The sequence below is a fragment of the Halolamina pelagica genome, assembly GCF_900115675.1.
Taxonomy (GTDB): domain Archaea; phylum Halobacteriota; class Halobacteria; order Halobacteriales; family Haloferacaceae; genus Halolamina; species Halolamina pelagica.
In genome coordinates this window covers 104,571-159,543 of the sequence record NZ_FOXI01000006.1, presented here as the reverse complement: position 1 = coordinate 159,543, position 54,973 = coordinate 104,571, and the positions used below count along the sequence as shown (strand labels likewise).

The window sequence follows — 54,973 nt, the reverse complement described above, 5'->3', positions numbered from 1 at the left end:
AGATCACGGAGGACGACACCGTGATCGTCGCCGACCCGATGCTCGCGACGGGATCGACGATGTGCACCGTGCTCGACAACGTGCTCGACGCCGCCGCCGACGACCCCGAGGACCTGTTCGTCCTCTCGGCGGTGTCGGCGCCGGAGGGGCTGATCCGGGTGAACGAGGCGTTCCCCGAGGCCGACCTGTTGACGGTCGCCATCGACGACGAACTCAACGAGGAGGGGTTCATCGTCCCCGGGCTGGGCGACGCGGGCGACCGCTCGTTCCGGACGACGTAAGCCGGCTGACGGTCGTTGATTTCGCCCGGCATGACTACCCGCTCCAGCGGTCGTAGGCGTAGAGCCCACCACCGACGATCACCAGCACCACGCCCACCGCCGCGACGCCGAGGCCGACGACGAAGCCGCCGAACCCGGGTCCGAAGTCGTCGACGTGGCCGTAGACGGTGACGCTGTACAGCGTGTCGCCCTTCCGGATCGCGGTGGGGAACTGATCGACGTACGGCTCGTTCACTCGCGGGCGGTAGCCGAGATCGTCGCCCGTCGAGTTCTCGAGAACCCGGTCGACGGTTCGCTGCTCGCCCGCCGAGAGGTTCCCGTAGCGGGGCGCCCGCTCGGCGATCGCGTTCGCGACCGCGCGGTCGGAGACGTTCTCGGCGCGAACGGTCGCCCCGTCGTCAGCGACGGTGAGACGGTAGTAGCCGTCCGGCTCGGTGTTCTCGTTGGTGTCGCGGACGAACTCGTACTCGGCGTCGATCCCGCGCAGGTCCGCGCGGGCGTCGGGGTCGTCGACGCTCGCTGAGCCCTCTCGCATCGCGGTCACCAGCGCGTCGAGGGTGGCGTTCGGCGCGCGGTACTCGTCGCTGTACCGTGCAGTGATCCGGTAGTCCGCCAGCGCGACCTCGTGGCCGTGGGCGTCGACGAACTGCTTCCGGTCGGAGGCGTTGTCGAGGTCGACCGGTTCGGCGACGTATATCTGGGAGCTCTGTGCGGGCGGGGACGTGGCCTCAGCTGCCCAGCCGAGGTAGTACGGCGCCGGGAGGCAGAGTAGCCCGACGACGACGAGCAGGAGGGCGACTCGGCGACGGTCCATCGCCCGAAATTGGTCGCGCTCGCTGTAAGTGTCTTTTGTGGGCTCGGCGCGCTTCCCGTCGCTTCAGTCGGCGCGCTCGCCGTCCGGCGACCAGTGACAGCACGCGTCGTCGGTTAGCCCCTGCTCCTCGACGTAGGTGGTGAGACAGGCGTAGTTGCAGAACGGCACGGGGTCGGCGTCGATCGCGCCCTCGGCGACGTACACCGGATCATGCTCCTCGACCGCCGAGCCACAGTACACGCAGTCCATACCGCTCCTTCGGCGCCGGCGCCGAAGGGCGTTACGGCGAACCCCCTCGCTTCAGTTCGAAACCGCAGCCGGGGAGCACGTCTGACGACCACGTGAAAGCCTCCCCCGGAGCGCTCCGGAGTCCTCGGGAGCGCTACTCGTCGGTTTCGTCGGAATCCGCGTCTCCGTCGTCGCCGTTCTCGTCCTCGTCTTCCTCGCCCGCGGTGAGTCCGTCGTCGTCGTCGCGGTCGAGTGCGCGGGGCACGTCGTGGTGGTCGCTGTAGCCGTCGAACCAGCGGGCGATCCGCTCGATGCGGTCGACGATGTGGCCCGGTTCACCCGAGCGGGAGAGCTCGTGGCCCTCGCGCGGGTAGAGCACGAACCGGGTGTCGGTGCCCTGCTTTCGGACCATCCGGTACCAGAGTTCGGCCGTGCAGGCCGGGGTGCGGTAGTCGTCCTCGGAGTGGATCACCAGCGTCGGCGTCTCGACGTTGTGGGCGTGGCCCGTCGGGGACTGCTCCCAGAGGAACTCCGGCTCCTCCCACGGGTCGGCGTCGAAGTCGCCCTCGACGAGCGCGTAGGCGCCGTCGGTCGAGCCGTAGAAACCCGTGAGGTCGTAGACGCCCCGCTGGGAGACCGCGGAGGTGAAGAAGTCGGTCTGGCCGACCGTCCAGGAGGTCATGTAGCCGCCGAAGGAGCCGCCCGTGAGGTGCACGTCGTCGGCGTCGACGTAGTCGCGCTCGGTCAGCAGGTCGACGCCGGCCATCACGTCGGTCAGCGTCACGTCGCCCCAGTCGCGCTCGATCGCCTGCATGAAGTCGGTCCCGTAGCCCGTCGAGCCGCGGGGGTTCGACCAGAAGACGACGTAGCCGCGGGCGGCGAGGGTCTGGAACTCGTGCCACATCGTGCCAGCGGTGGTCCACATCGCGTGGGGACCGCCGTGGACCTCGACCGCGAGGGGGTACTCCTCCTCGGGGTCGAACTCCGGCGGCGTGATGGTCCAGCCCTGGATCTCGCCCCCCTCGGACTCGAAGTGTAGCTCCTCGGGCTCCTGGACCGACACGTCCTCGAAGTAGTCGGCGTTGAGCTCCGAGAGGCGGACGCAGTCGTCTCGCTCGGCGCCGCTTCCGCCGTCGAGGCCGGGCGCGTCGGCGTGTGCACGCTCACAGGCGAACACGTCGCCGGGGTGGGCCCACTCGCTCATCGCGAAGGCGACGCGCTCGTCGCCGACGTGAGCGGCGCTGACGGCGCCGGGACGGACGACGCGCCGGGGCGCCTCGCCGGCGTCGCTGGGGGCCGACCAGAGGCTGGTCTTGCCCTCGTCGGGCGTGGAGAAGTAGACGCGGTCGCCGTCGGGGCCCCACTGGGGGGCGGCCTCGTAGCCCAGTCCGCGGTCGAGCTCCTCGGTGAGCCACGCCACCTCGCCGGAGTCGGCGTCGACGACCTTCAGTTCGGTCGGCTGGATGCTGACTTGCTCCTCCTCGCTGTAGAGGAACGCGACCTCGCCGTCGGCGTTGGCGGCGACGCCCGCGCCCCAGCCGCTGGACTCGTGGACCTTCCCGGCCGACTCGTCGTCGGTGTCGTAGGCGTAGATGGAGTAGCGGTGGGAGTCGTCGGGGTCCTCGCCAACGTCCTGTGCGGTGTAGTACAGCGTCGACTCGTCGCCCCATTCGGGGGAGTTGTGGTCCACGTCGCCGTCCGTGACCCGGTCGACCGCGACGTCCGCAGCGTCCGCGAGGCCCTCGCCCACGTGGGCGACGTAGACGTGCGAGCGCGTGCCGTCGAAGTACTGCTGGCCCGAGCGGTAGACCGTGCGGTCGATGACCCGCGGGTCGGGCGTCTCGCGCTCGTACTCATCCTCGTCGCCGATGTCCACGTCGAGCCCTTCCTCGCGTTCGTCCTCGGTGGTGGACTGCGTGAACGCGATGCGGGTGCCGTCGGGCGACCAGGTGATGCCCTCCACGCCGGCGGGGACCTCGGTGACCTGCCGGGCCTCGCCGCCGCCCACGGGGATGATCCAGAGCTGGGGGCGGTCGTCGTCCTTCCCGCGGTTCGAGACGAAGGCGAGGCGGTCGCCGGAGGGCGACCAGCGCGGCTGGCTGTCGCCGCCCTCGCTGACGGTGAACTGCCGGGGGTCCTCGCTGCCGTCGCTGGGGACCAGGTGGATCGTCGACTCGTAGCTCTCGTCGTCGTCGGGGATCTGCCGAACGAACGCGACCCGCTCGCCGTCCGGGGAGAGCCGGACGTCGCCGGGTTTGGCGATGTCGTGGAAGTCCGCGGCCTCGATGCGTGCCATACACTCACGGGCGGCCCTTCGGACCGAAAGGGTGTCGGTTACGGACAACGACGACAACGTCCCCTCGACCAGTCAGAAGGCCTATGCCGGCCCCCCGACAAGCCGGGAGCAGATGAGTGCTGGCGAGGGTCCGCCGCCGGAGCCGTCCGCCGGGGACGACGAACCGGACGGCCTGCTCAGACGGTTTCTGACCGCCGAGAGCGGCCCGCTGATGTTCGCCCGCGAGATGCTGACCAGCATGGCGACCGTCGCCGCCGTCGGGCTGTTGCTGTTCGCGATCAGCGGCGTCTGGCCGCCGATGGTCGCCGTCGAGAGCGGGAGCATGGACCCCAACATGCAGAAGGGGGACCTGATCTTCGTCACCGAACCCGGCCGGTTCGCGCCCGACGCCGCCCGCGAGGGCACCGGCGTCGTCACACACCAGGTCGGCGAGGAGGTGGGCTACGAGACGTTCAACGACTACGGGACCGTGATCGTCTACGACAGCGCGGGCAACGTCGGTCCGCCGATCATCCACCGCGCCCGATTCTGGGTCGGGGAGGGCGAGAACTGGTACGACGAGGCCAACAAGGCGTGGGTGCAGGGCGCCGACAACTGCGAGCAGATGGACAACTGTCCGGCCCCCCACGACGGCTTCATCACGAAGGGCGACAACAACGCGTACTACGACCAGACGAACAACATCAGCCCGCCGGTGAAAGCCGAGTGGGTCGTCGGCACCGCCCGCGTCCGGATCCCGTACCTCGGCTGGGTCCGGCTGGGCTTTTCGGGTGCAGCGACGACCGGACCCGTCGACGGTAGTGCCGCGGGCGTGACGACTGCCGAATCAGTGCTGTCCGAGAACGCCACCGTTTCGGGTCCACACGAAATCGAGGTGGTCGGCGAGGTTCAGACGGCTGGGACGGCAACGGCGACGGCAGCAGTGGGCTAACTCGTTCGCCCGTACCCCCACCGTTTCGAGTGGAGCGCGTCGACGACCGAGTCAGCCGAAACGCGATCAGTTGTCGAACCGGGCCTGCACGAACGGCTGGGCGTTCTCGATGTCGCCGAGCCGGGAGTCCGAGAGCAGGACGTGTTCGGTCTCCTCGATCGGAACCGACAGCGAGATCTCCTTCGTGCGGCCGTAGCGACCCTTCGAGACGACGACGGCGTTGACGATCCCCAGCATGTCGAGTTCGCTGATGAGGTCGGTGACCCGGCGCTGGGTCAGCACGTCGGCGTCGATCTCCTCGCAGAGGCGCTTGTAGATGTTGAACACCTCGCCGGTGTTGATGTTGTGGACGCCGTTCTTCTCGAGCAGGATGGTCGCGAACAGGACGATCTTGCTCTGGGTCGGGAGGGTGCGGACGACCTCGACGACCCGGTCGAGTTCGATCTTGTCCTGGGCCTGCCGGACGTGCTGCTCCTCGACGGTCTCGGCCTGACTGCGCTCGGCGAGTTCGCCCGCCGTCCGGAGGAGGTCGAGGGCGCGTCGCGCGTCCCCGTGCTCCTGCGCCGCGAACGCCGCACACAGCGGGATCACGTCGTCGGTCAGCGCGTCGTCTTTGAACGCCACGTCCGAGCGGTGCTGGAGGATGTCCCGGAGCTGGTTGGCGTCGTAGGGGGGGAAGACGATCTCCTCCTCCCCCAGGCTCGACTTGACCCGGGGATCGAGGAAGTCGGTGAACTTCAGGTCGTTGGAGATGCCCATGATCGAGATCCGGGAGTTCTCCAACTCCGAGTTCATCCGGGAGAGGTTGTACAGCGTGTCGTCGCCGGACTTCTCGACGAGCTTGTCGATCTCGTCGAGCATGATGACGACCACGCGCTCGTGGTAGTCGATGGCGTCGAAGAACTTGGTGTACACGCGGTCGGTGGGCCACCCGGTCATGGGGACCTCCTCCATCTCGTCGCGGTCGGCCTCCAGTTCGGCGATCTCCTCGTCGACGTCTTCGACCGAACCGAACTCGGTGTCCGCGAGCACGTCGGCGTCGTCGGCCGCGGCCGAGCGGAGTTCGCGGAGATCCTCGAGTCGGTCCGTGACGATCTCGCGGTTCTTCTCGATGAACTTGTTCGCGAGCTGGGCGAGCACGCGGTACTGCGTGTCGGTGATCTCGCAGTTGATGTACTCCACCTCGCAGGGCACGTCGTACTTCTGGGAGGTGGACTCCAGTTCCTGGCTCACGAACTTCGCGCTCGCGGTCTTCCCGGTCCCCGTCTTGCCGTAGATGAGGATGTTCGACGGCGTGTCCCCGCGCAGCGCCGACACCAGGATGGTGGCCATCTGGTTGATCTGGTCGGTCCGGTGGGGGAGTTCGTGGGGCGTGTAGGAGGGTCTGAGGACCTCCTTGTTGCTGAAGATCGGCTCCCCGGCCATCAGGTCGTCGAACAGCCCCTGGCTGTCGCCGTCGTCCTCCAGCATCCGGTCGATGTCGACGCCGCCGGTGTCGAGGTCGACCGAGCTGTCGATCGAGCCGTCGACGCCGTCGGTCACGGTCTCGCTCCCGGTGTCGAGGACCGAAGCCGGATCCGTCCCGTCCTCCTTAGGCGCACTGTCGTCCCCATCGCCGTCGCCGTCAGTCGCGCTCTCGGTCGCCGCGGGATCGGGAGCGTCGGTCGCGGCGTTGGCGTCTGTCGGGTCGGCGTCAGTTTCGTCGGCGACCGTTTCGTCGGCGTCGGCCGGTTTGCCGTCGCTGTCCCCGGCGTCGCCCGTTGCGGTGGCAGCGTCCGCGGGAGCGGGCTCGTCGTCGCCCTCGCCGTCGTCCGCGATCGGCCAGCTATCGCTCGGACCGCCCTCTTCCTCCGAACCTGTGTCGTCGGTGTCGTTCATTTGGATACCCCTGCGTTTCGTGTGGAGAACGGCAGCCGGAATCGGAATATCTGCCGTGCAACCGCCTGCAAGGCCCGATTCGTCGCGAAGTTTTCCGAGGCGCCGTCCAGTTGATGCACTCGAACCAAATGAATAGGGGTACCAAAAACCTGTCCCTGTTGGACCGGCACTGCGCGACGGGTTACGGGCCATCGGACACCGCGACCCTGTACGGGAATCCCCGCCTTCCCCTCCGTTTCGACTGGATTCCCCGTCGATGCCGTCGAGGGCCACGGTAGCTGGCGTTGGTCGATGGCGCCAGTTGGTCGGCAGGTGGAACTGGCCGGTCGACTGGGTTAGTCGACTGAGCGTGTTAGTCGACGACCCGAGAGCGCCCCTGGGTGCCCTCACACGGGGCGTCGCCGCACAGAGGTGAAACGGAGGGTCGAGACCGGACTGCACGGCGACGGAACCATCCCGACGCTGGCGGGATACGATCCGGAACAGAATTCACTGACGGCATGGTGCCTCGATCGTCGGGAATCCTTGGTGGACTGGAAACGATGGGGAGGTCGAAACCCCCCCACCCCTTCGTTTCGCCTGGAACACGGTAACGGTGGGGGGTGGGGTCGAGAAGCGGCAGAAACCGCCACCTATCGAACGGTAGTTTTACTACGCACGACGATAGATTAGTCCGTACTGCAATCTTCGTTCTTTCTTTATTGGAGATATGATTTGATTAGTTACGTGTGTTGCCGCCAGCTCGACACCCCTCCCCTCCCCTACCGTGTCGCTCCACGGGAAACGAGGGGGTGGGGGTGTTCACCGTCGGTTCGGGAGATCGGTATCCCGTTCGATCGCCGGTGTACCGACCTCGTTCGGGAAAACTCCGCATTCGCAACCGTGTTCGAGCGAACACCCACCTCCGTTTCGAGTGGAAACAGTACCCCTCGCTGACGTTCTCCCGAGGACGACACTCGATTTACCTACGTTTTGATGAATCGTCGACTCGACCGGCGTTTCGCTCGTCGACGCGGCTCAGGGGTTCCACCCCGTCTGACGCCATTCTTAAGTGTGTCGCCGGTGGTACTCAGAGTAACAGCCCCCTACAGCAGCGGGGGCAGGAGATAAGGATGGGTCTGCTCACGAGTCTAAAAGACAGCATTACGCGGGTCACCGACGGCCTGTTTGCCTCAGAGGAGCCGAAGCGAATCGGGATATACGGCCCGCCCAACGCCGGGAAGACCACGCTGGCGAACCGGATCGCCCGCGACTGGACCGGCGACGCGGTGGGCCCGGAGAGTCACATCCCCCACGAGACACGACGCGCCCGCCGCAAGGAGGGGGTGACCATCGAGCGCGACGGGAAGGAGGTCACCATCGACATCGTCGACACGCCCGGCGTGGCGACGAAAGTCGACTACGAGGAGTTCCTCGAGCACGACATGGAGAAGGAGGACGCCGTCCGGCGCTCCCGCGAGGCCACCGAGGGCGTCGCGGAGGCGATGCACTGGCTCCGGGAGGACGTCGACGGCGTGATCTACGTGCTCGACAGCACCGACGACCCGTTCACCCAGGTGAACACGATGCTGATCGGCATCATCGAGAGCCAGGAGCTCCCGGTACTGATCCTCGCGAACAAGATCGACAAGGAGGAGTCGGACATCCAGCGGATCGCGAACGCGTTCCCGCAGCACGAGACGATCCCCCTGTCGGCCCTGGAGGGACAGAACATGGACGAAGTGTACGAGAAAATCGCGGAGTACTTCTCCTAACAATGCCCGAAGTAACCAGCGGCGACGGCGACGGAGGACCCACCGAGGGTGAGGACGGCCCCGACGACGGCGTCCGGGTCGACATGATCAGCGGCGCCCGGATGGAGGGGCTCACGAGCATGGAGAAGATCCGGCTGATCCTCGACGGGGTTCGCGAGGGCAACATCGTGATCCTCGAGGAGGGGCTCACCCCCGACGAGGAGTCGAAGCTGATCGAGGTCACGATGACGGAGATCAGCCCGGACGAGTTCAACGGCATCGAGATCGAGACGTACCCCAAGTCGAGTTCGACCAACCCCGGGCTGTTCGACCGACTGATGGGGAAGGAGGACACCCAGAAGCTGACGGTGATCGGCCCGGCCAACCAGATCGAGACGCTGCACAAGGACGAGAACCTCATCAGCACGCTCGTCTCCCGCAAGTAGGCCCGTGCCCCACGAGTGTACCACCTGCGGCCGGCAGTTCGACGACGGTTCCAAGGAGATGCTCTCGGGCTGTCCGAACTGCGGCGGGAACAAGTTCCAGTTCCAGCCGCCGGACCGGAGCCCCGAGCCCGACGAGCCGGCGTCGCCGGCCGACACTGACCCCGTCGAGTCGGAGGAACCGTCGCTGACCGACCAGTCGGACGCGCCATCGACGGCGGAGCCCGGGGAAACGGCAGCCGCAGCTGAGCCGGCCGAACCCGTGTCGGACCCGGAGTCCGCGGGGGACGTGGAGCCGACTGGAGGTACCGGTCCCGCTGACAACGCTGTCGACGCCGCCCCCGCGGAGTCGACGCCCGCCGACGAGGAGTTCCGAGACGCGGAGATCGCCGACGACACGGGCGCGGAGAACAGCGCCCAGCGCGACGCGCGCTCGGCCGCGGCCAGCCCCGACGAGATCGACGAGGCGCGTCGCCGGGTGGCCGACGCCGAGAGCGAGGCGCCGTCGGATGGCGAGAGCGAGGTACCATCGGACGGCCGCGGCCGCGGGACGCCACAGGGGCCGCCGACAGAGACGCCGTCGGGAGCCGACCCCGACGAGTTCGCCCTCTCGGGTGCCCTCGGCCCCGAGGACGACGAGCCGGTCGAGAAGCAGCCCGTCGCCGGCTCGGCGCCGGAGCGCGAGGAGCCCGTGACCGACGAGGACACCGACCTGCGGGCGCTCCGGGAGGAACTCAACCAGCAGTTCGAGAGCATCAAGATCACCGCCCCCGGCCAGTACGAACTCAACCTCATGGAGCTGTACGACCGGAAGGAGTACATCATCTCGCTCCAGGAGGACGGACGGTACGTGATCGAGATGGCCGACGACTACGGGATCGACGACTGAGTGGCCGTCGATCACTGGGCGACCCTTCCGTCGCGTCCGCGTCGATCGCTGACAGCAACTGTTAACAGCGACGCGGTCGCAGCACCGAGCATGAGCACCCCGACGAAGATCGTCACCAGCACAGTCGGCCTGTCGGCGCTTCTGGCGCTCGCTCTGGTCTTCCAGATCGTTCTCTCGAGCGGCGCCTGATGTTCACCGAGCGGACGCTCTCCCCGCCGGTTCAGCGACTGCATCGCGACCTCACCCCCGAGGTCCTCGTTCTCGACGTGGAGCAGGACTTCGAGACGCTCCCGCCCGCGGTCGCCGAGGAGCTGGGCCTGCTCGTCGACGCGCTCGACCCCGCCGCCTACCCCGAGTCGTGGCTCCCGGCGAACGCGCCCTCGCAGTTGGCGGACTACGCCGGCGCGCAGTTCACGGTCGGGCTGCCGGGCGACGGCACGGTCGTCCGGACCCGACAGACGGAGCCGCCGACGGTGCTCGTCAAGGCCCGCGCCGCGGGAACTCCCGAGGGATTCCGCTCGTTCCTGCTCGCGGAGGCGCTGGTCGAGATCGACGAGGGCGTCCCGGAGAGCTTCCTCCCCTTCTTCGGCGAGCGCTACCCCGAACTCGACGACGCGCTCGGCCTCGGCGGCGCGGCGACGTACCAGGTCGCGATGGCGCTGTTCGAGGCCTGGGTCGGCCTCCATACCCGCGAGCGGTTCCGCGCGTGGGAGGGCGAGCACGATGAACTCCACGCGGCGTGGGCCGACGCCGGCGACCGACTCGTCGGCCGGATCGAGGACCTGCCTGGCGAGGTCGCCCGCGGCGAGACGACGTTCCCCGCGGCGACGGAACTGGCGTGTTCGGCAGTGAAACACGGGCTCGACCTGCCGGCGCCGTTCGCGGCGCTGGATACGCTGGCCTACCGCGACCACGGCGCGGAGTACGCGGTCCGGTGGGCCGAGAAGACCGTCGACGCGCTGGCGGAGTAGCGGCATCGCCGCTTACGGGACGGTTTCGACTCGTTCGGGCGTATCGGCCCGGTCGATCATCTCGATTCAACCGACCGTTTCGCCTCCGTGGCTCGTTTCGCCTCGTTCGATCGTCTCGATTCCGTCGACCGTTTCGTCTCTTTCCACCGTTTCGTCCCCTTCGAACGCTTCGACTGCACGTACCGTTTCGACTGGAACGACTCCTTCACCTCCGCTGACGACCCCCGGCGCTTCGGGTGGAACCGACGGAGGAACTGGCGAGGACACCGAAAACCGGCGGGGTGGCGGACCTACTCGGCGGCTTCGTAGCTCACGGTCCCGTCGTCGTCGAGGGTGACCGTCCCGTCGAACAGCTCGGCGAAGGCGGCGACGGTGTCGTCGTCGTGGACCTCGCTGGAGAGATGGAACAGGCAGACGGCGCCGTGTTCGCGGACGAGCTCGATCAGTCGTTCGGCGGCCTCCAGCGCGGCGGCCTCGTCGCCGTAGTAGGCGAGTTCGCTGAGCGAGTCGAACGTGATCCGGCGGTGTCCCTCGGTCGTTTCGAGGAACGACTCCACGTCCTCGACGATCCCCTCCACGTCGTCCGGGCCGGCGGCGTAGTGGATGTTCGGCGCCGAGCGGCGGGAGTAGCCGCGTTCGATCGAGAGCGTGTCGAGGATCACCGCGCGGGACTCGTCGACCTCGTAGTAGTCGAGTTTCTGTTCGACCTCCCGGGCGGTGGTTCGGGTGGAGATCACCAGGAACCGGTCTGTGTCGGCGCTGAGGAAGTCCGTGTCGACGCGGTCGGTCTCCCCGATACTGGGGTGCAGAAGCAGCAGGGCGGTGCCGGCCGGGACGGTCTCGGGTGCGCCGTCGATGGCGAGGTCGTACTCCATAGGCGGTGGTACACCGGCGGCGACTTGAAACTCGCGGCGAGGGACGGGCCGGAGTCGCCCCTCGGGACCTGGTCCGACCGGGAGCCGAACCCGTTTTGCCGGGGACGGTCCAACCCCGCCCATGAGCGTTCGCGAGGAGTTCGACGCCTGGGCCGCCGAGGGTCGCGAGCAGGGGATGGAGGACCGCCACTGGCACACCGCGCGGCCGATCCTGGCTCGCATGCCCGTCGAGGACGGCGACACCGTCCTCGACCTCGGGACCGGCAGCGGCTACGCGCTGCGGGCGCTGCGCGAGCGGGGCATCGGCGCCGCCTACGGCCTCGACGGCTCGCCCGAGATGGCCCGGAAGGCCGACGGCTACAGCGAGGACGACGCCGTGGGCTTCCTCGTCGGCGACTTCGACCACCTGCCGTTCGCCGACGGCTCGATCGACCACGCCTTCTCGATGGAGGCGTTCTACTACGCGAACGACCCCCACCACACGCTCGAGGAGATCCGGCGCGTGCTGAAACCCGGCGGGACGTTCTACTGCGCGGTCAACTACTACGAGGAGAACGTCGCCTCCCACGGGTGGCAGGCGAACATCGAGATCGAGATGACCCGCTGGGACCGCAGCGAGTACCGCGACGCGTTCCGCGACGCCGGCCTGCACGTCGCCGAGCAGGACAACGTCCCGGACCGCGAGATCGAGATCCCGCCCGCGTCCGAGTTCCCCCACGAGGAGTTCGACAGCCGCGAGGCGATGGTCGAGCGCTATCGGACCTGGGGAACGCTGCTGACCGTCGGCGTCGCGCCCTGAGCGCGTCGCGACGACATCGTCCCCGCAGCACGGCTCGACTCCGTCTTCTCACCGCGACTCGATCCCGAGCCCCTCCGCGATCAGTTCGTGCGACCGCAGCGCCCGCTCGTGGTCCGGCACCACGTGCTGGAGCATCACCTCGTCGACGCCGACGCGGTCGGTCAACTGCTCCAGCAGCCCCGCAATCGTCTCCGGGCTCCCGGAGATCGCGCGGGGCCACTCGTCCTCGTCGAGCGTCGACGGCGTCGGCTCCGGAACGCCGCCGAGTTCGTCGATCGCCTCCTCGACCGACGGCGTCGACCCGACCTCCCCGCGCTGCATCCGTTTGAACGAGGCCTCCGCGACCGCCCGCAGTCGCGCGGCCTCGTGGTCCGTCTCGGCGGCGACGGCGTTCACCGCGACCATCCCCTCGGGCTCGTCGACGCCCCCCGCGAGCGACGACTGCTCGAACGTCTCGCGGTAGGCCTCGAACGCCGGCACCGCGAACTGCGGGCGGATGAACGCCGCGAAGCAGAACCGCAGGCCGAGTTTCCCGGCGATCTTCGCGCTGGCGGCGCTCGACCCAAGCACCCACGGCGCCGGCTCGTCGCCCCCCGAGCTCGGGATCTCGATGTCGGCGTACTGGTGCCCCTCCGGGAAGTCGTCGTAGAGGTGGTTCACGACGGCCTCGATCTTCTCGGTGTGGTCCGCGTCGGGGTTCTGGACGCGTCGGCTGGTGCCGAGCGCGCGGTCCACCGCCGGCGAGCCGTTCGCGCGCCCCAGCCCGGCGTCGATCCGGCCAGGCGCGAGCGCGTCGAGGGCGGCGAACTGCTCGGCGACCTTGAACGGGCTGTAGTGGTTCAGCAACACTGCCCCCGAACCCAGGCGGATCGACTCGGTCTCGGCGGCGAGGTGGCCCAACAGCACCTCGGGCGTCGTGCCGGCGAGCCGGCTGGCCATCCCGTGGTGTTCGGCGACCCAGAACCGCGCGAACCCGAGTCGATCGGCCTGCTGGGCGGCGTCAACGGTGTTCTCGTACGCCTCGGCTGCGGTGCCGTTTTCGGGGACCGGCGAGAGGTCGACGGCGGAGAGCTTCATACCGGACGGCGGGGACTGCGGGAGAAAACGGTTCGGCTAGCGGCGTACGGGGTGGGGACCGGTCGCCACGACCGAATCAGTTACCCGCGATCTGGCGGCTCCACTCCTCGATCCAGCCTTGGAGGTTCCCCCGGAGCTCGTCGTAGGTGAAGCTGACCGCCTCCGGCGGGACCTGCGCGTACTGCTCGTACTCGGCGTGTTCGTCGCCGAACTCGGCGTCGGTGACGGCGGGGAACGCGACGTTCCGGACCGCGATTTCGGCCTGCACCTCCGGCCGGAGCATGAACTCCATGAACGACTGCGCGAGGTCGGGGCTGTCGGTCCCGGCGAACCGGGCCATCCCCTCCGGGTTGGCGTAGGCCTGATCGTTCAGGAACCGGATCTGGTGGCGGTCCATGTCCTGCCCCGCGCGGTTGGCGTACACCTGGTCCGTCGAGTAGGAGACGACCATCGGCGCCTCGTCCTTGCCGTAGGCGCTGTAGGAGGCGTCCCAGCCGTCGAGGATCCGCACGTCGTTCGCCTGCAGGTCCGCCCAGTAGTCGAGGTAGTTCTCCTCGCCTTTGGCCTGGATCGTGTGCAGCAGAAACGCCCGGCCGGTCGCCGACGAGGAGGGGTTCTGGGCGAGCAGGTCGCCGGCGTACTCCGACTCCAGCAGCCCGTCGAACGTCTCCGGGGCGACGAACTCGCCGCCGTCGGCGGTGGCGTTCCAGACGAGGCTGATGTACCCCGTGTCGTAGGTGACGGCTCGGCCCTGGGGGTCGAACTGCAGCCCCTCCTTGATGTCGCCGGCGCCGTCGAGGTCGGGCGCCTCGGCGAACAGCGAGCCGCTCTCGAGGTTGTCGTCGAGCCGGATCAGGCCGTCGACGTTCAGGCCGACGTACACGTCGGCGTCGATCTCCACGCCGGCGTTGGCCCGCTGGATGTACTGGTCGAGTTCGTTCGGCGGCGTCTGCCAGACCAGGTCGGCGTCGAACTCCGACTCGAACTGCTGTTTGATCCAGGCGCCGGGACTGGTGCTCACGGCGTCGATGAACGAGCTGTACGTCGCGACCACCAGCGTGTCGCTGCGGCCGTCGCTGGTGCCGACGGTCGTCGACGTGGGCTCGGTGGGTTCGGTCGAGGTGGTGTCGGTCGGCGAGTCGACCCGGTCGGCCGAACAGCCCGCGAGCAGCGTGACGCCCGCCGCACCGGCCGTCTGGATGAACCGCCGCCTGTCGATCCGGTCTTCGCTCATTACTCGGTTGTTTCTCCGGATGGTAGTTAAGCCGCACGGTCCGGGACGCCGTCGACGGGACAACGGTTTTGCCCGCTCGGGTTCCCGGGGGCCGTATGAACAGCGACTGGGGAGAGACTCGACTACTGGTGGTCGCGCTCGTCGGCCTGACTGCGCTGTCGGCGGTCGTGCTCTCGGAGGTGCTCTACACGGTCGTGTTCGCCATCACGGTGGCGTACACGCTGTTCCCGTTCCGGAAGCTGCTGGTCCACCGCGGGTTCTCTCGGCGGGTCGCGACGGGGGCGATCACCGGCGTCGCCGCGCTGGCAGTGGTCGCCGCCGTCGTGCCGGCGGCGTACGTGCTCTACCAGCGACGCTCGGCGCTGATCGGTATCGCCCGCGCGTTGCCGGCGACGATCCCCATCGAGATCGGCGAGTTCTCGTACCTGATCCGGACGAGGCCGCTGACCACGGCCGCCAGCGACGTGCTGCAGGACGCCGCGCTCTCGATCGCCAGCGCCGCGACCGTGCTCTCGCTGAAGGGGCTGCTGTTCGCCATCGTGGTGTACGGGCTGCTCGCCCGTCCGGGCTCGTTCAGGACGGTCGCCGTCGGACTCGTCCCCGTCGAGTTCCACGACGCGCTCGAGCGCTACCACGAGCGGATCCAGGCCACGCTGGCCGGGATCTATCTGGTTCAGGCGGCGACCGCGGCCGCGACCGGCGTCGCCGCCTACGTCGTGTTCGCCCTGCTGGGGTACGAGGCCGCGCTCACGCTCGCGATCGTCGCCGGCCTGCTCCAGTTCGTCCCCGTCGTCGGACCGAGCGTCGTGATCGTCACGCTCGCGGCCGTCGACGTGGTCAACGGCGACGTGACGCGGGCGACGACGGTCCTGATCGTCGGCCTCGTCGTCGTCGGTTTCCTCCCGGACGCGATCGTTCGCCCCCGACTGGCCTCGCTCGCCGGCGAACTCCCGATGACACTCTACTTCGTCGGCTTCGTCGGGGGCGTGCTCACGATCGGGCCGCTGGGGTTCGTTCTCGGCCCGCTGGCCGTCGGACTGCTCGTCGAGACGGTGCAACTGCTGTCGACGGCACCGGGGGTCGAGGAGGCAGCCGACGCCGACGACGTGATCCAGTCGGACCGCGACGCCGGGATCGAGTAGGCGGACCGCTACTCGTTGCCCACCAGTTCGCCGCCGCGCTCCCGCCACTCCGTCAGACTGCCCTCGTACAGGTCGACGGTCCCGTATCCCAGCTGCCGGAGCACGAGGTACGTGTGGCTCACGCGCCGGGCGGTGTTACAGTACAGCACTGCCCGTTTCTCCGGGACGATCCCCCGATCCGTGAGCAGCGCCCGGAGTTCGTTCTCGGGGCGCAGTCCCCGCGTCCCCTCGTCGACGAGCTCGCGCCAGTCCAGTTGGACCGCGCCGGGGAGGTGGCCCTCCTCGAACTCCCACTCCTCGCGGGTGTCGACGAGCGTCACGTCGCCGGCATCGACCGCCGGAAGCAGGTCCCGCACCGTCTCGAAGTCCACCAGCGGCGTCTCGGCGTCGGGATCGCTCTCGTACTCGGCGGGTGTGGGGTCGACCGGGTCGGTGGTCGTCCCGTACTCGCGCTGCCAGGAACTGAAGTCGCCGTCGAGGACGTGGAGCCGCCCGGGATCGTGACCCAGTAGCAGCGCCGTCACGACGAACCGCGCCGCGAACACGCCCTGCGTGTCGTCGTAGGCGACGATCTCGGCGTCGCTGCCGATACCTGCCTCGGAGAGCAGGGCCTCCCACTCCCCCCGGGGCGGGAGTTTCCCGGCCTCGCCCTCGTCGGAGCGGAAGGCGTCGAACGGGACGTTCACCGCGCCCGGCAGGTGGCCGATGCTGTCGTACTCCCAGGGCTCCCGGACGTCGACGACCGCTACGTCGCGGTCCCGGACCCACGACGCGGGGACGAACGGCTGCATGGACGAACCCAGGGACCGCCCGGACTTAGCCCTCGGGTTCGCGTCACGCTCGACCGCCATCGCGCCACCGAACTGACCGTCCGAGAGGCCGGCGAGAGCGACCGGGGACTCCCCGCTTAAGTTGATAGCGCCCCAACAAACGAGCGAATCATGGTTTCAGACCCCGAGTACGCGACTGACGCGCTCGTCTCCGCCGATTGGGTGGCGGATCGGCTCGACGAGTTCCAGAGCGACGACCCTGGCCTGCGCCTGGTCGAAGTGAGCGTCGACACCGAGTCCTACGACGACGAACACGCGCCCGGCGCCATCGGCTTCAACTGGGAGACACAGCTGCAGGACCAGACCACGCGGGACATCCTGAGCAAGGGTGACTTCGGGGACCTGCTCGGCTCCCACGGCATCGCTAACGACTCGACGGTCGTGCTCTACGGCGACAACTCCAACTGGTTCGCCGCCTACGCCTACTGGCAGTTCCAGTACTACGGCCACGAGGACGTGCGCCTGCTCGACGGCGGCCGGGACTACTGGCTCGAGAACGACTACCCCACCACGACGGAGGTGCCTGACTTCCCCGAGCAGGACTACACCGCCCGCGGCCCCTTCGAGGACATCCGCGCGTACCGCGAGGACGTGGAGAACGCCATCGAGCGCGGCGTGCCCCTCGTCGACGTGCGCTCGCCCGAGGAGTTCTCCGGCGAGGTGCTGGCGCCGCCGGGACTCAACGAGACCGCCCAGCGCGGCGGCCACATCCCGGGCGCCCAGAACGTCTCCTGGGCCGCGACGGTCAACGACGACGGGACGTTCAAGTCCGCCGAGGAGCTCCGCGACCTGTACGCCGAGAAGGGGATCGACGGCGACGAATCCGTCGTCGCCTACTGCCGCATCGGCGAGCGCTCCTCGATCGCCTGGTTCGCGCTCCACGAACTGCTCGGCTACGAGTCGACGGTGAACTACGACGGCTCCTGGACCGAGTGGGGCAACCTCGTCGGCGCGCCCGTCGAGACCGGCGACGCCGAATAGCGACGCCGACCGCGGCTCCCGACCCCGACCCCCCGCTTCCGTGGGCTACAAGCCGCTGCTCGTCCACTCCCGAAGCATGAACGTGGACTCGTTCCGCGACGACCTCCGGGCCGCCCGCGACACCGAACTCTCCCGATTGAGTTCCTCGAAAGCCGTCTACGCGCTCACCGGCGGCGAGATGGACGGCGACGCCGTCCGGACCGGTACCGCGCGCGAACTCCGCGCATTCGCCCCGATTCTGGAGCGCTGGCGTGACGACGCCGACGGCGACGCGGCCGACCTGTTCGCCGACGCCGCCGAGTTCGCGGCAGAATTCGCCGACAACTTCGACGCCGAGGCGTCCGACGGGGACGACTCCCGTCACGTCGTCGCCGACGCGCTCGACGCCCCCGGGAACGACGTGGAGCGACTCGCCGGGGCCGCCGCGGCCCTCCTCGTTCTCGACGAGCTCGCGGGCCAACTGGTCGGCTTCTTCGTCGGCGACGCCGACCGAAAGAGCGCCGACGAGTTCCGGACGTTCCGCGCGGAACTGGCCGACTACGGCGACGAGGCGGCCGAACTGCTCGCCGCACGCTGTGAGAGCGAGGCCGACGAGGAAGCCGCCCGCGACGCCGGCACCGCCGTCGTCGACGGCGCCTACGACTGGTACGTCGGGACGCTGGAGTCGATGGGCGTCGAACCGAAGAACGTCTGCTGACGCCGGAACGTTTCAACTTCTCCACTCGAAATCGGGGGGTGTCCGGCGACCGACGTGCTACACGCCCTCGACCGTCTCGCGGTAGGCCGTGATCGCCTCCTCGGCGGCGTCGATGTGGGTAGTCACGTCCTCGCCGGCGCCCTCGCGGAGTTCCGTGAGCGCGTTCAGGTGGCGGGCGAGGCGGCCGTGGTCGGGGCCGCTGTCCGCGGAGGCCAGCGTGGCGAACTGATCGGACAGGTCGTACAGTCGGCGCTGTGCCTCCGCGTCCGACGCAGCGGCGCTCGCCTGGCGCAGTTCCTCGCTCGCCGTCTGGAGCTGCTCTCGGGGCATACGCGGCGGGTTCGGTCCGGAGCGCCAAAGCCGTTCGGACGGACACCCCCGCGACCGGGCTCCTCAAGTTCTACGAGCCCCTGCATCCGGTAATGAGCGACTCCGAGAGCGGTCCCCTCTCCCCGGACCGACCGGACGCCGAGCACCCGTTCCGCGTCGACGCCCCCTTCGAGCCCGCGGGCGACCAGCCCGAGGCCATCGAGCAGTTGGCCGCGGGGTTCCGCGAGGGGATGGACCGACAGACGCTGCTGGGCGTGACCGGGTCGGGGAAGACCAACACCGTCTCCTGGACCGTCGAGGAGCTCCAGCAACCGACGCTGGTGATCGCCCACAACAAGACGCTCGCGGCCCAACTCTACGAGGAGTTCCGCGAACTGTTCCCGGACAACGCCGTCGAGTACTTCGTCTCCTACTACGACTACTACCAGCCCGAAGCCTACGTCGAACAGTCGGACACGTTCATCGAGAAGGACGCCTCGATCAACGACGAGATCGACCGGCTGCGCCACTCCGCGACCCGGTCGCTGTTGACCCGCGAGGACGTGATCGTCGTCGCCTCCGTCTCGGCGATCTACGGCCTCGGCGACCCGCGCAACTACGTCGACATGTCCCTGCGACTGGAGCAGGGCGAGGAGATCGGCCGCGACGAACTGCTCGGCCAACTGGTCGACCTGAACTACGAGCGCAACGACGTGGACTTCACGCAGGGCACGTTCCGCGTCCGGGGCGACACGGTCGAGATCTTCCCGATGTACGGCCGGTACGCAGTGCGTGTGGAGTTCTGGGGCGACGAGATCGACCGCATCCGGAAGGTGAACACGCTGGAGGGCGAGGTCGTCAGCGAGGAGCCGGCAGTCCTGCTCCACCCCGCGGAGCACTACTCGATCCCCGAGGAGCGCCTGCAGGAGGCGATGGCCGAGATCGAGGACCTGATGGCGGAGCGCGTGCGCCACTTCGAGCGGCAGGGCGACCTCGTCGCCGCCCAGCGCATCGAGGAGCGCACGACCTTCGACCTCGAGATGCTGCAGGAGACGGGCTACTGCTCGGGGATCGAGAACTACTCGGTCCACCTCTCGGACCGCGAGCAGGGCGAGGCGCCCTACACGCTGCTCGACTACTTCCCCGACGAGTTCCTCACCGTCGTCGACGAGTCCCACCAGACGCTCCCGCAGATCCGCGGGCAGTTCGAGGGCGACAAGTCACGCAAGGACTCGCTGGTCGAGAACGGGTTCCGCCTCCCGACCGCCTACGACAACCGCCCGCTCACCTTCGAGGAGTTCGAGGAGAAGACCGACGAGACGCTGTACGTCTCGGCGACGCCGGGCGACTACGAGCGCGAACACTCCGACCAGATCGTCGAACAGATCGTCCGCCCAACCCACCTCGTCGACCCCGCGGTCGAGGTCACCAGTGCGGAGGGCCAGATCGAGGACCTGATGGAGCGCATCGACGACCGCATCGAGCGCGACGAGCGCACGCTCGTCACGACGCTCACCAAGCGGATGGCCGAGGACCTGACCGAGTACCTCGAGGAGGCGGGCGTGAACGTCGCGTACATGCACGACGAGACCGACACGCTCGAGCGCCACGAGATCATCCGCTCGCTCAGGCTGGGGGAGATCGACGTGCTCGTCGGCATCAACCTGCTGCGCGAGGGGCTGGACATCCCCGAAGTGAGTCTCGTCGCCATCCTCGACGCCGACCAGGAGGGGTTCCTGCGCTCGGAGACGATGCTCGTCCAGACGATGGGTCGCGCCGCACGGAACGTCAACGGCGAGGTCGTGCTCTACGCCGACGAGCGCACCGACGCGATGCAGAGTGCGATCGAGGAGACCCGTCGCCGCCGGGCGATCCAGCAGCGCTACAACGAGGAACACGGCTTCGAGCCGACGACCATCGAGAAGGAGATCGGCGAAACCAACCTCCCGGGGAGCAAGACCGACGCCTCCGGCGCCGCGAACGCCGAGGTCGGCGACGCCGACGCCGCCGCCCGACAGATCGAGCAGTTGGAGGAGCGCATGGAGGCCGCCGCCGACAACCTCGAGTTCGAACTCGCGGCGGACATCCGCGACAGAATCAGAGAGCTCCGAGGGGAGTTCGACCTCGACGGCGGCGAGGAGGGCGTCGCGCCCGAACCGGACGCGGAGTTCTAAGGCGCCGGGGTCGCCGTCACCGTCGTGTTTCCGCCACGCGGGACCCGGTCGTCCTCCGTCCCGGATTCGTCCTCCGGTTCGGAGTCGCCCTCAGTGTCCGGGACCGGCGTCCCCGTGGTGCTGCTGTTCGGCGCTTCGTTGGTTCCGTTCGGCACCTCGTTGCCGCCAGTCGGCACTTCGCTGCCGCCGTTCGGCGCCTCACCGCTGCCGTTTCCGCCCGTCCCGTTCGTCTGACTGCCGACCGCGTTCGAGGGGCTGTCCCCCGTCACGGATCCGTTAACGTCGGCTGGCGACGGGCGGTTCTCAGTGCTGTTCTGGACGTCCTGTCCGGCCCCGTCGGGCGGCCCCGTCGTGGAGTCGTTCCGGTTCGGTCTTGATCTCTCGGACGGGTCGACGCTCTCGGGCGGGCCGCGCGCGGAGGCGTTGGGCGGGCCGAGCCCGTTCCCGACGCTCTCGCCGGCGATGGCCCGGGCCGCCTCGGCGACCTCACCGCCGCCGGTGCTGTTGGCCTGTTGGGCCACCGACCGGATCTGACTCACGTCGGCGCCGTGCTCCCGGAGTGCCTGCTCGGGCAGCGAGTCGGCGACGGTCGCCGTCTGGTTCGCTCGGCGCTCGACCGCCCGGAGCTGGGCGGCCAGCGCGGCGAGTCGGGCCTGGTACTGCCCCTGCCCGATGCTGCCGTTCTCGTGGGCGCGCTCGAGGCGAGCCTTCTCTGCCTCGAGTTCGTTCAGTCGTTCCTGGAGGTGACCCTGCTGCTCGGCGACGATCCGGGCCTTCGAGCCGTTGGACTCGGCGGCCGCGAACTGTCGGTCGAGCGAGCGCTGGGCGACCTCGCTGTCGACTTCGGCCTCTTGGACGTCGACGACCCCCGCGAACGCGGCACCGGGTGCCGGTCCCGCCTCCGGCGTGGTCTGGGCTCCGGACAGCGTCGCAGCGGCCGGGACGCTGCCGAGGACCACGGCGAGCGTGATGGCGACGATAGCGGTTCGGTTCACACGAGTCAGGTGGTGACCCACCGGTAAAAACCGTCCACTCGCTCCACTCGGCTTCACCCCGATTAACCCAGCTTAACGCCCGGACGGCGGGGGATCGTCCTCGTCGTCGGGGAACTTCAGCACGTTCTCCCGGCCGAGGCGGAACGACTCGACTTCCCCCTCGTCGCGCAGGTCGCTGACGACCTGGCTCGTGCGGGCGGCGCTCCAGTCGAGTTCCTCCGTGACCGCCTTCTGCTTCATCCGGCCGCCGTTGCGCTCCAGGAGGCGCATCACGCGCTCCTCCGGACTGAGCAGTTCCTCGGAGGTATCGTCGGCTGCTTGGGGCTCGTCCGTCGCGCCGCCGACTGCGGCGGGCGTTCCGTCGCTGTCCGCCTCCGCGTCAGTGGGGGCGTCACTCCCGGACGCGCCACTGCCGGGAGCACCCCCTTCGGACGCCTCGCGGGCCCGGGCGGCCTGCTGTCGGCGGTAGTACCAGACGATGCCGGCGGCGGCGAACAGCACGATGCCGACGATCGCGCCCAACGGCGGGGTCCCGCCCGCCGGGCGAACCACGACCCGGGGCTGGCCCACGTCGAACTCGCGGGGCCCGGTCCAGGTCACCGAGTTCTCGCCCTCGCGGTCGGGCTCCGGCTCGACCACGTTCGTGACGTACCCCTCGGGCCAACTGATCGTGAGTTCGGTGTCGGCGTCGAGGAACAGCCCCGCCAGCGCGTCGCCCGCGGCGATCTGGCCGTCGGACACCTCCGCGAACGCGACCCAGTCGAAGCCGTAGCGGACGATACCGTACTCGCCGCTGAGCGGGCTGGTTTGCGCCTCGACGGTGACGTTCTCGACGGCCATCTCCCGGCCGGTCGCGTTCTCGGCGGCCGCGACCGTCGACTCCATGCGTGAGGCGAACTGCCCCCGGTAGTCGCTGGTGTTCCGCTCGATGTCCTGCTGGAGGCTCTCGAACGCCTCGGTGGTGTTCTGGTCGTCGAGCGCGACGCGGTACTCGATGCTCCACCGGGCGTCGCCGTCCTCGTCGACGGCGGCCTCGAGCACGACCGTGTCCGTCTCCACGTCGCCGGTCTGGAGCGCGGGGAACTCCGCGGCGGCGCCGACGCCCGAACTGACGAGCAGGACCGTCAGCACGACCGCGAACACACGAGCCCCCCAGCACGAGGTGTCGGACGGGGCGGCGTCCCGGCGACAGGACGTGCCGGGGAAGACGGTCCGTGGATCCATTCGCCCGAACGTGGGTCGCCCCGGAGTAAATGCGTTGCCGTCCCAGGTTCCGGCCGCCGCCCCGCGTGTTTCGAACCCGTCACGTTCGACGCCGAAGGCCCGGAAACGGCCATAGCCCTTTTGCGTGCTCGCCGCGACGCGACTCGCATGGACACGCGAGGGAGCCTCGAGGCCGAGGACTTACTGAAGCTGATACTGCTGCTCGTGGTGGTGTGGCTGGCCATCGAACTGCTCGGCGAGGTGCTCCAGCTGTTCACCGGCCTGCTCGGCCTGATCCCGGACCTGCTCGGGATCGTGATCATCGTGCTGGTGATCCTCTGGCTGCTCGACCGGATCTAACGCCCGTCGACGCGGTCACGGGCCGTCACGCCGACGCCGACGACGCGCTTTTCACTGCCGACCGTCCAGTTCCCGCCGTGAACCGTCGCGCCGACAGCACCGCCGTCGCCCGCCCGCGGTGAACCTCCGCGTCCCCCCGGCGGTCGAACGGCTCGCCGATCGTCTCCACCCGAAACTCACCCCCTTCGAGCGGGTGCGCGAGCGCCACACCCTCGTCGTCAAGCGCATCGAGGCCGACACGTGGCAGCGGGGCGGCGGTGGCGTCCGCGAGCGCCTCCGCCGGATCCTCGACGAGACGAAGCCGTTCCCCGTCCGGATCGACGGCGTCGACTACTTCGCCGATCCGCCGGACGGCCGCGGTCCCGTGGTGTACCTCGCCGTCGAGAGCGAGGGGATCCGCCAGCTCCACCGGCGGCTCTGCCGGGAGTTCCCGGTCGTCGACGACCTGGAGGGGGAGAACTACGTGCCGCACGTCACGCTCGCCCGCGGGGGCAGCGTCGCCGACGCCGAGCAGGTCGCCGGGACCGAGATCGACGCCGTCGAGTGGACCGCCGAGCGGGCGCTGACGTGGGACCGCGAACACCGCGAGGCGGTCGATCGCTTCCGGCTACGCGGCTGATTCCCGAGCTTCGTTCGCTACCCGGAAAAGCGGTTTGGCGGATTTTGGTCCCCCTAATCGACTGAGACGCCCGTTTTTCGGGGAGAACCACAAAACCCTATACGGTGGCAGGTGAACATCGGGGTGATGCCAACCGTCGAATACCTCAACTACGAAGTGCTTGACGACCACGGCTGGTCGATGGACGACGACGACCTGTTCGAGCAGGCCGCGGACGCGGGCCTCGACGACGAGGACTACGGCACGCTCGAAGTGAACCAGGGCGAGTACATCCTCGAGGCCGCGGAGGCCCAGGGGTACGACTGGCCGTTCTCGTGCCGGGCCGGCGCGTGTGCGAACTGCGCCGCCATCGTGAGGAAAGGCGAGATCGACATGGACATGCAGCAGATCCTCAGCGACGAGGAGGTCGAGGAGAAGAACGTCCGCCTGACCTGTATCGGCTCGCCGGCCGCCGACGAGGTCAAGATCGTCTACAACGCGAAGCACCTCGACTACCTCCAGAACCGCGTCATCTAACGCGGGACTGCGTCCGTCGACCGCGCCTTTTTGCCGGGGTGAGGAAGCACAAGCACGTCGCTCGGAGCCTCCTCCCGCCGTCTTCTCGTCGCGTCAGACCCACCGCAGCGACACCATCAGCCCGATCAGCGTCAGCTGCATCACGCCCTGCACGCCGCCGAGCTTGGCGTTCCGCGCGCCGATCCGGGAGATCACGCTCGCGTCCGGGTCGGCGGAGGTGATCTCCTGATACATCCGGATCTCGCCGGGCAGCAGGAAGCCGAACCCCTGCACCGACAGCAGCGTCACGACCCCCAGCGAGAGCGAGATCAGCAGCGGGATCGACTGGAGGCTCCCGACCGTCGTCGCGACCCACGCCAGCGAGCCGACCGCCGAGACGGCGAACAGCCCCTGCCACCGCCGGTCGTCGAAGGCGTTCAGCCGCCACCCCGCCAGCAGCAGCGCCGGCAGCAGGTTCGCGGCGGTGAACAGCGCCAGCCACGGCTCGCTGTTGGGGAAGTGGCCGAGCCGCTGGGCCAGCGTGATGCCGCCGACGATGGTGACGAACGCCATCGAGGGGAGGAAGAAGGTGGTCTTCGGCGTCAGCCGCGTGAACACTGCGGCGCTCTCCTCCTCGTCTAACCCACCGATAGCTGGCCCGAGTACCGCGCCGATGAACAGGTCCGTCCCGGTCCAGAGCAGCCCCGCCATCACGTGGACGTACGTGTGCACCTCCACGGAGGCCATCCCGGAGACGATGTAGCCCACCGCCAGCACCGAGACGGCGACGACGGCGCCCGCGAACGCGGGGTTGGCTCTGGTCCCTAACCCACTGACAGTGCCACGAACCGAACGTGTCGACATGTGGGGAAGTTCGAACGAGTGGTAATAAGGCTACCTCCCGCGGTAACTCTGACCCCACTGCGGGATCAGTCCCGCTCGCCGAGTTTCCCCAAACGCTTTGACCGTCGCCGCTGGGGTGCGGGACGTGCTCGATTCGCTGGGGACCGTCGCCTCGCTCGGCGACCTCGCGCGCCTGCTCGCGGTGCCGCTGTTGGGGTGGGCCGCGCTGCGGGACATCCGCACGCGCCGAGTGCCCAACTGGGTCTGGTACGTCCTCGGCGGCCTCGGCGTCGTCCTGCTGGCCGCGGATCTGGTGCGGTTGGCGCCCTTTGACGACTCCTTCGCCCGCCTCGAACTGATCCGGATCATACTGAGTCTGGGGCTGGTGGTCCCGCTGGCCTACGGCTTCTGGCGGCTGGGCGGCTTCGGGGGCGCGGACGCGAAGGCGCTGATGGCGCTCGCGGTGCTGTTCCCGACCTACCCGGCCTACTACCCCCCGACGACGCCCTTCGGCGTCGACCTGCCGCCGGTGCTCCCGGCCGAACCCACGCTCGTCGGCGTGTTCTCGCTGACGGTGCTGACAAACACCGTCCTCGTCGGCGCGCTGTTCCCGGTGGCGTTGACGGTTCGGAACGCGCTGGCGGGGCAGTTCGCCCCCGTGATGTTCCTCGCCCGCGTGGTTCCCGTCGAGCGCCTGCCGGTCCACCACGGCCGCCTGTTCGAGGACCGCTCGGGGTTCACGCGGTCCGGGCTGGACCTCGACGCCCTGCGCATGTACCTGCGCTGGCGCGGGCTCTCGCTCGCGGAACTGCGCGCGGCCCCCGACCGCTACCGCAACCCCGCGAGCGTCGACGAGACGTTCGACGCGACCGACGGCGCCGTCGATCCGGTGGCCGTCGAACACGGGCCGGTCTCTGACGCCCCGGAGGTCGACGACCCCGGGGGCGGCGACCACGCGGACCCCTGGGCCGCCGAGCGCTTCCTCGACGAGATCGAGGGGTCAGCGTACGGGACCGACCCCGAGACGCTTCGTGCGGGGCTGGAGACCGTAACCGGGACCGACGAGGTGTGGCTCTCGCCCGGCCTCCCGTTCATCGTCCCGATGTTCGTCGGCCTGCTCGTCGGGCTGACCTACGGCGACGTGCTGTACGGGCTGTTGACCGCGGCGGGGCTGGCTTGACTCTCACTCCCGACGCTCGACGACGAGTAACACCGCGAGACCGACGATGAGGAGCGTGTACGCTGTCGCGGCGAGCAGCGCGGCCCGCTCGGACGCGTACTCGCCGGTCCGGAAGATGATCGCCTTCCGGACCATCGCGATCACGCCGGTATAGATGACGAGCCGGACGATGCGCCGCGTGTTCGACTCCTGCGTGTAGGCGACGACGGTCTGGTACACCTCGACGATGATGAACAGCAGGAGCGCCGTGTCGATGAACCCGACGACGACGAGCGGATCGGTGATGGGGCCCGCGACCGCGGTCTGGACGATCTGTAGGCCCAGGTCGAACACGCCGATGGCGAACAGCGCGCCGAGTACCACCGCGGCGACGACCTCGGTGTACCGGATCAGCGTCTCGCTGAACGCCAGGAGGCGGTCGTCGAGGGCGTCGCCCGTCTCGACTCGCCCCCCGACGGGGTCCTGTTCCTCGTCAGTCACGTTTTCACATTCGTGGCTAGCCTCAAGGTTCTGGGGGCCGCGGGCTTTTCACTCCGAGCGCCCAGACACCGGTATGGCTGAAACCTCCGACCGCTCGACGATCGACATCGACTTCGGCGACGACGGGCTGGTCCCCGCAGTCGCGCAGGACGCCGACGACGGCGAGGTGCTGATGCTCGCGTACGTCTCGCCCGAGGCGCTCCGGCGCACCGTCGACACCGGCCGCGCCCACTACTACTCCCGCTCCCGCGACGAACTCTGGGAGAAAGGCGCCACCAGCGGCAACACCCAGTCGGTCGTCGACCTGCGCGTCGACTGCGACGCCGACACCCTGCTCTACGTCGTCGAGCAGGAGGGCGGCGCCTGCCACACGGGCTATCGCTCCTGCTTCCACCGCTCCGTCGAGGCGATCGACGACGACGGCACGACCGTCGACGTGGAGACGGCCGGCGAGCAGGTGTTCGACCCCGATATCGTCTACGAATGAGCGTGGCCGACGAGCCGGTGCCCGCGGAGCCCACGACCGACGACCTGCTCGCGGAGCTCGGCGAGGCCCGCGCCGAACGCGAGGAGATCGCCGCCGAGATCGATCGCCACGGCGAGGCGGCCGTCCAGAACGTCGCCGAGGCGGTGGACGAGGCCACCCGACTGCTCGACCGCTACGTCGACTCCGCGACTGGGACCGGCGACTTCGAGGCCTACCTGGAGTTCCAGAGCCAGTTCGCCGAACTGGTCGAGAACCTCCCCGAGGAACTGCCCGACCGCGACGGGTTCGAGGAAGCCAACGAGGCGGTCGACCAGCGCACAATCTCCGAGAGCGACTTCCAGCGCGCCCGGGAGGCCATCGAGGGCGCCCGCGAGATCGCCGACCTGCTGGATCGTCGCGAAGCCGCCCAGCGGCGCGTCGACGACGCCGAACGCGCAGTGAGCGAGCGGCGCGCCGCCATCGAGCGCCGCCTCGACGAACTCGCGGAGCTCCGCCGGCTGGGCGACGCCGACCTCTCGGCGCCGACCGCGGAGCTGACCGCCCCAATCGAGCGCTACGACGAGGCGGTCCGGGACGACTTCGCGGCGTTCGTCGACGAGGCGCCGGTCCGGGAGCTGCTCGGGTTCGTCGAGACGACCCGGCACTACCCCCTGATCGACTACCAGCGCCCGCCGAAGGACCTCCTGGAGTACGTGCGAAACCACCCGGCGGGCGAGGAGCCCTTACCGACCCTCCTGTCCTACGCCGACTACTCCGGCTCGAAGCTCTCCCACTACGTCGAGGACCCCACCGCGTTCGAGACCACGGTGCCGGTCCACCGGACCTACCTCGACCGCATCGACGCCGGGCCGTTGACCGTCGGCTCGCCGCCGCCGGCCGCCGAACTGCGCTACCTCGCGACCGAGTTGGTGTCGGTCGTCGCCCGGTTCGCCGACGAGGAGACGGTCGCGCTGGCCCGCGACCTGCGGGATCTGGCCCGGCGGGACGACTACGACCGCCTGCGCGACGCCGTCGTCGCCGAGGCGGAACTCACTGCGGACCAGCGCGAGGCGCTCCGAGAGGGGGAGATCGAAGCCGAGGCCGAACGGCTCCGGGAGGCGCGCGAGCGGCTGACCGAGGCACTGAACTGAGAGAAACAGCCCCGCTGACGATCAGGCGTCGGCGAGCGCCGCGGCGAGTTCGCCCTCGACTGCGTCGGCGAGTTCGACCGCGCGCTGGCGCTCCCGAGCCTCGGCGTAGATCCGCACCTTCGGTTCGGTGCCGCTGGGGCGGACCAACACCCACGCGTCGCCGTAGTCGAGGCGGTAGCCGTCGACCGTTTCGGCCTCCACGTCGGCGTCGGCGGCGTACTGCTCGGCCGCGCCGAGCATCGCGCTGAGTTCGGCCTCCTCGTCGTAGCTGAGGTTCCGGCGGACGTTCTCGTAGGCGGTGTAGGGCGCGACGACCTCCCCTGGCGTCTCGCCCGTCGTCGCCAGCAGTTCGAGGAACTTCGCGGCGATGAACGCGCCGTCGCGGACGAGCCGGTAGTTCGGGAAGAAGATCCCGCCGTTCCCCTCGCCGGAGATCGGGACCCGGCGCTCGCCGGCCTGTAGCTCCTGGATCCGGGTGATGATGTTGGTCGCACCGATGGGGGTGAGTTCGAGGTCGGCACCCACCTCCTCGCAGACGTCGACGAGCCGCTGGGAGACGTTCACCGCGGCGACGGTCGCGTCGCCGGGTTCGAGGGCCTCGGCGGCCAGCGCGGCGAGCGAGGCGTCGCCCTCGATGTACTCGCCGTCCTCGTCGAAGAAGATCGCGCGGTCGGCGTCGCCATCGTGGGCGACCCCCACGTCGGCGTCGGTCGCGCGGACGAGTCGGCCCAGATCGCCCAGGTTCTCCGACACCGGCTCGGGGTTCCGTCCGGGGAAGTGGCCGTCGGGCTGCCCGTTGACGGTCACCACGTCACAGCCCAGCCGGCGGAAGAACCCGGGGCTGGTGAGCGCGCCCGCGCCGTGGCCGGGGTCGAGCGCGACCGTGAGGTCGGCGTCGGCGATCGCCGTGCGGTCCACGTTCGCGAGCAGGTCGTCGACGTAGTCGTCGGCGACGCCGTCGATGTGCCGGGAGGCGCCGGTGTCGTCCCAGCCCGCCTCCTCGAACGCCTCGCCCAGCAGGCAGTCCTCGACGCGTTCGAGCTCGCTGACGGACAGTTCGACGCCGTCCGCGCCGACGAGCTTGATCCCGTTGTACTCCGGCGGGTTGTGGGAGGCGGTGACGACGACGGCCGGGACTTCCTCGACCTCCGCGTAGCGCACGGCCGCGGGCGTGGGCAGCACGCCGAGGCGGTCGGCGTCGACGCCCACGGCGGTCAGGCCGGCGTCGGCGGCGTTGGCGAACAGTTCGCCGGTGGTTCGCGTGTCGCGAGCGATCGCCGCGCGGTCGGCGTCCCAGACGGTGCCGGCAGCCTTGGCGACCCGGAGGACGAACTCGGCGGTGAGCTGTTCGCCGGCCACCCCGCGGGTGCCGCTGGAGCCGAAGACCTTCATTCAGGTGGTGGTGGAGTGTCCGGGTTCAAAGCGGTTCCGAAGGCTGCAGGAACTGATTTCGCGGTCGTGTCGTGCCCCCGCTAGCTCTACGGGTCACGCCGTCGGGAGGCCGGGCTAATCGTCCGCCGCCGCGGCACCCGACACCGACCCGCCGGCCTGCATCTCCCAGAGGCTCGCGTAGTCGCCGCCCTCCCGCAGGAGTTCGTCGTGGCTGCCGGTCTCGGCGACCTGGCCGTTCTCCATCACGACGATGCGGTCGGCGTCCTTGATCGTCGAGAGCCGGTGGGCGATCACGAACGCCGTCCGGTCGGCGGTCAACCGGTCGAGGCTCTGCTGGATCTTCTCCTCGGTCTCGGTGTCGACGTCGGAGGTCGCCTCGTCGAGGATCACGATCTCCGGGTCGTTCAGCAGCGCGCGGGCGATCGCGAGCCGCTGGCGCTGGCCGCCCGAGAGCTTGACGCCGCGTTCGCCGATCTCGGTCTCGTAGCCCTCCGGCAGGTCGGTGATGAACTCGTGGGCCTCCGCGGCCTTCGCGGCGTCGACGACCGCGTCGCTCACGTCCTCGTCGTCGTCGGAGAGCACCGAGAGGTCGCCGTAGGCGATGTTCTCCTCGGCGGTGCCCGAGAACATGTACGGGTTCTGCTCGACGATGCCCACGTGCTCGCGCAGGCGCGGGAGGTCCCACTCGCGCACGTCGACGCCGTCGACGCGGACCGCCCCCGAGTCGACGTCGTAGAACCGCGGCAGCAGCTTCAGCAGCGTCGACTTCCCGGCGCCGGTCGTCCCGGCGAGCCCGACCGTCTGACCCGTCTCCACGTCGAGGTCAATGCCGTTCAGGATCGTCTCGTTCTCGTCGTAGCTGAACGTCACGTCGTCGAACTCGACGTGGCCCTCGACTGACTCGGGGACGTAGGCGTCCTCCGGGCTGGTGACCTCCGGTTCGTGGCCCAGGATCCCGAACACGCGCTCGGAGGAGGACTTCGCGAGCTGGTACTTGTTCGCGGTCTTGCCGACGCGGCGCATCGGCGCGTAGAGGCGGCGCAGCAGCATGAAGAACGTCGCGACGACCCCCGCTTCGAGCGCGCTGGAGGAGCCGGTGATGATGTCGCTGCCGACGACCCACAGCATCGCGACGAACACCAGCCCCGTGATGACCCGGAGCCCGGAGAAGAAGGCCCGCCGGATCTTGATCGCGCCGACCTTCTCGTCGTGGTAGTGGTCGCTCTGGTCGGAGACGCGGTCGAGCTCGAAGTCGTAGCGGTTGAACGTCTTGATCACCCGGGCGCCGCCGAGGTTGTTCTCCAGCCGGGAGTTCAGCCGCGAGACCGTCTCGCGGATCCCGCGGTACTTGGGTTCGATCCACGTCAGGAACTGCCCGGAGGCCAGCCCGATCAGCGGCACCGGCGCCAGCGCGATGACCGCCACCTTCGGCGAGTACCAGAACATGATCGCCGCGATGCCGCCGACGGTGGCGACGACGCGGATCGCCTGCCGGATCTCGGTGTTCAGGAACTGCTCCAGCCGGTTCACGTCCTGGTTCAGCACGGACATCATCGCGCCGGTCTGGTGGGACGCGAAGAAGCCCAGCGAGAGCCGCTGGATGTGGTCGTACGTGTCGTTCCGCAGGTCCCGCTGGACCTTCTGTGCGGTGGACATGAACAGGTACCGCGAGGCGAACCGGGCCAGCGATCGCACGACGTAGGCGGCGCCGGCGATGATGACCAACTGTTCGAGGAACTGGAGTCGGGCGGCTTGGCCGGTGATCTGGCCGCTCGGGATCAGCCCGGCGGTGACGAGCAGGCCGCCCTCGCCGGTCCCGTTCCGGATGACCCGGTCGATCGCCACCCCGACGAGCAACGGCGGGATCAGTCGCGACAACCGTACCACGAACGCGGCGACGGTGCCCACGGTCAGGCGCCGCCAGTAGGGGACGCAGTAGCGCAGGAGCCCCTTCATCGAGTGGCCGTCGACCGACTGACGGATCTCGGAGAAGCTCCCGTGTTCGTCACTCATTACGGTTCGAAACACGCCCCAGCCGGAAAGATGTAGGGCTGGCGGAGACGGAACCCGGTTCGAGCCGTGGGGTGACCCCCGCTACGTCCCGTCTTCTGTCGCGAGGTCGGTCTCGGCGAGGGGGACCGTCGACAGCCCGCCGGCGTTCCCGTTCTTGTAGGCGTAGATCACCACGCCGGCCTCGGGATCGACGGCACGCTTGAGCGTCCCGTTGGGGTCGTCGGCGGCGACGGTCGCGGTCTCGAGGTCCGCGAGCGGGTCCGCATCCCCGGGGCCGCCGGCTCCGTCGGGATCAGACGAGGATCGCCGATCCTCGTCGACGCCCCACGCGTCGCTCTCGGTCGTGTCGTCGGACTCGTCCTCGTCGTCGAAGAGGGCCATCCCGGGCGTGTGGCCCGCGGCGTCGAAAACGTACCGCTACCTACCGGTTCAGCGTGTGGATCGCCTCGCCGTTGGCGTTCTCGGCGGCCTCCATCACCGCCTCCGCGAGCGTCGGGTGGGTGTGGACCGTCGACGCCACGTCCTCCAGGGTCGCGCCCATCTCGATGGCGAGCCCGAGTTCGGCGATCAGTTCGCTGGCCTCGGGGCCGACGATCTGGGCGCCGAGCACGAACCCGGCCTCCTGCTCGGCGACGATGCGAACGAACCCCTCGCTCTCGCCCGTCGAGAGCGCGCGCCCGGAGGCGCGGAACGGGAACTGGCCGATCTTGGGCTCGAAGCCGGCCTCTTCGGCCTCGGCTTCGGTCATGCCCACGGTCGCGATCTCGGGGTCGGTGAACACCGCTGCCGGGATCGCCTGCTGGTCCAGCGCCGCGGGTTCGCCGGCGATGACCTCCGCGGCGACGATGCCCTCGTTGCTGGCTTTGTGGGCCAGCATCGGCTCGCCGGCCACGTCGCCGACCGCGTAGACGTTGTCGACGTTCGTCCGGGCCTGATCATCGGTCCGGATGAAGCCGTTCTCGTCGACGTCGACGCCCGCTGCCTCGGGGTCGAGGCTCTCGGAGACCGGCTGGCGGCCGACCGCGACGAGCACCTTGTCGGCGTCGTAGGTGTACTCCTCGCCGTCCTCGTCCTCGGTTGTGACGACGACCCCGCCCTCGGTCTCCTCCCACTCGCTCGCGGCCTCGCCGAAGTTGAAGTCGATGCCCAACTCGTCGGCGCGTTGCTTGACCGGCCGCGTCACGTCGTCCTCGTACCCCGGCATGATGCCGTCGAGCATCTCGACGACGGTCACGTCGACGCCCAGCTTGGCGAACACCGTCGAGAGCTCCATCCCGATGTAGCCCGCGCCGACGACCAGCAGCTTCTCGGGCGGCTCCTCCACCTCGAGCGCCTCGCGGGAGGACCAGATCGGGTCGTGTTCGAACTCGAAGCCGGGCACCTCGATCGGCCGGGAGCCCGTGGCGACGATGGCGTGCTCGAACGCGATCGTCTCGGAGCCCTGCCCCTCGCCGCCGTGGGCGATCCGGGCAGTGGAGTCGTCGACGAACGTCGCCTCGCCCTGCATGAGGTTGACGCCATTGGCCTTACAGAGCTTCTCGACGCCGCCGGTGAGCTGGTCGACGACCCCCTCCTTCCACTCCTGCATCTCGTCGGTGTGGATGACGGGGTCGGCGTGGACGCCCATCTCCGTCGCGTTGCGGGCGTCGTAGGCCACGTCCGTCGCGCTGATCAGCGCCTTCGAGGGGATGCAGCCGTAGTTCAGACAGACCCCGCCGTAGGCGTCCCGGTCCACGAGCGTCGTGTCCAGTCCGTTCTGTGCGGCGCGGATGGCGGCGACGTAGCCGCCCGGCCCCGCGCCGATCACCAGTACCTCCGTTCCCGTCGTGACGTCTCCGACAACCATTGTTAGAGTAGTAGTTTGGTCGGCTCGGCCAGGTATTCCTTCACGGTGTTCGTGAACTTCGCGGCTTCGGCGCCGTCGATGACCCGGTGGTCGATGGCCAGCGAGAGCGGCAGCGTGTGGGCCGCCACGACCTCGCCGTCCTCGACGACCGGGCGCTCCTCGATGGCGCCGAGGCCGAGGATCGCGGTCTCGGGGTAGTTGATGATCGGCGTGGCGTACTCGCCGCCGAAGGCGCCGAAGTTCGTGATCGAGAACGTCCCGCCCTGCATCTCCTGGGGCGAGATGGTGCGCTCGCGGGCCTTCGTCGCCAACTCCTGCACCTCGTCGGCGATCTCCAGCAGCCCCTTCTCGTCGACGTTCTTCACGACCGGCACCATCAGGCCGGCGTCGGTCGCGACGGCGATACCGATGTTGTAGTAGTTCTTCAGGCGGATGACCTCCTCCTCCTCGTCGAGTTCGGAGTTGAGGATGGGGTACTCCTTCAGCCCGGCCACGACGGCCTTGAGCACGAACGCCATGTAGGTCAGGCGGACGCCCTTCTCCTCGGCGGTCCGCTTGAGTTCCTCGCGGGTCTCGACCAGTTCGTCGATCTCCGCGGTGTCGTGGTGGGTGACGTGCGGCGCGGTGTACTTCGAGGTCGCCATCTGCTCGCCGATGGTCCGGCGCACGCCCCGGTAGGGGACCGTCTCCTCCCGGGCCGGCTCCGCGGTCGCGTCGGCGCCGGCGGCTTCGGCGCCCGCCGCCGTCGCTCCCTCCTCCTCGCGTTCCGCGAACGCACGCACGTCCGCCTCTTCGACGAACGCCTCGCCGTCGCGGGTTTTCTCGGTCGGCACGGCGTGGATGTCGACGCCGAGCTCCTCGGCGAGCGCGCGCGTCGCGGGCACCGCGAGCGTGGTGTCGCGCTCGGCCCGGGGGCCGGCGTCGGCGCTCACCGTCTCGCTCGCGTCGGCGCCGGTCGGCTCCGCCGGCGCCTCGCCCTCGCCGGGCGTGACGGCCGTCCCGTCGGCAGTCTCGTCGTGTACCTCGGCCGACTCGGCGTGGGCGCGCACGTCGGCCTCGCTGATGCGGCCGCCGGGGCCGCTCCCCTCGACTTCACCGATGTCGACGTCGAGTTCGCGGGCCAGCTTGCGGGCCGCGGGCGGCGCGAACACGCGTCCGTCGGGCGTCTCCGCTGACGTCGCCTCCTCGGTGTCGGTCTCGGCTTCCTCGGCGGGCGCGCCGGGTTCGCCCTCGGTATCGGGCGCTTCCGCTTCGGCGTCGCCCCCCTCGGTCCCACCGACCTCGAAGGAGATGATCACGTCGCCGACGGGGACCATGTCGCCCTCCTCGGCGAACAGCTCCTTCACGGTGCCGTCGTACCGGGACGGCACCTCGACCAGCGCCTTGTCCGTCTCGACCTCGGCGACGATGTCGCCCTCGCTCACGGTGTCGCCGGGGGACACCTGCCACGAGACCAGTTCGCCCTCGGCGACGCCCTCGCCGACGTCGGGTAGCTTGAACTCTTTGACCGTCATGGCTCAGAACTCCACCGCCTCACGGATACCGTCTTCCACTCTCGCGGCGTTGGGCAGGTAGTAGTCCTCCATCGCGTACAGCGGCACGGGCACGTCGAAGCCGGTGACGCGCTCGATCGGCGCCTCCTGGTAGACCAGCGCCTCCTCCTGCAGGAGGGCGGTGATCTCCCCGGCGAGGCCGCCGTTTCTGGGGGCCTCGTGGACGACGACCGCGCGGCCGGTCTTCTTGAACGACTCGACGACGGCCTCGCGGTCCATCGGCGACACCGTCCGGAGGTCGACGACTTCGACGTCGACGCCCTCCTCGGCGAGGGTCTCCGCGGCCTCGAGCGTCGGCCGGGTCATCGCGCCGTAGGTGAACACCGACACGTCCGCGCCCTCGCGCCGGACGGCGGCCTCACCGATGGGGACCTCGTAGGCCTCCTCGGGCACGTCCTCGCGGAACGCGCGGTAGATGAGTTTGGGTTCGAGGAACACCACGGGGTCGGGGTCGCGGATCGCCGAGATCAGCAGCCCCTTCGTGTCGTACGGCGTCGACGGCATCACCACCTTCAGCCCGGCCTCGTGGGAGTAGAACGTCTCCTTCGAGTCCGAGTGGCTCTCGGGGGCGCGGATGCCGCCGCCGTAGGGCGCCCGCAGCACCATCGGTAGCGAGAACCGGCTCCGGCTCCGGGTCCGGTAGCGCGCCATGTGGGAGACGATCTGGTCGAACCCGGGATACATGAACCCGGAGAACTGGATCTCCGGCACCGGCTTCATCCCGCCGACCGCGAGGCCGATGGCGCTGCCGACGATGCCCGACTCCGCCAGCGGCGTGTCGATCACGCGCTGCTCGCCGAACTCGTCCTGCAGGCCCTGTGTGGCCCGGAACACGCCGCCGTTGGCGCCGATGTCCTGGCCCAGTGCGACCACGTCGTCGTCGAGTTCCATCTCGGTCGCGAGACCGTCCCGTACTGCCTGTACCAGGGTGAGGTTCTGTGTCTCGCTCATTCTTCCTCCAGGAACGCGTCCTTGCCGTGTCGGTCGACGGTCGCGACGAACTCGTCGCGCTGGTCCCGCAGCTCCGGCGGGAGGTCGGCGTAGACGTGTTCGAACATCTCCTCCGGCTCGGGCCGGGGTTCGGACTCGGCGGCGTCGATGGCGTCGTCGACCTGCCGCTCGATCGTCTCCTCGATCTCGGCGACGGCGTCGTCGTCGAGGATCCCCTCCGACCGGAGGTACGCCTCCAGTCGCGGGATGGGGTCTTTGGCCTTCCAGCGCTCGACCTCCTCCTCGTCGCGGTACACCGTCGGATCGTCCGCGGTGGTGTGGGCGCCGAAGCGGTACTGGACCGCCTCGATCATCGTCGGCCGGGGCTGGTCCTCGTCGGGGTTCCGGGCCTTCTCCAGGGCGTCCTGCGTGACCTTGTAGACGGCCAGCGGGTCCATCCCGTCGACCTGCACGCCCTCGAAGCCGTACGCGTGGGCCTTCTGGGCCAGCGTCTCGGATGCGGTCTGGCGTTCGCGCGGGACCGAGATCGCCCACTGGTTGTTGTTGCAGAAGAACACCATCGGCACGTCGTAGACGCCCGCGAAGTTCATCCCCTCGTGGAAGTCACCCTCGCTGGTGGCGCCGTCGCCGAAGTAGCAGATCCCGGCGGTGTCCTCGTTGCCCTGCAGTTTCCACGACCACGCCAGCCCCGCCGCGTGGGGGATCTGGCTCGCGATGGGCACCGCGACCGGGAGGATGTTCGCGTCCGCGGGCACGTCGTTGCCCGCCTCGTAGCCCATCCAGTACAGCAGCGTCTGTTTCAGCGGGAGACCCCGCACGACGGCGGCGCCGTGTTCGCGGTACGACGGCACCATCCAGTCGTCGTCGGCCAGCGCGTAGGCCGAGCCGATCTGGGCGCCCTCCTGGCCGGAGAGCGGGGGGTACGTCCCCATCCGCCCCTGGCGCTGGAGGCTGACCGCCCGTTCGTCGAAGTGCCGGGCGAGCTTCATGTCCCGGTAGATGTCTACCAGCGTTTCCTCGTCGAGATCCGGCGGTTCGCCGACGAGGTTGCCGTCCTCGTCGAGCACCTGGACCCGATCCTCGGGATCGCGCTGTATCGTACTCACGGGTTGACCCTCCTCTCCATGGCAGAAAATTTCCGCGGCTTCGGTTATAGTGGTTTCGTAAAAGATTTATTATGGGCAGAAATCTCCCCGGTCCAGTTGTGTTCGTTCGGGAAGGTCGGTGTAAAGTGTATGATCTCGCATTTACGCCTCCTTTTCCCATGTTTTCGTGTTGACACCGCCGTCAACGTGGCCGAAACTGGACGAACGTTCGGGAAGGATTCAGATCGGCGGAGCCGTCGGTGCTCGGTCGCTGAACGGATCCGGGAAGACCGGAAATCAGTTCTCCGCGGCCGCTCGCGCCTCCTCACGGGCGCGCTCGGGACTCTTGCCGTCCCGAACGAGCGCGTCGACGAACAGTTCGCCCGCCTTGTAGGAGGAGCGCACCATCGGGCCCGAGGCGCAGTAGAGGAAGCCCAGTTCCTCCTCGGCGACGCGGCGCCACGTCTCGAAGGCGTCGGGGTGGACGTACTCGAACACGTCGAGGTGCGAGCGGGAGGGCTGGAGGTACTGGCCGAACGTCACCACGTCGACGCCGACCTGCCGCAGGTCCGAGAGCGTGCGGTAGATCTCGTGGTCGTACTCGCCCAGGCCGAGCATCAGGCTGGTCTTGGTGTAGATGTCGGACTCGCGGTCGACCTGCTCGAGCACGTCGAGGGTCTGCTCGTAGTTCGCGCGGCGGTCCCGGACCGGCCACTGGAGGCGCTCGACGGTCTCGACGTTGTGGGCGATCACGTCGGGCTCGGCGTCGATGATCTGCCGGACGGCGGCCTCGTCGCCGCCGAAGTCCGGGATGAGTACCTCGACGAGCGTCCCGGGGTTGCGCTGCTTGCACTCCCGGATCGTCTCGGCGAAGTGGGCGGCGCCGCCGTCGTCCAGATCGTCGCGGTCGACGGAGGTGAGGACGACGTAGTCCAGCCCGATGTCGCCGACGGCCTCGGCGACGTTCCGGGGCTCGTCGGGGTCCAGCGGGTCCATCCCGCCGGTCGCCACGTCGCAGAAGTTACACCCGCGCGAACAGCGCTCGCCCATCAGCATGAACGTCGCCGTGCCGGGACCCGTGCCCGGCCCGTCGCGGCCGCTCCAACACTCGCCCATGTTGGGGCAGTTGGCCTCCTCGCAGACGGTGTGGAGATCCCGGTCCCGGAGCGTCTGCTTGATGTCGGTGAACCGTTGCCCCGTCGGCGGCTGGCTCTTCAGCCAGTCGGGCTTCCGCCTGCGGCTGCTCATAGCCGTCAGTGGGGCGGCGCTCGTGAAAAGCGTGCGGTTCGTTCGATCGCCGCGGAAACTTGTTTCACAACCAATAGGTATTTGTTCCCGGTGCGTAATGTGCGCACGATACCGGATGCTCGACCTCGATTCGGGGGATATCACCGAGGGCCGGCTCTCGCGGGCGCTGCTCGTGTTGGCGGCGCCGCTGGTCGCACAGAACCTCGTGCAGGTGGCCAACTCCGCGGCCGACGTGTTCTGGCTGGGGCGACTGGGCGACGGGGCGGTCGGCGCGGTGGGGCTGAACCAGCCGATCATGGCGCTGCTGTTCGTCCCGCTGACGGCGGCGATGGTCGGGACGCAGGTGCTCGTCTCCCAGCGGGTCGGCGGCGAGAACCAGTCCGGCGCCCGGAAGGCGGTGTTCCACGGGATCGCGCTCGCGTTCGTCGCCGGGCTCGTCCTGGCGCTGCTGGTCGCGCCCACCGCAGGCCCGATCGTCCGCCTCCTCGGTGCGGGGCCGGACGTGGCGCCCCAGGCCGCGGCGTACCTCTCGACGTACATGCTGCTGTTCCCGCTCACCTCCGTCAGCGACACCGTCGAGATGGGGTTCGTCGGCGCGGGCGACTCCGAGACGGCGATGTACCTCAACTTCCTCGCGATCGGCGGCAATCTCGTGCTCGACCCGCTGCTGATCTTCGGCGTCGGCCCGTTCCCGGAGTACGGCGTCGCCGGCGCCGCCCTCGCGACGGTGCTGGGCTACACGATGTCGATGGCGCTCGGGCTCTACTGGCTCGCCGGCGACCACGGCTCGCTCTCGCTCTCGCTCGCCGACGCGGGGCTGGACCTCGACGAGCTCCGGGAGATGGTCGACATCGGCCTCCCGGCGGGGGGCCAGCGGCTCGCCGCCCAGTCGGTCCGGCTGGTCGTCGTCGCGATCGTCACGGTCGTCGGCGGCGCCGCGGGACTGGCGGCCTACACCGTCGGCGCCCGGATCGCGACCATCGCGTTCGTCCCCGCACAGGGGCTCCAGCAGGCCGGCCAGAGCGTCGTCGGCCAGAACCTCGGCGCCGACCGGCCGGACCGCGCCCGGCGGGCGACGTGGCTCGGCGTCGGCATCGCCGCCGGCGCGCTCGCGCTGATCGGTGGGGTACAGCTCCTCATCCCGGAGCTACTCACACGGGCGTTCGTGCCGGACCTCTCGGAACAGGGTCGGGCGCTCTCGATCCGGTACCTCGAGATCCTCGCGTACGGGTACTGGGCCATCGGTGCCACCTACATGCTCCTCGCCGGGCTCAACGGCGCCCGCCGCACGAAGACCAGCCTGATCGTCGACCTGGTGAAGTACTGGGGGATCCGCCTCCCGATCGCGGTGCTCGCGCTCCCGGTCGGCGTCGGGATCGGCGCGTTCGGGCTCTCGGTCGCCCCCGGACTCGGCTGGGGGATGGCGGCGATCTTCTGGGCGGTGACGGGGTCGAACGTCGCCGCCGCGCTGGGGCTGGCGGCCTACTTCAAGTACGCGACCGGCGAGGGGATGATGCGCCGCGCGGCGGACGTGGCGGCCGCGGATTAGGCCGCCGTCGGGGCGTCGCGACGTGATCGTTTCGCGACCGCCCCGCCGTGGGCGCGCCCGCGCGAGCGAAGGAAACCTCTTTCTCCGTGGCCCACCCGGTTCGGACCGTGTCTCAGCGCTCCGACGCCACGGCCCGCGTCGCCGACGCCGTCCCCGAGTTCGCCGCGGCGTTCGCGTTCGAGGAGTTCAACGCGATGCAGCGGGAGGCGCTGCCCGCCCTCCTGGAGACTGACGAGAACGTCGTCGCCAGCGCGCCGACCGCGTCGGGCAAGACCGCGCTCGCGGAGCTGGCCATCTGCAAGACGCTGCGCGAGGGCGGTACGGCGCTCTTTATCGCGCCGATGCGCGCGCTGACCAACGAGAAGGAGGCCGAGTGGGACCGGTTCGAAGAACTCGGCTACTCCGTCTACGTCGTCACCGGCGAGCGCGACCTCGACCCGCGCCGGGCCGAGCGCGCGGACATCCTCGTGATGACGCCGGAGAAGACCGACTCAGCCACCCGGAAACACGAGTCGGCGCGCTACGGCTTCATCACCGACGTGGACTGCTGTGTGATCGACGAGGTCCACCTGCTCGATTCGGAGAAGCGCGGCTCGGTGCTCGAAGTCACCGTCTCGCGGCTCCGCCGGCTCTGTGACCCCCGGATCGTCGCGCTGTCGGCGACGATGCCCAACGTCGAGGACGTGGCGGAGTGGCTCGACGCGCCGCCGGAGAGCACGTTCGCCTTCGGCGACGAGTACCGCCCGGTCGACCTCGAAACCGGCGTGAAAACGTACAGCCACGGGGAGAACTCCTTCGCCGACAAGTACCGCCGGCTCTACCGCACGCTCGACCTCGCGAAACCGCACATCAGCGAGGAGGGACAGTCACTCGTCTTCGTCTCCTCGCGGCAGGACACCGTCCGCGCCGCCGAGAAGGCCCGCGACGAGACGACCGAGTGGGAAATCGAGATGGGCTCCCGCGGCGACTACGACTTCCACACCGCCGCCAAGGAGGTCGAGAACGAGACGCTGCGCAACTCCGTCGTCGACGGCGTCGCGTTCCACCACGCCGGCCTCTCGCGCAACGACAAGGACCTCGTCGAGCAGTGGTTCAAGGAGGGGAAGATCCAGCTCCTCTTTTCGACCTCCACGCTCGCGTGGGGGGTGAACCTCCCCGCCCGCTGTGTGGTGATTCGCGACACGAAGTACCACGACCCCCTGGAGGGCGAGGTGGACATATCGCCGCTCGACGTGCTCCAGATGCTCGGCCGTGCGGGGCGGCCGGGGTACGACGACGTGGGCTACGGTTGGGTGGTCTGCGACGCCGACGAGGCCGACAAGTACCGGACCCTCCTGCGGGAGGGGAAGGAGATCGAGTCGACGCTCGCCGGCGACATCGAGACCCACCTCAACGCCGAGGTGGCGATGGGGACGATCCAGGGGCTGGACGACGTGATGTCCTGGGTCGAGACCACGTTCTACTACGTCCGCGCCCAGTCGAAACCCGACCAGTACGACTTCGAGAACCTCCGCGAGCGCGTGCGCGGGACCGTCGAGAGCCTCGTCGAGTCCGGGTTCGTCGAGACCGACGACGACCTCGCGGTCGAGGCGACGACGCTGGGGCGACTCGCGTCGAACTACTACCTCCGGCTCGACACTGCCGAGCGGTTCCGCGAGGTCTGCGAGCGCGACCGCCTGACCGGCGACGACGTGCTCGAGGCCGTCGCCGCCGCCGGCGAGTTCGCCTCCGTCTCGGCCCGCCAGTCCGAGACCGAGGCGATCGACCGCGCGCTCGACGGCGCCGGCGTCGAGACCGACCTGGAGAACGGCAACCGCAAGGTGCTGGCCATCCTCCACGCCGCGACCGAGGGGCGTACTCCCAGCGAACTCCGGTCGGACGCGTGGATCATCCGCCAGAACGCGCTCAGACTCGTCGCCGCGCTCCGGGAGTTCGCCGCCGCGTTCGCCGGCCCGCGGGCGGCCAACCTCGTCCGCCGGGTGGAGGCCCGCGTCGAACACGGCGTGCCGCGGGACGCGGTGGGGCTCACGGCGATCGAGGGCGTCGGCGCCGGCCGCGCGGAGTCGCTGGCCGACGCTGGGTTCGCTTCGCCGTCGGAACTGGTCGACGCGGGCGCCGAGAAACTCACGAACGCCGGACTCTCGCGGAGCGTCGCCGAGCGCGTCGTCGACGCCGCGGGCGACCTGCCCCGGATCTCGGTCGGCTGGGGCCAGTTCCCCGACTCGATCCCGACCGGCGAGAACGAGATGTGTGAGTTGATCGTGCGCAACGTGGGCGGCGGCGCCCGCGTGGGTGTCCGGGTGACGGTCAACGGGACGGAGATGACCGAGACGGCGACGTATCTCCGCGACTCGGAGACGGTGCCGGCGCCGGTGTTCGGCGCCGACGAGGACGAACTCCGGTTCGTCGTCGAGGCGACGTTCCCGGAACTGCCGCTGGCGCCGGTACGGGACGATCGGACGGTCCGGGTGGAGTAGGAGCGACGGACGAACGGTCCGGACGGAGACCTCTCTCGGGAGTTAGCGGCCGAAGTTAGGTGGCTGGGGAGTCAGCCCGAAATTGGATGGGCCAACGCGGATTTGAACGCGCGGACCGCCGCGCCTTCGGGCGATAAATCGCCCTCGGCCCGGACCGCACCGCAGATTCGGTTGCCCCCTGACGCGCACATTGGAAGGAGGCGGTTCAACGAGCGCATCGGGATTCGGAGACAGCAATGAGTCTAAACGACGAACTCGAACCCATCCAGCCGACAGAGGCAAAAGAACTGTATCTTGAACAGCGGAGACAGGAAGTCTCCGAATCCACCATCCAAGCGCATCACTACAGACTCAAGCACTTCGTTGAGTGGACCGATACGGTCGCGGAGATCGACAATATGAACGAAGTGACTGGGCGTGACCTCCAGCGATTCAAAATGTGGCGGCGCGACGACGGCGACCTCAACAACGTCACGATGGTTACGCAGTTATCGACGCTCCGGGTGTTCATCAAGTGGTGTGAGACCATCGACGCCGTCGCACCCGGTACGCACGAGAAAATCCTGATGCCATCGCTGGATAAGAACGAGGACCGACGAACGGTACTCCTCGATAAGGACGCCGCGGAACAGCTTATCAACCACCTCCGGAAGTTCGAGTTCTCGACTCGGACGCACGCTCTCGTGGAGTTGCTGTGGCATACAGGGATGCGAATCGGAGCCGCCCACGGCCTCAACGTAGGGGACTACGACCCTGAGGAGCAGTATGTGGAGCTTCACCACCGCCCTGAGACTGATACCCGACTAAAGAACAAGGAGGCAGGTGAGCGATACGTCTCTTTGAGTCCCGAGGTATGTGACGCGCTGGATGCGTATCTCACGTATAGCCGCGATAAGGTGGCCGACGATCACGACCGCAAGCCACTGTTCACCTCTCGCTCTGGACGACCGGCGAAGTCCTCACTTCGGGACAGCATCTACCGTATTACTCGTCCTTGCCAATACACAGGTGAGTGTCCACACGACCGCGAAATAGACACTTGTGAGGCAATGGACCGAAACAAGGCGAGTACCTGCCCATCGAGTGTTAGTCCGCACGCGATTCGCCGAGGGTCGATTACCCACCACTTGTCCGGAGATGTGCCGGAGAAGATCGTCAGCGACCGGATGAACGTGAGCCTCGACGTTCTGGAGAAGCATTACGACCGGCGAGGTGAGCAGGAGAAGGCGGAACAGCGACGTGATTACTTGGATTCGATTTAGGACTAACTGGAGTATGGACATATTCGGCTCAGTTGGAACTAACTGATGCGGATAAACCATACTCTTCAGTCGGTAAGTACAGGTGAACTACTAACCGCTACGCGAGGACTCTTTTTCGAACCTGATCGTATGCTTGATCCTGTCTTACTGCATTCACTGTCTCTTGATCTGTAGGCAGAATTTCAGGATCTTCTAACGTACCAGTTAGCGCAATTGAGGCATTCATACCCACTTGGTTTCTAATTTGGAATAGTCCTCTTCCTATATTTTCTAGATATTGTCTTTCCTTATTAGTTGGGCTAGTGATATACCCTTCTAGGCTTTCCCCAAATTCATCTGATACTACTGTACCTCCCCAATCAGGTCTAGCACTCTCAAGATCTAGGTCTTCGTTATTATTGTATCCTGTGACGCCCATATCATCTACTAGTTGCATCAAAACTGCATCTATTTCATCTCCAACAGCTAGAAGAGTTCCGCTTTTGTTTTCTCCGAACCCAAGAATGTTATCATCGGAACTCTCTAGCTCTCTTGCTTTGGTGTAGTCGAGTGCTGTGACGTAGTGTTCTGGGAACATTGTTCCCTCGTCTCCAGGCTCTGAGTCTCTTGCATTGTCTACAGTATCTTGTTCTAGGCTTGAGCGGTAGAGCGAGAACTCTGGATCCCTGATTACTCTTCTAAATGTATTTACGTTTACTGAGTTAGTTTGTTCGGCGTATTTGAGTTCTGTTTCTCCATCTTTCTCGTACTGGAGCAGGGCAGCCATATGTCTAAAGCCGGAGTTCCCGAAGCTCTGATTGAAGTCATTCTCTCTTACGCCTCCGCTGTGTCCCTGTCTTCCGGGTGCTATCGGTTCAGTTGCTGGTAGAGTTGATAGTTTGAAATCAGTGAAGCCGGGTTGGATCTGGTCGACGGCGTCTTCTGCGATGTTTGCTACGACAATATTTGCCAGTCCCGAGCTGGCCACTCCTGCTTCCTGTGATGCTTTGATCAATGCCCGGGTGAATACTATTTCGTCGTCTTCCTCAGCGAAGTTCAGGTCTTCGTATCCTAATGTGTCTATGTTTTCTTCGGGGTTGTTGTAGATCTCTTCGGCGCGGGAGATCATTTCGTCGACGGTCATCGTCAACTGTCCGTCTTCCAGTCCTTCCGGGTACTGGCGGTCGTTTCTCTGCATCTCCCGGTATTCGGACTCTGTAGCAGAGTTGGTTATGCTGTGGTCGTAGTTTTGGGGTACTTCGTCGTCTGCGAGGTGGCCGAGTGCCCCGGTTTCGTCCTCGAAAAAGTACCGTGCCGCTGGTTCGGAATCTTCGCTGGGCTGCTGTTCACCTTCCGAAGGTGTCTGTTCTGCAGATGTAGCGGTGTCCTCCGGTGTTTCGTCAGCCCCGGGCGTCGATGTATCCGACTCGCCGTCTGGCGTACCCGTCTTTGTGTTACAGCCGGCGATGGAGACGGTGACTCCGGCAATGACCCCGTGACGGAGGAAACGTCGGCGCCTCATTCGTTAATCGACCATTCCTATCCAAGCCTGAAGGAACTGTTGGAAGTACAAACACTACAGTAGCTGAACAAAAACCCAAGAGCGGTTAGAAAGCAATCCCACTCACCGGCTATTTCAGTACTGGGGTACCGAACTAATGGGTTTCAACAAGATTAGTATTTTCGCCCTGAAACGACCAATCAGCAAATCTAACTGGTGGACACCGATAAGGGGCGGGAGAGGTGCGGTCGAAGCTAACCGAAAATGGACGTTTCTCTCAGGGTAAGTAGGAACGAAGTTAGGTGGCTGGGGAGGAGTCAGCCCCCAACACGCGACGGCTAAATGCCGACCGCATTGGGATATGGGCCAACGCGGATTTGAACCGCGGACCTCCCGGTTATCAGCCGAGCGCTCAACCTAACTGAGCTATTGGCCCAGGTGAGCGCATTCAGTCGTTGGCCGGCGTATCTGTTAAGGCTTTCTCTTCGCCGACCGCGGCGCCCGCGGCCGGTTCTGGCCTCACTCCTCGTCGTCTTTCGTCCGGTACTCGTCGGCGCCGACGTCGTACACGTCGTCGCCGTCCTCGTCGCCGTCCCCGAACGGGTCGTTCGCCGCCCCGTCGAACGGGCCGGCGTTCCCGCCGGCGAACGGGCCGCCGTCGCCGTCCTCCTGGAACGGGCTCCCGCCGGCGTCGCCGTCGTTCGGGAACCCGCTCGTCCAAACGCCGCCGGTGACGAACCCGTTCGTCTGTTCGTCCAGTTTGGGGATCACCACGAACCGCTTCAGCAGCATCCGGATCGGGTAGCGCGTCGGCGGGATGGTGAGCAGGAACCCCAGCGCGTCGGTGACGACGCCGGGCGTGAGGAGGAACGCGCCCGCGGCGATCAACAGCGCCCCGTCCAAGAGTTCGTCCGTCGGCGCCTCCCCGCGGGCGGCTTTCTCCTGGATCCGGGCCAGCGTGTGGCGCCCCTCGGCGCGCACGAGCAGCATCCCGATCAGGCCGGTCAGCACCACCAGCAGCACCGTGGCCTGCCAGCCGAGGTAGTCGGCGACGACGACCAGCAGCAGCGCGTCTGCCAGAGGGATCAGCAGGAGCGCCGGGATCACGTACCGGAGTCGCATCACCCACAGTTCCCGCGGCGGCCGGATAGCCCTTTCGCGTGTTCGCCGGCGCGGCCGGCGCCGCCACACGGCTGCCGGTCGTCACGTGGCCGCGCACGAACCGCCACCGGTAAACCCTCGCCGCTCGGAGTGCTCACATGGCCGACGCCGTCGACGACGAACTCTACAGGCGGGCCAAGCGCCTGCTCGAACCGGGTGAGATCGAACTGGAAGGCAGCATCGTCCACACCGACCTCGCGGGCGAGGAGGACCTGGAGATGCACGAACTCACGGTGGCGATCAACGACGTGATCGCCGAGTACGCACAGAAAGGTGAGAGCTACATCTACGCCGGCAACGACAGCGAGGAGTTCGCCTCCAACCAGTTCCAGGGCAAGACCGTCGCGGACGACGAGTTCGTCTGGGAGTGCCAGCAGCTCCTCCGCGAGGGCACGTTCGATCTGGTGTTCTACTACGAGGTCGGCGTCGATCAGTCGGGCCTCGCCGACGAACTCGAAGCGCTCGATCACGTCGCACAGGTCACGACCGTCCCCTGAGCCGAACCCGTTCGGCTCACCCCTTCGCCGTATCCGGAACCTTTTACCCAGTACCACGGTTATCACCGCTGAGAGAGACCCGTGACCGGAGTGATCACTGGCGTGAGCGTCTCCCACACGCTCGCGACCGTCGAGGAGGTGGAGTCGGCTGCGCCGGCGGACCCCAGCGCGGCCGCCCAGCGACTCGCAGCCCGCCCCGGCGTCGACGAGAGCGTCGTCCTCGCGACCTGTAACCGCGCGGAGGCGTACGTCGTGACCGACGACGACGCCGACGGCCGGGACGCGCTGGCCGACTTCGCCCCCGAGGTCCGCGAGGGCGCGGTCACGCAGTACGACCACGAGGGAGCGATCCGTCACCTGATGCGGGTCGCGAGCGGCCTGGAGTCGCTGGTGCTCGGCGAGGACCAGATCATCGGGCAGGTGAAAGACGTGATGGAGCGCGCCCGCGAGGACGGCACGCTCGGCCCCGTCCTCGAGGAGGCGCTGCTGAAGGCGGTCCACGTCGGCGAGCGGGCCCGCACCGAGACGGCGATCAACGAGGGCACCGTCTCGATGGGGTCGGCCGCGGTCGAACTCGCCGCCCGCGAGGCGGAACTCGAGGACGCGACCGCGCTCGTGCTCGGCGCCGGCGAGATGGGGACGCTCGCGGCCCGCGCGTTCGACGGCGCGGGCGTCGACCGCCTCGTCGTCGCCAACCGCACGGTCACGAACGCCGAACACGTCGCCCAGGACGTGGGCGTCGACGCGGATGCGGTCGGCCTCGCCGCCGCGCCCGCGGCCGCACAGGACGCGACCGTCGTCGTCGCCGCGACCGGTGCCCCCGACCCGGTGCTCGACGCCGGCGACCTCGACGGCGCCGACGCGGTCTGTGTCGACATCGCCCGGCCGCGGGACATCGACCCCGCGGCCGACGAGCTCGACGGCGTCGTCGTCCACGACATCGACGACCTGGAGCGCGTCACGGAACGTGCCCACGAACAGCGTCGCACGGCCGCCCGGCAGGTCGAGGCGATGATCGAGGAGGAGCACGACCGCCTGCTCTCCTCGCTCAAGCGCGCCCGCGCCGACGAGGCGATCCGCGGGATGTACGAGGGCGCCGAGCGCATGAAGGGCCGCGAACTCGACCGCGCGCTCACCAAACTCGAGGCCCAGGGCGACCTGAACGAGGACCAGCGCGAGACCGTCGAGGCGCTGGCGGACTCGCTGGTCTCCCAGCTGCTCGCGCCGCCGACCGAGAGCCTCCGCGAGGCCGCCGGCGAGGACGACTGGAACACGATCCGGACCGCCATGGAGCTGTTCGACCCCACCGTCGACGTCGTCGACGCCGAGGGCGCCGCCGACGCGGCCGATGAGGCGGCGGGCGAGTAGTCGCCGGGCGAACCTTTTCCTCCCTCCCACCCGACTACCCGGGTATGGCCGACCCACTCGACGACGACGAGATCGAGCGCAAACTCCCCGAGGACTGGCGGTTCGACGGCGACGAGATCATCCGGACCTACGAGTTCGACAGCTACGGCAGCGCCGTCCGGTTCGTGAACGACGTGGCCGACCTCGCCGAGGCGGAGGCCCACCACCCCGAGATCACGCTGCGCTACGACGAGGTGGAGGTGCGCTTCACCACCCACGAGGTCGGCAACGTCACCGAGAAGGACCTCCGGCTGGCGGACTACACCGACGGCGAGTACTGATGGCTCCCCTCCCGCGTCCCCGGCGATGAAGGCCGCCTACACCTTCGAGGCGGCGTTCCGCGTCCCGAGCGACGGTGCCGCGCTTGATCCGAACCGCTTCGAGACGACGCTGCGGCTGTTCGCGCCCGTGCCGGGCGTCGAACCCGGCCCCGAGCGGATCGACTGGCTGTTCTTCCGCGACCGGCTCTGGCACGGCGATATCGGCGACGAGGCGCCGCTGCGGGAGGCCGCGAGCGACTGGCTCGGCGTCGAGGTGGTCTCGCTGTCGTTCTCCGAACTCCGGGCCGACGACGAGTACCTCGAGGCGCTCCGAACCGAGATCGGGACGGACCTCTCGCGGTTCAACGCCGCGAGCGTCGACGAGGTGGTCCACCAGTACCTCGGCTCGTCGGTGCACGTGGTGGAGACCGAGGCTGTCTGACCGCCGAGAACCGACGCGGTCGATTCTCGTGCTCACGACGCGTGGGCCCGCGGCAGAAAAGCACTTACCCCCGTACCCGCTAGCTGTCGCCCCATGTACGACTTCTGGCTCCTCGACCTCGACGGCACGGTCGTCGACGTGGAGCCCCGCTACCGCCACCGGGTGTTCGAGGCGGTCGGCGACCGGCTGGGCCGGGAGTTCACCCACGAGGAGGTGGAGACCCTCTGGCACGGCCTCGGCGGCCCCCGCAGCGAGAAACTGCAGGCGATGGGGCTCGACCCGGGGACGTTCTGGCCCGCCCTCCACGAGGCCGAGGACCCCGCGGCCCGCGCCGAGGCGACCTTCGTCCACGACGACGCCGCCGCCCTGCTCGACGAACTCGATCGCGCGGGCCGCCCGGTCGGCGTCGTCACCCACTGCGCGCCCTTCCTCGCGAACCACGTCGTCGACCACCTCGACCTGCGCTCGCGGTTCGACGCGTTCGTCACCTGCTCGGACGACCTGGGTTGGAAGCCCGACCCCGAGCCGGTCCACCACACGATGGATCGACTCGGCGTCGATCCCGCCGGCGACGGCGTGTTGGCCGGCGACGGCTCCAGCGACGTGGGCGCGGCCTGGAACGCCGGCCTCGACGCGGTCCACGTCGAGCGCCACGGGCCGGAGCGCCGCGGCCAGTGCGTCCTCGCGGACCACCGCGTCGAGCGGTTCACCGACCTCGACGACCGCGTTCTCCGGAACTAATCCCCTATCGCCTCGCGGGCGACCGGACCGATCCGATCCAGAAACAGGTCGTGCTGGGCCGGCGCGGGGTGGAGGTCGTCGCCGGCGATCAGGTCGGGGCGATCCACCACCGCCCTCGACGGCGGCACCACGTCGACGAGCCGCGTCCCCCGCGCTCCCGCTTCCTTCCGGACGATCTCGTTGTACCGTTCCAGTCGCTCGGCGTGCTCGTCGGGGTCGTTCTCCCGTCCGACGGGGGTGAGCGTGTAGTCCGGGACGGTGAGCACGACCACGGAGTCGGGGTCCGCGGCGAAGCCGAGCGCGCGATCCAGCATCGCGCGGAACTTCGGCGCGAACTCGGCGGGTGGCTCGCCCTGGAAGCAGTTGTTCGCGCCGATCAGGAGGGTCACGAGGTCGAACGGGCCCGCCACTCCCGCGTCGCCGTCGACGGCCGACCGCGTGCCGGCGACTGCTGTGTCGATACCCTCGTCCAAGTCGTCGGTCGTCCAGCCGTTCTCGGCGATCACGACCGGGTCGGCGACCGGTTCGCCCTCGTCGCGCAGTCGATCCGCGAGCTTCGACACCCAGCGCTCGTCCGCGTCGACCCCCGTGCCGATCGTGTAGGAGTCGCCGAGCGCGAGGATCCGGCGCCGGGCCATCACTCCGCGGCGGTGAACCCCGGCAGTTCGGCCAGCACCTCGTCGACGCCGGAGAGGGCGGCTTTCAGGTCCTCGACGCCCTGTTTCCCGACGCGTGCGGGATTGGCCCGAACCCGGACGGTCTGCGTGTCGACCGGGACGAACCCGAGTCCCAACTTCTCGGCGGTCGCGCGCAGGCCGAGGCCGGTGTCGGCCTCGGCGTCGCCCGCGAGGACGCGCCGCGTGGGACTCTCGTGGGCCTTGAGCGTGAACTCGTAGCCGTCGATGGCGGCCTGCAGGTCCGCGGCGTCGGCGTCACGCGCCGCGGCGAGGCGTTCCAGTTCGGCGTCGGCGCTGGCCCTGAGACCGGTCGCCGTATCGAGGTTGACGAACCGCAGGTCGCCGTCGACCAGCGTGCCGAACCCGTCGATCCCCGCGGGGTTGCCCTCGGGCACGATCAGCCCCCACTCGCGCTCCCACGCCCCGAGTTCGACCGCCTCGACCTCCCGGCGGACCGGGCCGGCGACGACGGCGGCGTCCGGAAGGCCGTCACGCAGGCGTCGCAGCCCCTCCCGGGAGCCGACGGGGAGGAACCGGCTCGACCCGAGCCGATCCAGCAGGCGGGAGAACGCCGGATCGTCCTCGCCGAACGCGAGGACTGCCGGCGTCCGGACGCTCGGCGAGAACAGCGTCACGCGGACGTGTTCGCCCTCCGCGAGGTACTCGGTGTCGGCGTCGACCTCGACGACGCCGTCGGCCTCGACGAGGCTGGTGGTCGCGCCCGAGCCCTTGTCGACCGGGTAGACGAGCGTCTCGCCGGCCTCGTTCTCGACGAGCCCGACCGGCATCAGCCGGGTGCGGCCCTCGCTGTAGCGCTCCTCGGTCGCGAGCGTCCCCTCGACGGTCGCCGTTCTGGGTTCCGGCACCCCCGCAGCCCGGCGGATCGCCGGCGCGACGAAGGTGCGGAAGATCGTGAGTGCCGAAACCGGATAGCCCGGCAGGCCCACGTAGGCGCTGTCCTCGAGGCGGCCGACGAGCATCGGTTTCCCCGGCTTCACGGAGACGCCGTGGAGCAGGAGTTCGCCGCGGTCCTCGATGACCTGGTACACCACGTCGACCGCGGAGGCGGAGGTCGATCCCGAGGAGAGCACCAGATCGCACTCCTCGGCGGCGGTCGTCAGTGCCTCCTCCATCGCCGCCATGTCGTCGCCGGCGTGGGGGTAGAGCTCCGCCTCCCCCCCCACTTCCTCGACGCCGGACGCGATGGTGTAGCTGTTCACGTCGTAGATCTGGCCGGCGTCGCTGTTCAGGTCCCCGCCGGGTCGGACCAGTTCGTCGCCGGTCGAGACGATCCCGACCGTCGGCTGGCCCCGGACTTCGACCTCGGCGCGCCCGAGCGCCGAGAGCAGGCCGATCTCGCGCGGCGTGAGTTCGGTGCCGGGGCCCAGCGCGCGCTGGCCGGCGGCGATGTCGGCGCCGGCGGGCATCACGTGGTCCCCGGGCGCGACCGAGGTCCGGATCTCGATGGCCTCGTCCTCGCCGGCGGCCTCGTCGGTCCGCTCGACCATCACGACCGCGTCGGCGCCGTCGGGCATCACCGCGCCCGTCGAGATCTCGGCGCACTCGCCCTCGGCGACGAACACGTCCGGCTCGCTGCCGGCGTGGACCGCGCCCGCGAGATCGAGCACCGCGGGGTCGGCCTCGTCGGCACCGAAGGTGTCGCTCGCCCGGACCGCGTAGCCGTCCATCGACGCCCGGTCGAATCCCGGCACGTCGAGGTCGGCGTCGACGCGCTCGGCGAGGATCCGGCCGCGGGCCTCCTCCAGCGGGACGGTCTCGGGGTCGGCTGCCAGGTCCAGCGACGCGATGGCCTCGTGGGCCTGCGCCGGCTCGGTGAGGTCGCGGAACTCCTTGCGGTCGCTCATCGGCTCGCCTCCCAGTTCTGGACCGCGACGGTCTCGCCCGCGTCGATCCCCTCCGCGGCCTCGTCGACGACGACCCAGCCGTCCGCGAGCGCGACGCTCGACAGCACGCCCGAGCCCGAAACCCGGGTCGGAACCGCCGCCGGCAGGGGGTCGTCCTCCCGTGCTTCGAGTGTCACGCGGGCGAACGTCCGGACGCCGGGTTCGCTGGCGATCTTCCGCTCCAGTTTCGCCTCGGTGGTCGGATGGGGCGGTAGCGGCGCGTCCATCGCGCGCTTCACCGCCGGGCGGAGGAACTGCACGGCGTTGACGATCGTCGCGACGGGGTAGCCGGGCAGCATCAGCACGGGCGTCCCCTCACAGACCGCGAACCCGAACGGGTGGCCGGGCTTGAGCGCGACGCCGTGGACGACGATCTCGCCGAGGTCCTCGAGCACCTCGGGCAGCAGGTCGCGCTGCCCCACCGACGACCCGCCGGAGGTGACGACGAGGTCGCCGTCGAGCCCCGAGCGGATCGCCGCCTTCAGCGCGCCCTCGTCGTCCTCGACCGGGTCGAGTTCGGTCGGCTCGCCGCCCCAGCGATCGACGAACCGCGCGACGGTGAGGCCGTTGGTCTCGATGGTCTCGCCGGGGCCGGGGTTCTCCTGGACCAGTTCGTCGCCGGTCGGGATCACCGTCACGTCGGGCTTCTCGAAGACCGGAACCTCGGTGAAGCCGACCGACTTCAGCAGGCCGAGGTCGGAGGGGCGCAGCACGGCGCCGGGATCGTAGAGGTGCTGGCCTTCCGTCACGTCCTCGCCCGCGGGGGCGACGTTCTCGCCCTCGGCGACGGCGTCGAAGACCTCGACCTCGTCGGCGATCGGTTCGGCCTGTTCGATCTTCACCACGGCGTCGGCGCCCTCCGGGAGCGCGCTCCCGGTGTGGACCCGGAGCGCCTGGTTCGGGCCGACGGTGCCCTCGGTCGGGTCATCGTCGACGACCCGCAGGACTTCCGGCGAGCGGTCGGAGGCGCCGAAGCTGTCGCCCGCCCGGACCGCGAAGCCGTCCATCGCCGCCTCCGGGGCCGACGGCACGTTCGCGGGCGCCTCGAGCGTCGTCGCCAGCGTGCGCCCGTCCGCCTCCTGGAGCGGCAGATGTTCGACGCGGCCGTGGGGATCGACGGCGTCGTGCAGCGCCGCCAGTGCGTCGTCGACCCGAGTTCGTTGCTTGAAGCCGGACTGCTTCCGGTCGGTGCTCATTAGCGGGGGGTAGCGCCCCCGTGGTGAAAAAGGAGGCTACACACTCACGGGTCGGCTACCCGGACAGCGTCATCGCGATGCTGTACATCCGTCCCTCGTCGCTGTGCCCGGTCGCCTTCGCCAGCCGTTCGGCCTCGGTGACCAGCGGCTTTCCGAGCGCGTCCGGCAGCGACGCCGCGTGCCCGCGAACTTCCGCGGTGTGGGCCGTGAGGTGACTCTCGGTCCACGGCACCGGCTCCAGGATCGACCGCGTGCGGTCGTGGTCCCAGCCGTGCCCGCCGAACAGGCGTCGCAAGCCGTCGGCGGGGTAGAACGTCAGCGCCGGTCGTGCGCCCGCCAACTCGGCGGCGGCGTTCTCGACGCCGAACAGCTGCCGCACGGGCGACTCGGGCGGCATCGGGTCGTAGTCGTCGACGACCAGCGTCGCGCCCGGCGCGGCGACGCGGGTGAGTTCGGCGGCGATCGGCGCCGCGACGTCGTTCGGGAGCACGTTGAACAGCGCGTGGGCGGTGACCGCGTCGATCGCGTCGTCCGGCAGCGGGATCTCGCGCAGGTCGGCCTCGATCAGTTCCACGCGGTCGTCGTCCGGGAAGCGCTCGCGGACGCCCTCGGCGTGGTCCGCGCGGTCGGTGATCGCGTAGACGAACTCGACGCCAGCGTCGAGGAGGCCGGCGGTGGCGTTCCCCACGCCGGCGCCGGCCTCGAGGCAGGTCGTGCCCGCCACGTCGCGGTCGGCGAGGGCGGTGGCGACCGAATCGGGGACGTTCATGCGCGGTGCTCGGGACGGCGGTCCAAAGCGCTGGCGGGAGAGCGTGACTCCCTCCCACGGCGTCGACCGCGAACGGCAACGATTTTGCCCCTCTGCCCGCGAGAGTGGCTATGTTACTCACCGTCTCCGGCCCGCCGGGCAGCGGGAAGAGCACGAACGCCGAACTGCTCGCGGAGCGTTTCGACCTCGAACACATCAGCGGCGGCGACATCTTCCGCGAACTCGCCGACGAGCGGGGCTACACCCCCGTCGAGTTCAACGAACTCGCCGAGGAGGAGGACCAGATCGACCGCGACCTCGACCGGCGCCTGCGCACGATCGCCGCCACCCGGGAGGACGTGCTGCTCGAGTCCCGACTCGCCGGCTGGCTCGCGGCCGAGCACGCGGATCTGCGGTTCTGGCTCGACGCCCCGCTCGACGTGCGCGCCGAGCGCATCGCCGACCGCGAGGACAAGACCGTCGCGGAGGCCCGTGCGGTCACGGAGCGCCGCGAGCAGAGCGAGGCCAAGCGCTACGCCGACCTCTACGACATCGACATCCACGACCTGAGCATCTACGACGCCGCGATCAACACCGGACGGTGGGGGGAGGCCGTGGTACCGGACATGCTCACCGCCGCCGTCGAGCGCTACGACCCCGCAGAGGACGAAGGCAAGTACCCCGTCGAGGGTGTCCGCTACGACTTCTGA

At 68.8% G+C, this 54,973-nt stretch carries 53 protein-coding genes and 1 tRNA gene (1 of these 54 running past the window's edge); 26 read left to right on the top strand and 28 right to left on the bottom strand.

What is annotated here, in order from left to right; translation table 11 throughout:
- Positions 1 to 281 carry the end of a uracil phosphoribosyltransferase gene (upp, locus tag BMZ83_RS10215; RefSeq protein ID WP_074878284.1) on the top strand. 400 nt of this gene lie to the left of the window's left edge, so 281 of the gene's 681 nt are visible here — the last part of the coding sequence; the start codon falls outside the window, past its left edge; the stop codon is at positions 279 to 281.
- Positions 282 to 315: 34 nt separating this feature from the next.
- Here upp and BMZ83_RS10210 read toward each other — a convergent pair whose 3' ends face one another.
- The 3 genes from BMZ83_RS10210 to BMZ83_RS10200 form a co-directional block, all read right to left on the bottom strand.
- Positions 316 to 1,095 carry a hypothetical protein gene (locus tag BMZ83_RS10210; RefSeq protein ID WP_074878282.1) on the bottom strand — a complete coding sequence of 260 codons (780 nt, stop codon included), beginning with the start codon at positions 1,093 to 1,095 and terminating at the stop codon, positions 316 to 318.
- Between the two features lie 63 nt (positions 1,096 to 1,158).
- Positions 1,159 to 1,344, bottom strand: coding sequence for a hypothetical protein (locus BMZ83_RS10205; protein ID WP_074878280.1), 186 nt, complete (start codon positions 1,342 to 1,344; stop codon positions 1,159 to 1,161).
- A gap of 133 nt (positions 1,345 to 1,477) precedes the next feature.
- Entirely contained in the window at positions 1,478 to 3,619 is a 2,142-nt protein-coding gene (locus tag BMZ83_RS10200; RefSeq protein ID WP_074878278.1) for a S9 family peptidase, read from the bottom strand.
- A 112-nt stretch (positions 3,620 to 3,731) separates the two neighbouring features.
- Here BMZ83_RS10200 and BMZ83_RS10195 point away from each other — a divergent pair, with 112 nt between their 5' ends.
- Positions 3,732 to 4,550 (top strand): S24/S26 family peptidase, encoded by an 819-nt coding sequence (locus tag BMZ83_RS10195; RefSeq protein WP_074878275.1) that lies wholly within the window; start codon positions 3,732 to 3,734, stop codon positions 4,548 to 4,550.
- A 66-nt stretch (positions 4,551 to 4,616) separates the two neighbouring features.
- On the opposite strand, the gene BMZ83_RS10190 is transcribed toward BMZ83_RS10195, so the two are convergent.
- A complete protein-coding gene (locus BMZ83_RS10190) occupies positions 4,617 to 6,428 on the bottom strand; it encodes a Cdc6/Cdc18 family protein (protein WP_074878271.1) in 1,812 nt (603 codons plus the stop codon).
- A gap of 1,112 nt (positions 6,429 to 7,540) precedes the next feature.
- Between BMZ83_RS10190 and BMZ83_RS10185 the strand changes: the two genes are divergently transcribed.
- The 4 genes from BMZ83_RS10185 (at position 7,541) to BMZ83_RS10170 (ending at position 10,464) form a co-directional block, all read left to right on the top strand.
- Positions 7,541 to 8,182: an Era-like GTP-binding protein gene (locus tag BMZ83_RS10185; protein ID WP_049980335.1), complete on the top strand. Its 642-nt coding sequence runs from the start codon at positions 7,541 to 7,543 to the stop codon at positions 8,180 to 8,182.
- 2 nt (positions 8,183 to 8,184) lie between these two features.
- The gene (locus tag BMZ83_RS10180) at positions 8,185 to 8,607 is read left to right on the top strand and encodes a DUF2073 domain-containing protein (RefSeq protein ID WP_074878270.1); all 423 of its coding nucleotides are present in this window, start codon (positions 8,185 to 8,187) and stop codon (positions 8,605 to 8,607) included.
- Between the two features lie 4 nt (positions 8,608 to 8,611).
- A complete protein-coding gene (locus BMZ83_RS10175) occupies positions 8,612 to 9,493 on the top strand; it encodes an OapC/ArvC family zinc-ribbon domain-containing protein (RefSeq protein WP_074878267.1) in 882 nt (293 codons plus the stop codon).
- A gap of 188 nt (positions 9,494 to 9,681) precedes the next feature.
- The gene (locus BMZ83_RS10170; protein WP_074878265.1) at positions 9,682 to 10,464 is read left to right on the top strand and encodes a DUF7089 family protein; all 783 of its coding nucleotides are present in this window, start codon (positions 9,682 to 9,684) and stop codon (positions 10,462 to 10,464) included.
- A 290-nt stretch (positions 10,465 to 10,754) separates the two neighbouring features.
- Here BMZ83_RS10170 and BMZ83_RS10165 read toward each other — a convergent pair whose 3' ends face one another.
- A complete protein-coding gene (locus BMZ83_RS10165) occupies positions 10,755 to 11,339 on the bottom strand; it encodes a DUF7090 family protein (protein ID WP_074878263.1) in 585 nt (194 codons plus the stop codon).
- A gap of 121 nt (positions 11,340 to 11,460) precedes the next feature.
- On the opposite strand from BMZ83_RS10165, the gene BMZ83_RS10160 reads away from it, so the two are divergent.
- A complete protein-coding gene (locus BMZ83_RS10160; protein ID WP_074878259.1) occupies positions 11,461 to 12,138 on the top strand; it encodes a class I SAM-dependent methyltransferase in 678 nt (225 codons plus the stop codon).
- Between the two features lie 48 nt (positions 12,139 to 12,186).
- On the opposite strand, the gene BMZ83_RS10155 is transcribed toward BMZ83_RS10160, so the two are convergent.
- Entirely contained in the window at positions 12,187 to 13,215 is a 1,029-nt protein-coding gene (locus tag BMZ83_RS10155; RefSeq protein WP_074878258.1) for an LLM class flavin-dependent oxidoreductase, read from the bottom strand.
- 76 nt (positions 13,216 to 13,291) lie between these two features.
- On the bottom strand, positions 13,292 to 14,434 hold the full coding sequence (locus BMZ83_RS10150; protein WP_074878390.1) for a thiamine ABC transporter substrate-binding protein: 1,143 nt from the start codon (positions 14,432 to 14,434) through the stop codon (positions 13,292 to 13,294).
- Between the two features lie 110 nt (positions 14,435 to 14,544).
- Between BMZ83_RS10150 and BMZ83_RS10145 the strand changes: the two genes are divergently transcribed.
- On the top strand, positions 14,545 to 15,591 hold the full coding sequence (locus BMZ83_RS10145) for an AI-2E family transporter (protein ID WP_074878256.1): 1,047 nt from the start codon (positions 14,545 to 14,547) through the stop codon (positions 15,589 to 15,591).
- An 8-nt stretch (positions 15,592 to 15,599) separates the two neighbouring features.
- Here the strand turns inward: BMZ83_RS10145 and BMZ83_RS10140 are convergent, their stop codons facing one another.
- On the bottom strand, positions 15,600 to 16,382 hold the full coding sequence (locus tag BMZ83_RS10140; RefSeq protein WP_074878255.1) for a sulfurtransferase: 783 nt from the start codon (positions 16,380 to 16,382) through the stop codon (positions 15,600 to 15,602).
- A 150-nt stretch (positions 16,383 to 16,532) separates the two neighbouring features.
- On the opposite strand from BMZ83_RS10140, the gene BMZ83_RS10135 reads away from it, so the two are divergent.
- Entirely contained in the window at positions 16,533 to 17,402 is an 870-nt protein-coding gene (locus BMZ83_RS10135; protein WP_074878249.1) for a sulfurtransferase, read from the top strand.
- Between the two features lie 76 nt (positions 17,403 to 17,478).
- A complete protein-coding gene (locus tag BMZ83_RS10130; RefSeq protein WP_074878247.1) occupies positions 17,479 to 18,099 on the top strand; it encodes a hypothetical protein in 621 nt (206 codons plus the stop codon).
- 57 nt (positions 18,100 to 18,156) lie between these two features.
- Here the strand turns inward: BMZ83_RS10130 and BMZ83_RS10125 are convergent, their stop codons facing one another.
- Positions 18,157 to 18,429 carry a DUF7553 family protein gene (locus BMZ83_RS10125; protein WP_074878245.1) on the bottom strand — a complete coding sequence of 91 codons (273 nt, stop codon included), beginning with the start codon at positions 18,427 to 18,429 and terminating at the stop codon, positions 18,157 to 18,159.
- 92 nt (positions 18,430 to 18,521) lie between these two features.
- Between BMZ83_RS10125 and uvrB the strand changes: the two genes are divergently transcribed.
- Positions 18,522 to 20,582, top strand: a complete 2,061-nt coding sequence (gene uvrB / locus BMZ83_RS10120; protein ID WP_074878243.1) for an excinuclease ABC subunit UvrB — start codon at positions 18,522 to 18,524, stop codon at positions 20,580 to 20,582.
- Here the strand turns inward: uvrB and BMZ83_RS10115 are convergent.
- Complete coding sequence (locus BMZ83_RS10115; RefSeq protein ID WP_074878241.1) at positions 20,579 to 21,577, bottom strand: hypothetical protein; 999 nt, start codon at positions 21,575 to 21,577, stop codon at positions 20,579 to 20,581. The genes uvrB and BMZ83_RS10115 overlap by 4 nt on opposite strands.
- A 72-nt stretch (positions 21,578 to 21,649) precedes the next feature.
- Positions 21,650 to 22,801, bottom strand: a complete 1,152-nt coding sequence (locus tag BMZ83_RS10110; protein ID WP_079990156.1) for a helix-turn-helix transcriptional regulator — start codon at positions 22,799 to 22,801, stop codon at positions 21,650 to 21,652.
- A 147-nt stretch (positions 22,802 to 22,948) separates the two neighbouring features.
- Here BMZ83_RS10110 and BMZ83_RS10105 point away from each other — a divergent pair, with 147 nt between their 5' ends.
- From BMZ83_RS10105 to fer, 3 genes are all read left to right on the top strand, one after another.
- Positions 22,949 to 23,140 (top strand): DUF7554 family protein, encoded by a 192-nt coding sequence (locus BMZ83_RS10105; RefSeq protein WP_074878239.1) that lies wholly within the window; start codon positions 22,949 to 22,951, stop codon positions 23,138 to 23,140.
- Between the two features lie 118 nt (positions 23,141 to 23,258).
- Positions 23,259 to 23,759 (top strand): 2'-5' RNA ligase family protein, encoded by a 501-nt coding sequence (locus BMZ83_RS10100; RefSeq protein ID WP_074878237.1) that lies wholly within the window; start codon positions 23,259 to 23,261, stop codon positions 23,757 to 23,759.
- A 126-nt stretch (positions 23,760 to 23,885) separates the two neighbouring features.
- On the top strand, positions 23,886 to 24,275 hold the full coding sequence (fer, locus tag BMZ83_RS10095) for a ferredoxin Fer (RefSeq protein ID WP_074878387.1): 390 nt from the start codon (positions 23,886 to 23,888) through the stop codon (positions 24,273 to 24,275).
- 93 nt (positions 24,276 to 24,368) lie between these two features.
- Here the strand turns inward: fer and BMZ83_RS10090 are convergent, their stop codons facing one another.
- Positions 24,369 to 25,118, bottom strand: coding sequence for a hypothetical protein (locus BMZ83_RS10090; RefSeq protein WP_074878235.1), 750 nt, complete (start codon positions 25,116 to 25,118; stop codon positions 24,369 to 24,371).
- Positions 25,119 to 25,215: 97 nt separating this feature from the next.
- Between BMZ83_RS10090 and BMZ83_RS10085 the strand changes: the two genes are divergently transcribed.
- The gene (locus BMZ83_RS10085) at positions 25,216 to 26,277 is read left to right on the top strand and encodes an A24 family peptidase (protein ID WP_394327199.1); all 1,062 of its coding nucleotides are present in this window, start codon (positions 25,216 to 25,218) and stop codon (positions 26,275 to 26,277) included.
- Positions 26,278 to 26,280: 3 nt separating this feature from the next.
- Here BMZ83_RS10085 and BMZ83_RS10080 read toward each other — a convergent pair whose 3' ends face one another.
- On the bottom strand, positions 26,281 to 26,757 hold the full coding sequence (locus BMZ83_RS10080; protein WP_074878233.1) for a phosphate-starvation-inducible PsiE family protein: 477 nt from the start codon (positions 26,755 to 26,757) through the stop codon (positions 26,281 to 26,283).
- Positions 26,758 to 26,830: 73 nt separating this feature from the next.
- Between BMZ83_RS10080 and hisI the strand changes: the two genes are divergently transcribed.
- Together hisI and BMZ83_RS10070 are read left to right on the top strand one after the other, a co-directional pair.
- Complete coding sequence (gene hisI / locus BMZ83_RS10075; protein WP_074878230.1) at positions 26,831 to 27,244, top strand: phosphoribosyl-AMP cyclohydrolase; 414 nt, start codon at positions 26,831 to 26,833, stop codon at positions 27,242 to 27,244.
- The gene (locus BMZ83_RS10070) at positions 27,241 to 28,374 is read left to right on the top strand and encodes a DUF7118 family protein (RefSeq protein WP_074878229.1); all 1,134 of its coding nucleotides are present in this window, start codon (positions 27,241 to 27,243) and stop codon (positions 28,372 to 28,374) included. Before hisI ends, BMZ83_RS10070 begins: the two co-directional genes overlap by 4 nt.
- A gap of 21 nt (positions 28,375 to 28,395) precedes the next feature.
- Here BMZ83_RS10070 and glmM read toward each other — a convergent pair whose 3' ends face one another.
- The 8 genes from glmM to lipA all read right to left on the bottom strand — a co-directional run bounded on the left by glmM (position 28,396) and on the right by lipA (position 38,462).
- Positions 28,396 to 29,766, bottom strand: coding sequence for a phosphoglucosamine mutase (glmM, locus tag BMZ83_RS10065; RefSeq protein WP_074878227.1), 1,371 nt, complete (start codon positions 29,764 to 29,766; stop codon positions 28,396 to 28,398).
- A gap of 114 nt (positions 29,767 to 29,880) precedes the next feature.
- A complete protein-coding gene (locus BMZ83_RS10060) occupies positions 29,881 to 31,779 on the bottom strand; it encodes an ABC transporter ATP-binding protein (protein WP_074878226.1) in 1,899 nt (632 codons plus the stop codon).
- Positions 31,780 to 31,860: 81 nt separating this feature from the next.
- Complete coding sequence (locus BMZ83_RS10055) at positions 31,861 to 32,160, bottom strand: hypothetical protein (protein WP_074878224.1); 300 nt, start codon at positions 32,158 to 32,160, stop codon at positions 31,861 to 31,863.
- A 40-nt stretch (positions 32,161 to 32,200) separates the two neighbouring features.
- Entirely contained in the window at positions 32,201 to 33,625 is a 1,425-nt protein-coding gene (lpdA, locus tag BMZ83_RS10050) for a dihydrolipoyl dehydrogenase (protein ID WP_074878222.1), read from the bottom strand.
- Between the two features lie 2 nt (positions 33,626 to 33,627).
- On the bottom strand, positions 33,628 to 35,139 hold the full coding sequence (locus BMZ83_RS10045) for a dihydrolipoamide acetyltransferase family protein (protein ID WP_074878220.1): 1,512 nt from the start codon (positions 35,137 to 35,139) through the stop codon (positions 33,628 to 33,630).
- 3 nt (positions 35,140 to 35,142) lie between these two features.
- A complete protein-coding gene (locus BMZ83_RS10040) occupies positions 35,143 to 36,129 on the bottom strand; it encodes an alpha-ketoacid dehydrogenase subunit beta (protein ID WP_074878219.1) in 987 nt (328 codons plus the stop codon).
- Entirely contained in the window at positions 36,126 to 37,235 is a 1,110-nt protein-coding gene (gene pdhA / locus BMZ83_RS10035) for a pyruvate dehydrogenase (acetyl-transferring) E1 component subunit alpha (RefSeq protein WP_074878217.1), read from the bottom strand. Before pdhA ends, BMZ83_RS10040 begins: the two co-directional genes overlap by 4 nt.
- A 276-nt stretch (positions 37,236 to 37,511) precedes the next feature.
- A complete protein-coding gene (gene lipA, locus BMZ83_RS10030; protein WP_074878215.1) occupies positions 37,512 to 38,462 on the bottom strand; it encodes a lipoyl synthase in 951 nt (316 codons plus the stop codon).
- A gap of 115 nt (positions 38,463 to 38,577) precedes the next feature.
- On the opposite strand from lipA, the gene BMZ83_RS10025 reads away from it, so the two are divergent.
- The 3 genes from BMZ83_RS10025 (at position 38,578) to BMZ83_RS10015 (ending at position 43,750) form a co-directional block, all read left to right on the top strand.
- Positions 38,578 to 40,011, top strand: a complete 1,434-nt coding sequence (locus BMZ83_RS10025; protein ID WP_074878213.1) for an MATE family efflux transporter — start codon at positions 38,578 to 38,580, stop codon at positions 40,009 to 40,011.
- A 107-nt stretch (positions 40,012 to 40,118) separates the two neighbouring features.
- Positions 40,119 to 42,488, top strand: a complete 2,370-nt coding sequence (locus BMZ83_RS10020; RefSeq protein ID WP_074878211.1) for a DEAD/DEAH box helicase — start codon at positions 40,119 to 40,121, stop codon at positions 42,486 to 42,488.
- Positions 42,489 to 42,724: 236 nt separating this feature from the next.
- Positions 42,725 to 43,750, top strand: a complete 1,026-nt coding sequence (locus tag BMZ83_RS10015; RefSeq protein ID WP_074878209.1) for a tyrosine-type recombinase/integrase — start codon at positions 42,725 to 42,727, stop codon at positions 43,748 to 43,750.
- 97 nt (positions 43,751 to 43,847) lie between these two features.
- Here the strand turns inward: BMZ83_RS10015 and BMZ83_RS16310 are convergent, their stop codons facing one another.
- The 3 genes from BMZ83_RS16310 to BMZ83_RS10005 form a co-directional block, all read right to left on the bottom strand.
- Positions 43,848 to 45,251 (bottom strand): hypothetical protein, encoded by a 1,404-nt coding sequence (locus BMZ83_RS16310; RefSeq protein ID WP_143076925.1) that lies wholly within the window; start codon positions 45,249 to 45,251, stop codon positions 43,848 to 43,850.
- 341 nt (positions 45,252 to 45,592) lie between these two features.
- A tRNA-Ile gene (locus tag BMZ83_RS10010) sits at positions 45,593 to 45,666 on the bottom strand.
- A gap of 83 nt (positions 45,667 to 45,749) precedes the next feature.
- Complete coding sequence (locus BMZ83_RS10005; protein WP_074878208.1) at positions 45,750 to 46,352, bottom strand: FxsA family protein; 603 nt, start codon at positions 46,350 to 46,352, stop codon at positions 45,750 to 45,752.
- A gap of 137 nt (positions 46,353 to 46,489) precedes the next feature.
- Here BMZ83_RS10005 and BMZ83_RS10000 point away from each other — a divergent pair, with 137 nt between their 5' ends.
- The 5 genes from BMZ83_RS10000 (at position 46,490) to BMZ83_RS09980 (ending at position 49,738) form a co-directional block, all read left to right on the top strand.
- On the top strand, positions 46,490 to 46,888 hold the full coding sequence (locus BMZ83_RS10000; protein WP_074878206.1) for a DUF5778 family protein: 399 nt from the start codon (positions 46,490 to 46,492) through the stop codon (positions 46,886 to 46,888).
- A gap of 102 nt (positions 46,889 to 46,990) precedes the next feature.
- Entirely contained in the window at positions 46,991 to 48,256 is a 1,266-nt protein-coding gene (gene hemA / locus BMZ83_RS09995; protein ID WP_245748692.1) for a glutamyl-tRNA reductase, read from the top strand.
- A 44-nt stretch (positions 48,257 to 48,300) separates the two neighbouring features.
- Positions 48,301 to 48,576 carry a 4a-hydroxytetrahydrobiopterin dehydratase gene (locus BMZ83_RS09990; RefSeq protein ID WP_074878202.1) on the top strand — a complete coding sequence of 92 codons (276 nt, stop codon included), beginning with the start codon at positions 48,301 to 48,303 and terminating at the stop codon, positions 48,574 to 48,576.
- A gap of 25 nt (positions 48,577 to 48,601) precedes the next feature.
- On the top strand, positions 48,602 to 48,997 hold the full coding sequence (gene lwrS, locus BMZ83_RS09985; RefSeq protein ID WP_074878200.1) for an LWR-salt protein: 396 nt from the start codon (positions 48,602 to 48,604) through the stop codon (positions 48,995 to 48,997).
- Between the two features lie 93 nt (positions 48,998 to 49,090).
- The gene (locus BMZ83_RS09980; RefSeq protein WP_074878198.1) at positions 49,091 to 49,738 is read left to right on the top strand and encodes an HAD family hydrolase; all 648 of its coding nucleotides are present in this window, start codon (positions 49,091 to 49,093) and stop codon (positions 49,736 to 49,738) included.
- Here BMZ83_RS09980 and BMZ83_RS09975 read toward each other — a convergent pair.
- From BMZ83_RS09975 to BMZ83_RS09960, 4 genes are read right to left on the bottom strand one after another with little or no spacing between them, the layout of a single operon-like run.
- Complete coding sequence (locus BMZ83_RS09975; protein ID WP_074878196.1) at positions 49,735 to 50,376, bottom strand: SGNH/GDSL hydrolase family protein; 642 nt, start codon at positions 50,374 to 50,376, stop codon at positions 49,735 to 49,737. The genes BMZ83_RS09980 and BMZ83_RS09975 overlap by 4 nt on opposite strands.
- Positions 50,376 to 52,280: a molybdopterin biosynthesis protein gene (locus BMZ83_RS09970; RefSeq protein ID WP_074878194.1), complete on the bottom strand. Its 1,905-nt coding sequence runs from the start codon at positions 52,278 to 52,280 to the stop codon at positions 50,376 to 50,378. Before BMZ83_RS09970 ends, BMZ83_RS09975 begins: the two co-directional genes overlap by 1 nt.
- The gene (locus BMZ83_RS09965) at positions 52,277 to 53,515 is read right to left on the bottom strand and encodes a molybdopterin molybdotransferase MoeA (protein ID WP_074878192.1); all 1,239 of its coding nucleotides are present in this window, start codon (positions 53,513 to 53,515) and stop codon (positions 52,277 to 52,279) included. Before BMZ83_RS09965 ends, BMZ83_RS09970 begins: the two co-directional genes overlap by 4 nt.
- A gap of 55 nt (positions 53,516 to 53,570) precedes the next feature.
- Positions 53,571 to 54,284 (bottom strand): class I SAM-dependent methyltransferase, encoded by a 714-nt coding sequence (locus BMZ83_RS09960; protein WP_074878190.1) that lies wholly within the window; start codon positions 54,282 to 54,284, stop codon positions 53,571 to 53,573.
- Between the two features lie 110 nt (positions 54,285 to 54,394).
- Here BMZ83_RS09960 and cmk point away from each other — a divergent pair, with 110 nt between their 5' ends.
- Positions 54,395 to 54,973, top strand: a complete 579-nt coding sequence (cmk, locus tag BMZ83_RS09955; protein ID WP_074878187.1) for a (d)CMP kinase — start codon at positions 54,395 to 54,397, stop codon at positions 54,971 to 54,973.

What these genes read in the sequence shown, in the direction of transcription:
- BMZ83_RS09960 (WP_074878190.1), bottom strand. Translation starts at nt 54,284, where the DNA reads ATGAACGTCCCCGATTCGGTCGCCACCGCCCTCGCCGACCGCGACGTG.
- lipA (WP_074878215.1), bottom strand. Translation starts at nt 38,462, where the DNA reads ATGAGCAGCCGCAGGCGGAAGCCCGACTGGCTGAAGAGCCAGCCGCCG.
- uvrB (WP_074878243.1), top strand. Translation starts at nt 18,522, where the DNA reads ATGAGCGACTCCGAGAGCGGTCCCCTCTCCCCGGACCGACCGGACGCC.
- lpdA (WP_074878222.1), bottom strand. Translation starts at nt 33,625, where the DNA reads ATGGTTGTCGGAGACGTCACGACGGGAACGGAGGTACTGGTGATCGGC.
- BMZ83_RS10205 (WP_074878280.1), bottom strand. Translation starts at nt 1,344, where the DNA reads ATGGACTGCGTGTACTGTGGCTCGGCGGTCGAGGAGCATGATCCGGTG.
- BMZ83_RS09975 (WP_074878196.1), bottom strand. Translation starts at nt 50,376, where the DNA reads ATGGCCCGGCGCCGGATCCTCGCGCTCGGCGACTCCTACACGATCGGC.
- BMZ83_RS10210 (WP_074878282.1), bottom strand. Translation starts at nt 1,095, where the DNA reads ATGGACCGTCGCCGAGTCGCCCTCCTGCTCGTCGTCGTCGGGCTACTC.
- BMZ83_RS10135 (WP_074878249.1), top strand. Translation starts at nt 16,533, where the DNA reads ATGGTTTCAGACCCCGAGTACGCGACTGACGCGCTCGTCTCCGCCGAT.
- BMZ83_RS10025 (WP_074878213.1), top strand. Translation starts at nt 38,578, where the DNA reads ATGCTCGACCTCGATTCGGGGGATATCACCGAGGGCCGGCTCTCGCGG.
- BMZ83_RS09965 (WP_074878192.1), bottom strand. Translation starts at nt 53,515, where the DNA reads ATGAGCACCGACCGGAAGCAGTCCGGCTTCAAGCAACGAACTCGGGTC.
- BMZ83_RS10045 (WP_074878220.1), bottom strand. Translation starts at nt 35,139, where the DNA reads ATGACGGTCAAAGAGTTCAAGCTACCCGACGTCGGCGAGGGCGTCGCC.
- BMZ83_RS09970 (WP_074878194.1), bottom strand. Translation starts at nt 52,280, where the DNA reads ATGAGCGACCGCAAGGAGTTCCGCGACCTCACCGAGCCGGCGCAGGCC.
- lwrS (WP_074878200.1), top strand. Translation starts at nt 48,602, where the DNA reads ATGAAGGCCGCCTACACCTTCGAGGCGGCGTTCCGCGTCCCGAGCGAC.
- BMZ83_RS16310 (WP_143076925.1), bottom strand. Translation starts at nt 45,251, where the DNA reads ATGAGGCGCCGACGTTTCCTCCGTCACGGGGTCATTGCCGGAGTCACC.
- BMZ83_RS10160 (WP_074878259.1), top strand. Translation starts at nt 11,461, where the DNA reads ATGAGCGTTCGCGAGGAGTTCGACGCCTGGGCCGCCGAGGGTCGCGAG.
- BMZ83_RS10125 (WP_074878245.1), bottom strand. Translation starts at nt 18,429, where the DNA reads ATGCCCCGAGAGCAGCTCCAGACGGCGAGCGAGGAACTGCGCCAGGCG.
- BMZ83_RS10040 (WP_074878219.1), bottom strand. Translation starts at nt 36,129, where the DNA reads ATGAGCGAGACACAGAACCTCACCCTGGTACAGGCAGTACGGGACGGT.
- BMZ83_RS09980 (WP_074878198.1), top strand. Translation starts at nt 49,091, where the DNA reads ATGTACGACTTCTGGCTCCTCGACCTCGACGGCACGGTCGTCGACGTG.
- BMZ83_RS10170 (WP_074878265.1), top strand. Translation starts at nt 9,682, where the DNA reads ATGTTCACCGAGCGGACGCTCTCCCCGCCGGTTCAGCGACTGCATCGC.
- BMZ83_RS10140 (WP_074878255.1), bottom strand. Translation starts at nt 16,382, where the DNA reads ATGCAGCCGTTCGTCCCCGCGTCGTGGGTCCGGGACCGCGACGTAGCG.
- BMZ83_RS10090 (WP_074878235.1), bottom strand. Translation starts at nt 25,118, where the DNA reads ATGTCGACACGTTCGGTTCGTGGCACTGTCAGTGGGTTAGGGACCAGA.
- BMZ83_RS10190 (WP_074878271.1), bottom strand. Translation starts at nt 6,428, where the DNA reads ATGAACGACACCGACGACACAGGTTCGGAGGAAGAGGGCGGTCCGAGC.
- BMZ83_RS10145 (WP_074878256.1), top strand. Translation starts at nt 14,545, where the DNA reads ATGAACAGCGACTGGGGAGAGACTCGACTACTGGTGGTCGCGCTCGTC.
- BMZ83_RS10195 (WP_074878275.1), top strand. Translation starts at nt 3,732, where the DNA reads ATGAGTGCTGGCGAGGGTCCGCCGCCGGAGCCGTCCGCCGGGGACGAC.
- glmM (WP_074878227.1), bottom strand. Translation starts at nt 29,766, where the DNA reads ATGAAGGTCTTCGGCTCCAGCGGCACCCGCGGGGTGGCCGGCGAACAG.
- BMZ83_RS10055 (WP_074878224.1), bottom strand. Translation starts at nt 32,160, where the DNA reads ATGGCCCTCTTCGACGACGAGGACGAGTCCGACGACACGACCGAGAGC.
- BMZ83_RS10060 (WP_074878226.1), bottom strand. Translation starts at nt 31,779, where the DNA reads ATGAGTGACGAACACGGGAGCTTCTCCGAGATCCGTCAGTCGGTCGAC.
- hisI (WP_074878230.1), top strand. Translation starts at nt 26,831, where the DNA reads ATGGCTGAAACCTCCGACCGCTCGACGATCGACATCGACTTCGGCGAC.
- BMZ83_RS10005 (WP_074878208.1), bottom strand. Translation starts at nt 46,352, where the DNA reads ATGCGACTCCGGTACGTGATCCCGGCGCTCCTGCTGATCCCTCTGGCA.
- BMZ83_RS10130 (WP_074878247.1), top strand. Translation starts at nt 17,479, where the DNA reads ATGAACGTGGACTCGTTCCGCGACGACCTCCGGGCCGCCCGCGACACC.
- BMZ83_RS10110 (WP_079990156.1), bottom strand. Translation starts at nt 22,801, where the DNA reads ATGGATCCACGGACCGTCTTCCCCGGCACGTCCTGTCGCCGGGACGCC.
- BMZ83_RS10105 (WP_074878239.1), top strand. Translation starts at nt 22,949, where the DNA reads ATGGACACGCGAGGGAGCCTCGAGGCCGAGGACTTACTGAAGCTGATA.
- BMZ83_RS10185 (WP_049980335.1), top strand. Translation starts at nt 7,541, where the DNA reads ATGGGTCTGCTCACGAGTCTAAAAGACAGCATTACGCGGGTCACCGAC.
- BMZ83_RS10015 (WP_074878209.1), top strand. Translation starts at nt 42,725, where the DNA reads ATGAGTCTAAACGACGAACTCGAACCCATCCAGCCGACAGAGGCAAAA.
- BMZ83_RS10000 (WP_074878206.1), top strand. Translation starts at nt 46,490, where the DNA reads ATGGCCGACGCCGTCGACGACGAACTCTACAGGCGGGCCAAGCGCCTG.
- BMZ83_RS10155 (WP_074878258.1), bottom strand. Translation starts at nt 13,215, where the DNA reads ATGAAGCTCTCCGCCGTCGACCTCTCGCCGGTCCCCGAAAACGGCACC.
- BMZ83_RS09990 (WP_074878202.1), top strand. Translation starts at nt 48,301, where the DNA reads ATGGCCGACCCACTCGACGACGACGAGATCGAGCGCAAACTCCCCGAG.
- BMZ83_RS10165 (WP_074878263.1), bottom strand. Translation starts at nt 11,339, where the DNA reads ATGGAGTACGACCTCGCCATCGACGGCGCACCCGAGACCGTCCCGGCC.
- fer (WP_074878387.1), top strand. Translation starts at nt 23,886, where the DNA reads ATGCCAACCGTCGAATACCTCAACTACGAAGTGCTTGACGACCACGGC.
- BMZ83_RS10070 (WP_074878229.1), top strand. Translation starts at nt 27,241, where the DNA reads ATGAGCGTGGCCGACGAGCCGGTGCCCGCGGAGCCCACGACCGACGAC.
- BMZ83_RS10180 (WP_074878270.1), top strand. Translation starts at nt 8,185, where the DNA reads ATGCCCGAAGTAACCAGCGGCGACGGCGACGGAGGACCCACCGAGGGT.
- BMZ83_RS10200 (WP_074878278.1), bottom strand. Translation starts at nt 3,619, where the DNA reads ATGGCACGCATCGAGGCCGCGGACTTCCACGACATCGCCAAACCCGGC.
- cmk (WP_074878187.1), top strand. Translation starts at nt 54,395, where the DNA reads ATGTTACTCACCGTCTCCGGCCCGCCGGGCAGCGGGAAGAGCACGAAC.